Below are 55,243 nucleotides of genomic sequence, written 5' to 3' on the forward strand. Positions count from 1 at the left end.
TAGTCTCGAGCGCTAACCGGCGGCCCCTTGGGGCCGCGGACACGCGCGCGCCAGCGCGCCAATAAACACAGCGTCAAACCTGCCTGGGACTACCAAACCCTGTGGCCATGCCCTACAACCGTCCTGGCACTACCAAGCCCTGTGGCTATGCCCTACAACCGTCCTGGCACCACCAAAACCCGTAGGCACCCCTACAAGCCCCGGGACCACAAACCCCTAAGCCTGCAGGATGAGGTTCGTCAACGCCCGCACACCAACAGCCAAAGCCCGCTCGTCGATATCGAACGTCGGCTGATGCAGGTCCAGTTGCTCACCGACGCCCGACCAAACTCCCAACCTGCCCATAGCGCCGGGTGCCTCTTCCAGGTACCAGGAGAAGTCCTCGCCACCGCCGGACTGCGGTGTGTCGGCGAGGGCGTCCTCGCCCATGGCCAGCACCGCGTCCTCGAACATCAGGGCCGAGGTCGGATCGTTGACCACCGGCGGCACACCGCGCTTGTAGTTGAGCTGGTAACGCACCCCGGTCGGCGCGAGTAACCCGTCGACGATCTCGCGGACCAGCGGTTCCAGCAGCAGCCAGGTGGCGTGATCGCCGGTGCGGACCGTGCCGGTGAGCATGCCCGTCTGCGGAATCGCATTGGGCGCCTTGCCCGCACTCACCGCACCCCAGACCATGACGGTGCTGGTGCGCGGGTCAACGCGTCGACTCAGCAGCCCGGGCAACCCCGTGATGACAGTTCCGATCGCGTAGACCAGGTCACTGGTCAGATGCGGCCGCGAGGTATGCCCACCGGGCGAATCGAGCACCAACTCGACCGTGTCGGCCGCCGATGTGATGGCGCCGGTCCGCAAACCGACCTTGCCGACCTCGAGGCGCGGATCGCAATGCAGCGCGAAGATCCGGTCCACCCCGGTCATCCCACCGGCCGCGACCACGTCGAGCGCACCGCCCGGCATCACTTCCTCGGCGGGCTGGAACACCAGCCGCACCCCCACCGGCAGCTTGTCCTCGGCCTCGGCGAGCGCGAGACCGGCACCGAGCAGCACGGTGGTGTGCGCGTCGTGCCCGCAGGCATGCGACACACCGGGCACGGTCGAGGCGAAGGTCAGGCCGGTGAATTCCTGCATCGGCAGCGCGTCCATATCGGCGCGCAGAGCGATGCGCGGACGATCGGTTGGGCCGAAGTCGCAGATCAAGCCGGTGCCGCCCGGCAGTACTTCCCAGCTCAGCCCGGCCTTGGTGAGCCAGCCCGACACGAACTCGGTGGTGGCGAACTCGGCACGGGACAACTCGGGGTTGGCGTGGATGTGCCTGCGCCATTGCACCAGGTCACCGGTGTGCTCGGCCAGCCATGCGTCGACGATCTCGGTTCCCGACATCAGAGTTGGTTCGGTGTCCGGCGTGGTCGGACACGCTGCGGTCTCGCGTGCCATCGAGTGGGTACCCACACCCATCGATAGCGCGTCGGAGCCTGCGCGTGCGGTGCCCGGATGGCCGGAAATGGTCACCGAATGTCCTCCTGTCGTTCGATCAGCTGTTGCAACAACCTGTCCCTGTGTACTTCATCGCCCGCCACGGCGACAGCGGTACGTGCCAATGCCAGCGCGCCGTCGAGCACCGCCCGGTCCGCCGAGGCGTTCACCGCGGCGGCGGCGAACGCCGGCTGATGGGTCGCCGCGCCGCCCGCATCGATGCCGATCACCGGGTGGATGCCGGGGATGACGTTGGTGACGTTGCCCATGTCGGTGCTCCCGAGCGGCCGCAGCACCTCGAGCTCGGGCGCGATCGGCGTCCGTCCCAATCCGGTGATCTGCGCGCGGTAGGCAGCGGAAAGAACCGGATCGGGGGTGAGCTCGGTATAGGTGGGCGCGAGCGTCCGTATGTCGTGGGTGCAGCCGGTCGCCAGGGCGCCCGCTTCGAAACACGCCTTCGCTCGGCGCATCAGGTCGTCGAGGGAGCCGGAATCGGCCGCGCGGAGGTAGTACAGCAACTCCGCACGTCCGGGCACGATGTTGGGGGCTACGCCACCGTCGGACACTATACCGTGCAGCTGCTGACCAGGTCGCAGATGCTGGCGTAGCAAGCCGACGGCAACCTGGGTCAGGGTCACCGCGTCGCCCGCGTTGCGGCCCAGTTCGGGCGCGGCGCTGGCATGCGCCTCACGGCCGTGGAAGACGATGGCGAGGTCGGCCAGCGCCAGCGAACGCGCGCCGACGATATCGCCGGGACCCGGGTGGACCATCATCGCCATCGCGATGTCGTCGAAGGCGCCCGCTTCCAGCATGAGCACCTTGCCGCCGCCGCTCTCCTCCGCGGGCGTGCCGAGCACGACCACGGTCAGGCCGAGCGCGTCGGCCACCGCGGCCAGCCCGATGGCCGCGCCGACGGCCGACGCGGCGATGATGTTGTGCCCGCAGGCGTGCCCGATCTCGGGCAGCGCGTCGTATTCGGCGCAGATGCCGACGGTGAGCGGGCCGCTGCCGTAGACGGCACGAAAGGCCGTCGGCAGCCCGGCGACGCCCGTGGTAACGGCGAATCCGCGCTCGACCAGCGGCGCGAGGACCTTCGCGACGCTACGCGTTTCGGCGAAGGCCAGCTCGGGTTCGGCGTGAATCGCGTGCGAGAGCCCGATCAGCTCGTCCGAGGCCGCCACAATCGCGGAGTCGGAGGCGGTGGCTGTGAGTTCGCCGGTGCGCGAGGGTGCCATACCCCCAGTCTTGCATCAGTGCACGACAGCGGCGCACCGGCGAGCGCGGTCAGTTGCCGAAGGGAAGGTTCTCCGGGGTGACCGGGGTGGCCAGCGCGGCGAGGGTCTCGGCGTGCAGCGCGGTCTTGATGATCGGGGTGATCGGCTTGCGCAGGCTGGTCAGCGCGGCGGCGCGCGCGATCGCGGCGGGCAGCACCTCGTCGGCGTCGGCCTTGGCGTCGGCGATGCCGGCGGCGATGGCCTCGTCCGCACCGAAGCGGTGGCCGGTGGTCATCGCCTGGACGCACACCTGGTTGCTCAGGCGACCCTTCAGCAAGCCGTTCATGCCGATGGTGAACGGCATGCCGAGGTGCACCTCGGGCAGCGACCAGAAGCCGCGGTCACCGCGCATCACCCGGAAGTCGTGGGAGGTGGCCAGCATGGCGCCCGCGCCGAACGCGTGGCCGTTGACCGCGGCGACCGTCGGCATCGGGAAGGTCAGCAGGCGGGTATAGAGGGAGTGCACCCGGTCGAGGTAGCCGTGGACCTTGTCGAGGTTGCCGAAGACGTAATCGGTGTCGAGGCCGTTGCTGTAGTACTTGCCGGTCGCGACGGTGACCAGCGCGGCAGCGCCCTCGGACTCCTCGACCTTGTCGAGTGCGGCGTGGAAGGCATCGATCCAGTCCGGCGAGAAACGGTTCTCGTTGTCGGTCTCACCCTCGTTGCCGAGGTACAGGACGAAAACATCACCAGAGCGCTCCAAATACGGCATGCAGGGAGAATAAACCGCGACGGCAGGCGTACCTACTCGCGGGTACGACACGCAAGAGCCCGATCGTGGCCCAGCTACGGTCGCCTGGGCCGGGGACACCCATGCGGCTCAGGCGTACCTCCGCCTTCGCTGCGACCATGCGCGACTGAGGATCGCTGCGCGCCTGCGCCCTTTAGACTTCGCTCATGACTGCCGAACAGGCCGCTGCGGCGATTGCCGAACGTACGGGAGTGCCGCGTCATCGCGTGGCCGTGGTGCTCGGATCGGGGTGGCAGGAGGCAGCAGCCGAGATCGGCGCGCCGCATGCCTCGATCCCCATGACGGAGCTACCCGGCTTCGGTAAACCCAGCGCGCAGGGTCACGGCGGCATAGTGCATTCGGTCACCGTGAACGAGAACAATGTGCTGCTGTTGATGGGTCGTCAGCACCTGTACGAGGGCTACACACCCCAGCAGGTGGTGCATCCGGTGACCACGGCGATCGCGGCGGGCGCCGAGATCGTGCTGCTCACCAATGCCGCGGGTGGACTCAGGGCGGGTCTGGCTGTGGGCGAGCCGGTGCTGATCGCCGACCACATCAACCTCACCGCGCGCACCCCGCTGGTAGGTGCACGGTTCGTCGACCTGGTCGATGCCTGGGATCCCGAATTGCGGGCGCTGACAAGGGAAATCGACCCGAGCCTGACCGAAGGTGTGTACGCCGGACTCACCGGACCGCAGTACGAGACGCCTGCCGAGATCCGCATGCTCGCGACCATCGGCGCCGATCTGGTCGGCATGTCGACGGTGCTCGAGGCGATCGAGGCGCGTTCGCTCGGCGCGAAGGTGCTCGGCATCTCGCTGGTCACCAATATGGCCGCGGGCGTTACCGGGGAACATCTTTCGCACGCCGAGGTGCTGGCCGAAGGGCAGGCCGCGGCGCCCCGGCTCGGCAAGCTACTGCGCGGCATTCTGGAGCGCGTGTAGATGCTGCGCTTCGGGACCGCAGGCCTGCGTGGACCGTTGCGCGAAGGCCCCGACGGTATGAACGTGACGACGGTGTCGCGGGCTACGGCCGGGCTGGCCGGCTGGTTACGTGAGCGGTGCCTCGGCGGCGGAGCGGTGGTGGTCGGGCGCGATGCGCGGCACGGCTCTGCCGAGTTCGCCACCGCGACGGCGGAAATCTTCACTGCCGCAGGGTTTCCGGTGACGGTGCTGCCGGATCCGGTGCCGACTCCGGTGGTGGCGTTCGCGGTGCGTGAGCTGGGTGCGGTCGCGGGGGTGCAGATCACCGCCTCGCATAACCCGCCTGCCGACAACGGTTACAAGGTGTATCTCGATGGTGGGTCGCAGCTGATCGCGCCCGCCGACAGCGAGATCGAGAAGGCCATCGAGACGGTTGTCGAACCGATTGCGCGGGAGCCTGTTTCGGTATCGGGCACCGAACTGGTCGATCGGTATCTCGCGCGCGTCGCGGAATTGCCCGGCCTGCTCGGCGGGCCCGGTGCACGAGCGGATGTACGGATCGTGCTCACCGCGCTGCACGGTGTCGGCGGTGAGCTCGCGGTGCGCGCGCTGGCCGCGGCGGGGTTCACCGACGTGCACGTGGTCGCCGAACAGTTCACCCCCGACCCCGACTTTCCCACCGTCGCCTTCCCCAACCCGGAAGAGCCGGGCGCTGCCGATCTGCTGCTCGCGCTGGCCGCGCGGATCGACGCCGATGTTGCGATCGCTCTCGATCCCGACGCCGATCGCTGCGCTCTCGGCATCCCGGGTCCTGAGGGCTGGCGCATGGTGCGTGGTGACGAAACCGGTGTGCTGCTGGCCGATTACGTGCTGCGCACCCGTCCCGCCGATCCGCTCGTCGCCACGACCATCGTGTCCTCGCGTCTGCTGTCGAAGCTGGCCGCCGCGCGAACGGCGCGCTACGCCGAGACCCTCACCGGCTTCAAATGGCTGGCCAGGGCGGGCGATGGACTCGTATACGCCTACGAGGAGGCCATCGGGCACTGCGTCGATCCCACGAAGGTCCGCGACAAGGACGGCATCTCGGCCGCCGTCGCCGCCGCGGATCTCGTGGCCCTGCTCAAGGCTCAGGGCAGGACGCTGCAAGACGAACTCGACTCCTACGCTGTCGAATTCGGACTGCACGCGGGAGATCAGGTCTCACTGCGCCTGCCCGACCAGGCCGCCGCGAGCGTGCTGGTCGCCGCCCTCCGCGCGGACCCGCCAAGCGAAATCGCCGGTACCCCGGTGAAATTCACCGACCAGGCGCAGGTCCGCGGCCGGCTACGCACCGACGCGCTGATCTTCGACGCCGACGACTTCCGCATCGTCGTCCGCCCCTCTGGCACCGAACCCAAACTCAAGTGCTACCTGGAGGTATTCGCCCAGGTATCCGAACCGGACGACCTGAACAACGCCAGACAGCTTGCCGCCCAGCGACTCTCCGAGCTCACCACGTTCTGCCGGTCGCTGGCAGGAGGCAAGGAATAGTCGACGGCTGGAATCGCTCGCCCGGCCGCGCTGAGTCAGCGTGGGCCGAACGAAGGGTCACCCGCGTCGCCGAGGCCGGGACCCGGCTCGCGGCTGGGATCGCGGAACAGCTCGCGGCTGGGATCGCCGAATACGTCGTGCGCCGGAAGCCCCGCCGTGGGCAGCGGCGACGTCTCCTGGTGTCCGTGCTCGATCGAGCATCGACGGAAAGGTCCGTTCCCGTCGGTCAGAGCCCGCAGATGCGGATCGGCATGGTCCAGAAACCAGAGACTGATGCCGAGCCCACCTTCGAGCCGGTGGCGTTCCCACACCCGCCACAGCGCGTCCAGCCGGATGGCCGCGCTCGGGTGCCGCCACCACTCCGGACACCAGTTGAGCTGATCGTCCGGCCGATACCCCAGCGCGTCACCGAACACTCGGACGAAATAGTCGTCTACCCAGGCCGCGACATCGCTGTAAACCAGCTCGAACGGCTTCTCGGGCCCGGTAACCCCACTCCCCATACCTGCCAGGATCTCACGAAAACCGGGCGGTGGGAGGCTGATTCAGCGTGGGCCGAACTGGCGGTCGCCCGCGTCGCCGAGGCCGGGGACGATGTAGGCGTGCTCGTTGAGGCGGTCGTCGATGGCTGCGGTGATCAGGCGCACCGGCAGGCCCGAGCCTGCCAGGGCGGCAACGCCTTCCGGGGCCGAGACGACGCAGATGGCGGTGATGTCGGTGGCCCCGCGGGCGACGAGGAGTTCGATGGTGTGGCGCATCGAACCGCCGGTGGCCAGCATCGGGTCGAGGACGAATACCGGCAGGCCGGTGAGGTCGGCGGGCAGCGACTCGAGGTACGGCACCGGGTCGTGGGTCTGCTCGTCGCGGGCGATGCCCACGAATCCGACGCGGGCTTGCGGGACGAGTTCGGCTGCGGCGTAGACCATGCCGAGCCCGGCCCGAAGCACCGGAACCAGCAGCGGTGGCGCCGCCAATCGGACGCCTTCGGTGACCGCGACCGGCGTGTCGATCGGCTCGCGCACCACCGGCGCGTCGCGCAGCGCCTCGTACATGAGGATGCCGGTGAGATCGGCCAGAGCATTGCGGAAGGTGGCGTTGTCGGTACGAGCGTCCCGCATGGTGCTGAGCAGGGTTGCGGCGAGCGGATGGTCGACGGTGTCGGTGCGCATGAAAAGACGATAGGGTCGCTTGGCGCTTCGCGCCTACGACCGCCGGGGAAATATTTTCGCAGTCGAGGGAACCGAACGCGGAGTCGGTGCGTCCAAGATAATGAGTGACGTACTCTGCCCGGGAACTCGAGGATTGGGGGAAGTTCGATGACGAAAAAGATGTCGGCCGATGCCGAGGGCATCGTCGCGTACAGCGCGGCTGCCGAGGTGATGGCCACGGAACTGGCCACGGCGGCGGCTGGTTCGGTTGCCTCCGACCCCACCCTGCTCGGCCCCATCATGGGTCTCATCGGCGGCGATTTCACCGCCGCCTACTCCGCCGCCCATGCCGGCCACGTGGCGTCGATCGCCCAGCTGTCGGCAGTGATGGGGAGCATGGGCCTGGCCACCGCCAGCGCCGCGACCACCCTGGTCGAGACCGATCTGAACAACGCGGCCTCGCTCGCCGCGGCCGCGGGCGATATCGGCACCGACGCATGATCGACCTCAGCGGGCTGGCTCAGCCCCTCCTCGATCTGCTGTCGAGCTTCGGCACCGGCGTGCTCGGCACCGGCGGCGCGTCCGACGGCTTGCGCTCGACCTCGACCAACCTCGACCAGATCTATCAACAGGGTCGCAACAGCATCAACAACGTGAACACCGCGTGGGACGGCCAAGCCGTCGACGCGGCCACCGCCAAGGCACTGCGCGTGCAGACCTCCTCGGCCACCCTGTCCGACAACGGCACCGAGATGGCGACCGTCGTCGACCAGGCCGCCGCCTACGTGGAGACCGGGCAGAAGGAGCTCGACGGGATCGTCAACTCGTTCCTGTCCCAGGTCTCCGCGCTGAGCCCCACCCTCGGTACCCCCGCGGGTCTGACAGCCGTGGTGGCTTCGGCGATCGACCACATCGGTCAGGGCATGGGCGTCGTCGGCCGGGTGCAAGACGAGATGGGCACCCAGACCGCCGCGATCCAGGAGCTCACCCCTGCCCCGTCGAGCACCTCGCTGGCGAGCGTCGCGTCCGGCGCGAGCAACCTCGTGTCCTCGGCGTCGAGTTCCGGTCTGCTCTCGACCGCCGCGAGCACCGGCAGCACCGTGCTCAGTGCCATGGGATCCGGTCTGTCGACGGCGATGGGCGGCAGCAACAGCAGCAGCTCGAAGTCGACCACCACCGGCGGAACCTCCGCGGGCACGGGTGGGTCGACGGGGTCATCGGCCGGTTCGTCGACCGGGTCCGGCACCGGCGTCAAGATCACCCTGCCCGACGGCAGCACCGTCGAGGCGCCCAACGAGAAAGCCGCGACCGCGGTCCGCTCGGCCATCGGCGCCGTCGGCACCCCGTACGTCTGGGGCGGCAACGACCCGCAAGCGGGCATCGACTGCAGCGGGCTCACCAAGTACGCCTACGGCGAGGCCGGGGTCGAACTGCCTCGGCTGGCGCAGGAACAGCACATCGGCAATCCTCAGGTATCCCCCGGTGACCTACAGCCGGGCGATCTGGCCGTGTGGGACGGCCATGTCGCCATGGTCGTCGGCAACGGGCAGCTCGTCGAGGCGGGCGATCCGGTTTCGATCAGTTCCATCCGAACGGAGAACAGTGGCATGGAGTTCTACGGCTTCTACAGGCCTACCGAATGAGCGGCACGCCGATCCCCGAGGTGCCCAATGTGGAGTCCGCGGTCAGCAGTAACCGGTCGGGCACGATCTCGGTCCGCGCGACCAGCATGGGTCTGCCGATCGCGCTCAAGTTCGAACGCAGCGAATACCAGTTCGGCGCCCAGGCGCTGGCCGACGAGATCCTGCGCCTCACCCGGCGCTCGACCATCGCCGCCGCCGCCCGCCTGCGCGAGGTCTACAGCGAGCAGGCGCAGATCCCCGATGAACTGCTCGACAAGATGAACCTGCCCACCCGGCGTCAGGCGGTCGACGAGCTCGATCGCATCGACGACGCCGACACCGGTCAGACGAGTTGGATGAGGCCACTGTGAGTGCGGAAATGGACGCCCTGGTCGCGGGTGTCACCGGAAAACTCGAGGCGCTCGAGGCGGCGCTGTACGGGTTGAAGCAGGTCAACGGGCGATTCACCACCGAGGACGGGCTGGTCACCGCCGAGGTGAACAGCGACGGCGCCCTCGTCGGCCTGACGCTGGACGAAGCCATCACCACGCTGGCCCCCACCGAGGCCGCCGCGCTCATCCTGGCGGCCTGCAAACAGGCCACCGAGACCGCCGGTGACGCTCGTTCCAACATCATTGCGACACTGAACGAATCGCTCATCGGTTCGAGTGCACAGCCCGGCGGGCAATTAGCACCCGGGCCGGATAGTGCCCGGCGCTCGAGCTAGCTAGGCTTCGCGTCATGGCTTCTGGAGACATCGTCCCGATCGAGCTCGGTCTGACCGATGGCGATCTCGTCACCCTGTGGGCACCGCGCTGGCGCGACGGTGACGACGAGTGGGAGGCGTTCCTCGGTCACGAGGACGACCTCTACGGATTCGAGTCCGTTGCGGAGCTGGCGGCGTTCATCCGCACCAACTCCGACAACGACCTCGTCGACCACCCGTCCTGGGCGGTCATCGCCGGCCTATCGGCCGCTGAGCTGGAGCCGGAGGAGAATTTCAGCTTCGATCTGGTCTCCGTACCGGAGCTGGCCGCGGGCGACCCGGACGTCGATGTCATCGGCGAGCTCGAGGACACCCTGGCGATGGTGCGCAATATCGCCGAGGTGTGCGAGCTCGACGTGGTGACCAAGTTCTTCGGCAACAACCCGGTGCTCGGCGCACTGGCCAGCGGGGCGAGCACCTTCGTCGGCCGCGACGGCGAAGAGCTGTGGGACCAGGTCGGTGCCGCGATTGTCAAGGGCTGGGACGACGTGCTCGACGCCATCGACAGCGTCGTGAGCACGCCCGAGGTCGACGCGGCCGCGGTCGCCGTCGCCGAGGCGGAGCTGCTGGCGGCCGAGGAGAACGAGGTCGACGCCGACGATGTCGCCGAGGAGGAGGAAGAGTTCGAGAACGTCGACCTCACCGCCTCCGACGATGACGACGAAGAGGAGTCCTTCTGGGACGGGGTCGGCATCGACCCCGTCAAGATCGTCACCTCCGACGGCGAGCAGTTCACCCTGCGCTGCTACCTCGACGACGAGCCGATCTTCCTCGGAAACGGCAGCACCATCACCGTCTTCGGCTCCGAGCGCGCACTCGCCCGCTACCTGGCCGACGATCACGAGCACGAGCTGGCCCGGGTCTCGACCTTCGCCGAGGTGCAGACCGCGGCGGTGGACGGTTCGCTCGCGGTCGAGGTGACCGACGAGAACGTCTACGTGCTCACCGGCTTGGTCGACGATCTGGCCGAGGGGCCGGAGGCGGTCGACATCGAACAGCTCGATCTCGCGGTCGAACTGTTCAGCGACGCGGCCGACTACGCCGATGACGACAGTGTGGAAACGGCTCTCGCCCAGTCGAATCCGCTCGGCTGGTACGTCTCGTACCTGCTCAACCCGGATCCGAACCGGATGGCGCCGAACCCGCCGTACGCGTCGGAGGCCCAGCAGTTCCGCGACCTGCAGCGTGCGTTCGAAGCGCGCCTGGTCAGCGAATAGGTGTTGACGAAATCAGGGGTGGCGCCGACGTGGTGCCACCCCTGATTTCATCTCAGCCGAGCAGTACCGCGTAACCCGGCTTGATCACTTCGTCGATGATCTTCAGCCGGTCCGGGAACGGGATGAAGGCCGACTTCATGGCGTTGATGGTGAAGCGTTCCAGGTCGCTCCAGCCGTAGCCGAAGGTGTCGACCAGTTTGCGCATCTCCTCGCTCATGGAGGTGTCGCTCATCAGGCGGTTGTCGGTGTTGACGGTGACCCGGAAACGCAGGCGGGCGAGCAGGTCGAACGGATGCTTGTCCAGCGAGGGCACCGCGCCGGTCTGCACATTCGACGAAGGACACAGTTCCAGCGGCACCCGCATATCGCGCACATAGTTCGCGACCAGGCCGAGCTGCGCGTCCTCGATGTCGCCCGGAACACTGATGTCGTCGGTGATCCGCACCCCGTGGCCGAGCCGATCACAGCCGCAGAACGCGAGCGCCTCGTGAATCGACGGCAAGCCGAACGCCTCACCCGCGTGAATCGTGAAGTGCGCGTGGTTGGCTCGCAGATACTCGAAAGCGTCCAGGTGGCGGGTGGGAGGGAATCCCGCCTCGGCGCCCGCGATGTCGAACCCGCCGACCCCGGAGTCACGGAACCGCACGGTGAGCTCCGCGATCTCGCGCGACCTGGCCGCGTGCCGCATCGCCGTGAGTAGACACGTCACCCGGATGACATCGCCCTGCTCAGCCGCGATCGCCTCACCCTCCCGGAACCCCGCGAGGGTGTGTTCGACAACCTCGTCGAGCGTGAGACCCTTCTCCAGATGCTGCTCGGGCGCGAACCGCACCTCCGCGTAAACGACCCCGTCGGCCGCGAGGTCGACAGCGCACTCCCGCGCCACCCTGCGCAGCCCCTCCGGGGTCTGCATCACCGCGACCGTATGCGCGAACGTCTCCAGATACCGCTCGAGCGATCCGCTATCGGCAGCGTCGCGAAACCACGCCCCCAAACTCTCGGCGTCGGAAGCAGGTAATTCGTCATAGCCGCAATCAGCGGCCAGCTCTAGCACCGTCGCGGGCCGCAGACCACCATCGAGGTGATCATGCAGCAATGCCTTCGGTGCGCGTCGGATCGAAGCAAGGTCAAGGGGCGCCGGTCCAGTCATGTATAGACGGTAGCCGCCCACACCGATCCGGGCAGAACATCGTCCACCCCAAAATCCGCCATGACCGCACCACCAACCACACCGTGCACCCCAAGCCCGCCATGACCGCACCACCAACCACACCGTGCACCCCAAATCCGCCATGACCGCACTACCAGCCCCGCACTCCCGACCCCTGGGGAGGGACGGCCACGAAGTGGCCGGTCCGCGGCCGGGTCGCCGGTTAGCGCTCGAAAGCGCTGAGCCGAAGGCTCTAGTCTCGAGCGCTAACCGGCGGCCCCTTGGGGCCGCGGACACGCGCGCGCCAGCGCGCCAATAAACACAGCCCAAACCTGCCTGGGACTACCGACCCCAGGTCATCCCTTGCCCTCCATACCCACCAAACCCCAGGTCATCCCTTGCCCTCCATACCCACCAAACCCCAGGTCAACCCCTCAGGCCAACCCAAACCCCCACTCACCCAACTCGCCCGAGCACCAACCCCCCAGGCTTCCCTTCAGGTGCCAACTCAACGCTCACAGCACCATCAAGCGCCGCCAATGCCCCAGCAAAAGCGTCGGGCGTATCGGTATGCAACGTCAACAACGGCTGCCCCACCACCACCGAATCACCCGGCTTGGCATGCATTTCGATACCAGCCCCCGCCTGCACCTTCCCCCCCTGACGAGCACGCCCCGCCCCCAACCGCCAAGCAGCGACCCCCACCCCCATCGCATCGAGCCGAGTCAGCACCCCACTAGATTCCGCCCGCACGATCTCGCTATGCCGCGCGACCGGCAGCGGAGCATCCGGATCCCCACCCTGCGCCTGAATCATCGCGCGCCAGTGATCCATCGCCCGACCATCAGCGAGAACATCGGCGGGATCGATATGCAGCCCCGCCTGCGCGACCATCTCCCGCGCCAACGTCAGAGTCAGTTCGACCACATCCGCAGGACCCCCACCGGCGAGAACCTCCACCGACTCGGCGACTTCCATCGCATTACCCGCGGTCCGCCCGAGCGGGGTATCCATCGCCGTGAGCAGCGCGACGGTCTGCACACCCGCATCGCGCCCGAGTTCGACCATCGCGGTGGCGAGTTCGCGAGCACCGTCGAGGGTCTTGAGGAACGCTCCGGACCCGACCTTCACATCGAGTACCAGCGCCGCCGTTCCCTCCGCGATCTTCTTGCTCATGATCGAGCTGGCGATCAACGGGATCGACTCGACGGTGCCGGTCACATCGCGCAGCGCGTAGAGCCGCTTGTCGGCGGGGGCGAGATCGGCACCCGCGGCGCAGATCACCGCTCCGATCGCCGGGTCGGCCAGGATCTCGCGCATCCGGGGGACGGTCACGTCGGCCTGCCAGCCGGGGATCGACTCGAGTTTGTCCAGCGTCCCACCGGTATGCCCGAGCCCACGCCCCGACAACTGCGGCACGGCCGCTCCACACGCGGCCACCAGCGGAGCCAGCGGGAGGGTGATCTTGTCGCCGACCCCACCGGTCGAATGCTTGTCGACGGTCGGTCTCGGCAGGCCGGTGAAGTCCATCCGACTGCCCGACCCGATCATCGCCGCCGTCCACCGCGCCGTCTCGCGCCTGGTCATCCCCCGCCACACGATCGCCATGGCCAGCGCCGACATCTGCTCGTCCGCCACGATCCCCCGGGTGAACGCATCCACCACCCAGTCGATCTGAGCATCGGACAGCTCCCCGCCGTCGCGCTTGGTAGTAATGACCGAAACCGCATCCAGTGCCGTCATGGTGCCAAGTCTGGCACCGTGCTCCGACTACTGCTGTCCGGCGGCCAAATCATCCGGCCCGAAGGCATAGGGCAGGAGCTCCGACAGCGGCTTCGGGCCATCGGCGTGATCCACCAGCAGTTCGCCCCCGCCGTGTTCGAACAGCAGCTGCCGACACCGGCCACACGGCATCAGGATTTCGCCCCGGGAATCGGTCACCGATAGGGCGATGAGGCGCCCGCCACCGGACGCGAATAAGTTACCGACGAGTACACATTCGGCGCACAGGGTTAGCCCATATGAGACATTTTCCACATTGCATCCGCTCACAATTCGGCCATCCGCACTGAGAGCAGCGGCGCCGACCGGGAAACCCGAGTACGGGGCATACGCCGACCCCATAGCTCGAATTGCCATGTCATGCAACGTATTCCAGTCGATTTCGGACATCGGAAACCTCCAGCTGATCCCGCCGAACACCGGGAAACAGGGGCCGGAACACCAGTATCCGGCAATGGGAAAGGTAAACCTAACTCGCCTGTTTTCCGCACAACGCACGGCACGCCGAATTAGTTCCGCGAAACAGAGGGGATTAGAGTTCACCGAAGATCGGTTCAGGTTCCCGGCGGCGGGCCAGCGCTCGAGAATACAGCGCAGCCACCTGGGCATTTGCCTCTCCACGCATGCCGGCGTCGGATCTGTGACCGGGTCCATCAACGACGTTGGAGGCACCGCACTCTATGACCACGATAGAAGCTCCGGCTCCGGCCCAGCCGAAGCGGAAGACGCTGTACCGCGGCGACCCCGGCATGTGGTCCTGGGCGCTGCACCGGATCACCGGTGTCACGCTGTTCTTCTTCCTCTTCGTGCACGTGCTGGACACGGCACTGGTCCGGGTCAACCCGGACACCTACGACCACTCCATCGCGCTCTACAAGAACCCCGTCGTCGCGTTGATGGAGATGGGCCTTGTCGTCGCCGTCTTGTTCCACGCCCTCAACGGCGTCCGGGTCATTCTGGTCGACTTCTGGTCCCAGGGTCCGCGATTCCAGAAGCAGATGCTGTGGATTGTTCTCGCCATCTGGGTTCTGGTCTCCGCCGCCGGCGTCGGCCGCCAGTTCTTCTACCTGCTGACGGAGCACTGATATGTCTGCACCTGTCCTCGGCAAGTCCTACGATCGCCCGGCCAGCCTCGACTCCCCCCGCTCGCCGCGTGGCAAGTCGAACGGCAACTTCGAGAAGTACGCGTGGCTGTTCATGCGCATCTCGGGCCTGTTCCTGATCGTGCTGGTGCTCGGCCACATGTTCATCATGCTGATGATCGACGGTGGCGTGAACCGCCTGAACTTCGCGTTCGTGGCCGGTCGCTGGTCCAGCCCGTTCTGGCAGTTCTGGGACCTGTCCATGCTGTGGCTGGCTCAGCTGCACGGCGGCAACGGTCTGCGCGTCATCATCGACGACTACTCGCGCAAGGACTCCACCCGGTTCTGGCTCAAGGTCATCCTCGTGGTTTCGATGATCGTGATCGTGAGCGTCGGCACGTACGTCATCTTCACCTTCGACCCCAACATCACAGGTTAGGAACAGGCCACCTCGCATGAGTGAATCCCGTCCGATTCAGGAGCATCGCTACGACGTGGTCATCGTCGGCGCCGGTGGCGCGGGCATGCGCGCGGCGATCGAGGCCGGCCCGCGCGCTCGCACCGCGGTCCTGACCAAGCTGTACCCGACCCGCAGCCACACCGGCGCGGCCCAGGGTGGCATGTGCGCCGCGCTGGCCAACGTCGAAGAAGACAACTGGGAATGGCACACCTTCGACACCGTCAAGGGTGGTGACTACCTGGTCGACCAGGACGCCGCGGAGATCATGGCCAAAGAGGCCATCGACGCGGTCATGGACCTGGAGAAGATGGGCCTGCCGTTCAACCGCACGCCCGAGGGCAAGATCGACCAGCGCCGGTTCGGTGGCCACACCCGTGACCACGGCAAGGCGCCCGTGCGTCGCGCGTGTTATGCCGCCGACCGCACCGGTCACATGATCCTGCAGACGCTGTACCAGAACTGCGTCAAGCACGACGTCGAGTTCTACAACGAGTTCTACGTGCTCGACCTGGTGATGACCGAGTCCGATCGTGGCCCCGTCGCCACCGGCGTCGTCGCCTACGAGCTGTCGACCGGCGAGATCCACATCTTCCACGCGAAGTCGATCGTGTTCGCCACCGGCGGCTCGGGCCGGATGTACAAGACCACCTCGAACGCGCACACGCTGACCGGCGACGGCATGGCGATCGTGTTCCGCAAGGGCCTGCCGCTCGAGGACATGGAGTTCCACCAGTTCCACCCGACAGGCCTCGCGGGCCTCGGCATCCTCATCTCCGAGGCGGTCCGTGGTGAGGGTGGCATCCTGCGCAACGCCTCGGGTGAGCGCTTCATGGAGCGCTACGCCCCCACCATCAAGGACCTCGCGCCGCGTGACATCGTCGCCCGCTCGATGGTGCTCGAGGTGGCCGAAGGCCGTGGCGCAGGCCCGAACAAGGATTACGTCTACATCGACGTGACCCACCTCGGCGCCGACGTGCTCGAGGAGAAGCTGCCCGACATCACCGAGTTCGCGCGCACCTACCTCGGTGTGGACCCGGTGACCGAGCTGGTGCCGGTCATGCCGACTTGCCACTACGTCATGGGCGGTATCCCGACCAAGATCCGTGGCGAGGTGCTGCGCAACAACACCGATGTGGTCCCCGGCCTGTACGCCGCCGGTGAGTGCGCGTGCGTCTCGGTGCACGGCGCGAACCGTCTCGGCACCAACTCGCTGCTCGACATCAACGTGTTCGGCCGTCGCGCCGGCATCGCGGCCGCCGAGTACGCCAACCGCACCGAGTTCACCGAGATGCCGGAGAACCCGTCGCAGATGGTGATGGACTGGCTCGAGCTGATCCTGTCCGACCACGGCAACGAGCGCGTGGCCGACATCCGCACCGAGCTGCAGGCCACGATGGATGCCAACGCGGGCGTGTTCCGCACCGAGGAAACCCTCAAGAAGGTCCTCACCGACATCCACACGCTCAAGGAGCGCTACACCCGGATCACGGTGCAGGACAAGGGCAAGCGCTACAACAGCGACCTGCTCGAGGCCGTCGAGCTGGGCTTCCTGCTCGAGCTGGCCGAGGTCACCGTTGTCGGCGCGCTCAACCGCAAGGAATCGCGCGGCGGCCACGCCCGCGAGGACTACCCGGACCGCGACGACACGAACTTCATGCGGCACACGATGGCGTACAAGGAGGGCCCGGAGCTCATCTCCGAGATCCGCCTCGACTTCAAGCCGGTGGTGCAGACCCGCTACGAGCCGATGGAGCGTAAGTACTGATGACTGCTGTAGTCGAAATCGCCGAGCAGAAGCCGGCGCCGGTGCCCGAGGGCTCGGTCATGGTCACCGTCAAGATCGCCCGGTTCAGCACCGAGGACGACAAGGGCGCGCACTGGGATTCGTTCCAGGTGCCGGTCCTGCCGACCGACCGCTTCCTCAATGTGCTGATCTACATCAAGTCCTACCTGGACGGCACCCTCACCTTCCGGCGCTCCTGCGCCCACGGTGTGTGTGGTTCGGATGCCATGCGGATCAACGGTGTGAACCGGCTGGCCTGCAAGGTGCTGATGAAGGACATGCTGCCCAAGGGCGACAAGACCCTCACCATGACCGTCGAGCCGATCCGCGGCCTGCCCGTGGAGAAGGATCTCGTGGTCGACATGGAGCCGTTCTTCGACGCGTTCCGCGCCGTGAAGCCCTACCTGATGACCTCGGGTAACGAGCCGACCCGCGAGCAGATCCAGAGCCAGGCCGACCGCGCCCGCTTCGACGACACCACCAAGTGCATCCTGTGCGCCTGCTGCACCACGTCGTGCCCCGTCTACTGGACCGACGGCAGCTACTTCGGCCCCGCCGCGATCGTGAACGCCCACCGCTTCATCTTCGACAGCCGTGACGAAGGCGCCCGCGAGCGCCTCGACATCCTCAACGACGTCGAAGGTGTCTGGCGCTGCCGCACCACCTTCAACTGCACCGACGCATGCCCTCGCGGCATCGAGGTCACCAAGGCGATCCAGGAAGTCAAGCGAGCCCTGCTCTTCACCCGCTGATCTTTCCCGCTCGGCACAGGCCGTCTGCACCGAAAGGTGTGGGCGGCCTTTGTCGTTCGTCGGCACTTGCGGGGAATGACAGAAGAGTGGATAGTGTTACTATCCATAGTAGATAGTGGCAGTATCCATTCTGGGAGGACCAATGATCACCCTTCTCGCCCTCGTCGGCTCGCTCGTCGTCTTCCGCACGCTCGGAGCACTCGGCGTGACCCGGTTCGCCTCGTGGCCCGTCAGTGCCGCCCACGCGCTGGCTGTCATGTTGGTGATGACGGGAACGGCGCATTTCATGCCCGCGAGCGTCACCGTGATGCCCAACTACGCCGACATGGTCGCCATGGTCCCGCCCTTCGTCCCGTTCCCCGGCTTCATGGTCCTTGCCAGCGGCGTCCTGGAACTGCTCGCCGCGATCGGCCTGATCCTCACCCGCACCCGCCGGGTGGCCGGCTGGGCCCTCGTCCCCCTGTTCCTGCTGCTCCTGCCCGCCAACATCTACGCCGCCCTCAACGACATCCCCTTCGCGGGAGAGCCCGCGTCGCCCCTGTGGCAGCGGATCCCGGAGCAGGTGCTGTACATCGGGTTCGCCGTGTGGGCAGCCCTTTCGGCTCCCCACACGCTGCCCGCCGTGCGGCGACAGGAACCGGCGACAATCTGAAGGCCGAAGGCCATCACCACCGAATGATGCTGGTGGCCTTTGTCATTCACCAGCGCGCGCGGCTAACTCGTTTCGCTACAACAGGTCCCGTCGCCATCGTGATTACTAGCGGTAGTGTGCTGCCGCGTCCAGGACTGCGGATCGGTAGGGGCGACCGAAGAGAACAGCGTGGGCCAGCAAGAGGTGGAGTTGATGGAGGGGGATTCGGGTGCGCCAGCCAGGGTCGAGGGGATGGATTTCGTTATAGGCGGCGATGATTCGCGCCGAGAAGGGTGCGCCACCGAAGAGGAAGAGCGTGGCCAGGTCGGTTTCGCGGTGGCCTCCATGGGCGGCGGGGTCGATCAGCCATGGGACGTCGACTGGACCCCAGACGATATTGCCGGGCCAGAGGTCGCCGTGAATACGGGCTGGAGGTTCGGTGGGGGCTTCGATGTGAATTGATTCGATGTAGGTGGCGTCGGCGGGGTCGAGGGCGCCCGCGTCGACGGCGAGTTTCAGGTACGGCAGGATTCGGTGTTCGCGGTACCAGGTCGGCCAGTCATCGCCGGGGGTGTTGTCCAGGGGCAGTCCTGCGAGGAAACCTTCGGTGGCAGCGCCGAATTCAGGGGCGCCCGCACCGTGGGTGACGGCCAGTCCGGCACCGAACCGTTCGGCGGCAACGGCGGTCGGGTCGGCGTGGTCGACCCACTGCATCAACAACAGTTCGCCGGTCTGGGCGTACAACTCCGGCACCGCGACCCCACCGGCCGCCCGCAACCAACGAAGCCCGTCCGCTTCGGCCTCGAAAAGCCCTGGCGGAGCGGGCGCGGGCTCGGCGGTCGGGACGGCGGATATCCCGCCCGGCCAGGTCTTCAGGAACAGATGGGTTCCGTCATCGAGCACGATCCGCTCGGCGACACTGATCGACCCACCCGCCACAGGCGTCGTCCGCAGCCGCTGATGGGCGAGAAACGTCGGCAGCAGGTGCGGGTTCGCACGCAGGAACGGCAAGTCCACGCCGCCATCTTGCCCAAGCGTGGCCGGTGACGGTCGGCGAATCGGGAGATCTCAGGCAGCACACGAGTCCGACCCTTTTATAAACGGGTATTACTAAACACTGTTCACAAACGCGCTCGGCATGGTTTCATCATGGTGAACGTGTTCCACGTCACCAACGACGTCGACGTACCGGACCGAAGGAGAAAGCTGTGACCAGCCCGAACATTCCCGCGGGGTTCGATTTCACCGATCCCGACCTGCTCGCCAGTCGCTTGCCGATCGCAGAGTTCGCCGAGTTGCGGCGGACCGCGCCGGTCTGGTGGTGCACGCAGCCCGACCGCGCCAGCGGGTTCGACGACGGCGGGTACTGGGTGGTGTCCAAGCTGGCCGACATCAAGGAGATCTCGAAGAATCCGGAGGACTTCTCCTCGCACGAGAACACGGCGATCATCCGGTTCAACGAGGAGACCACGCGCGAGCAGATCGACATGCTCGGCAACATGCTGATGCTGAACCTGGATCCGCCGCAGCACACCAAGATCCGGCGGATCGTGTCGAAGGGCTTCACCCCGCGCGCGGTGGAGAACCTGCGCGCCGCGCTCACCGAGCGAGCCGAGCGGATCGTGTGGGAGGCCAAGAAGTCCGGGCGCGGCGACTTCGTCGAGCAGGTGGCCGTCGAGTTGCCGCTGCAGGCGATCGCCGAACTGCTCGGCGTCCCCCAGGAGGACCGCCGCAAGATCTTCGACTGGACCAATCAGATGATCTCCTACGACGATCCGGAATTCGAGGGCAACCACCACACCGCGACCGCCGAGGTGATGGGCTACGCCTGGAACATGGCCGAACAGCGCCGCGGCTGCCCGGCGGCCGACATCGTCACCCAGCTGGTGAACGCCGACGTCGACGGCGAGCACCTCGGCTCGGACGAGTTCGCGTTCTTCGTCATCCTGCTCGCGGTCGCGGGCAACGAGACCACCCGCAATTCGATCACCCACGGCATGAAGGCCTTCGTGGACAACCCGGATCAGTGGGAGCTCTACAAGCAACAGCGCCCGCGCACCGCACCCGACGAGATCGTGCGCTGGGCAACGCCGGTGACCGCCTTCCAGCGCACCGCGACGCGCGACCTCGAACTCGGCGGGCAGCAGATCAAACAGGGCCAGCGGATCGGATTGTTCTACAGCTCGGCCAATTTCGATGAAACGGCGTTCGCCGACCCGTTCCAGTTCGACATCCTGCGCGACCCCAACCCGCATGTCGGCTTCGGCGGCACCGGCACGCACTACTGCGTCGGCGCGAATCTGGCCCGCCTGGAGATCGACCTGATGTTCAATGCCATTGCCGACGCGATGCCGAACCTGCGCCAGGTCGCCGACCCGGTGCGGCTGCGCAGCGGCTGGCTCAACGGCATCAAGCGCTGGGAGGTCGAATACGCTTGAACCGACACGTGATCGAGGGGGTGGCCGGGTGACGGGCAAGGCGCGTGGCCGTGCGCCGGTGGTGACCGACGCCGATATCCGGCGGGTTACGCGGGCACTGCTGGCCGAGCAGGGCACGGACGCGGTCACCCTGCGCGCGATCGCGCGCGAACTCGGCGTCACCGCGCCCGCGCTGTACCGGCACTATTCGTCGCGCGATGAGTTGATCGAGCGGATGCGGGTGGAATTCTGCGCCGATCTCGCCGAGTTCCTCTCGACCGAGATCGAGCCGCTGCCCGACGACGGCGCGGTGCAGTTCCTGGCCATCTGCCGGGGTTTCCGGCACTGGGCGCTGGCGAACCCCAGGGAATTCACCCTGGTGTTCGCCTCGCCCACCTCGGCACGGTCGATGATGCGCCGCTTCGACGAACCCTTCGGCCGGATCTTCCTCGCCGCCGCGGGCAGGCTGCTGGCGAACTTCGAGATCGCCACCCCACCGGGCGAGTCCATCCCGGCCGCGCTGCGCGATGACCTCATCGGTTTCCAGACCGACTTGCTCGCCATGCTCTCGGAGTCGGGCCAGAAGTTCCCCGCCGAGAAACTGGACCTGGGTGTCACGTACCTGATGGTGCAGATCTGGGCCCGCTTGTTCGGCCACGTCACCCTCGAGGTGTTCGGCAACTATCCGATCCCCCTGGCGGACCCGGAGATCATGTTCGATGCCATGCTCTCGGACCTGGCTCGCACCACCGGTTTCGCCGACTGAGATCGCGATCAGCTGGGTTGGTACCAGCCTGATCGCGACTCAAGCGAAAACGGGGGCGGTGGACCAGGTTTCGCCCGCTATGACGATGTGGTCGAGGTAGCGCAGGCCTACTGTGCGAGAGGCCTGGTGGAGGAGGGTGCTGGCGCGGCGGTCGTCGGGGCTGGGGGTCGGGTCGCCGGAGGGGTGGTTGTGGACGACGGCGAAGGCTCGGCCGTCGTGGCGGAGTACGGTGTTGAGGATTTCCCGGACGGGGACGGCTACGTGGTCGATGGCGCCTTCGGCGACGAAGGCGCGGTGGCGTAAGCGGTTTTGGGCGTCGCAGATGAGGACGAGGAGGCGCTCCACGCGGGCGCCGGCGAACAGTGGAATCGCCACGGCCGCGATGTCTTCAGGAGTGCTGAGCTGGGGTAGCGAGTCGGTGGGGGTGCGGGAACGGGTGCCGAGGTGGAAGGCGGCGACAACAGTGGCGGCCTTGGCTGGGCCGATGCCGACGCGGGCGGCCAGTTCTTCGGGGCGAGCGGAGGCGAGTTCGGCCAAACCGCCGTAATCACCGATCAATTGGGCCGCGACTTCCAGTGCGGACCGGCCGCGAGTGCCCTGGCCGAGCAGCAGTGCCAGTAGTTCGCCGTCGCTGAGCGCGTGTGGGCCGAGCATGAGCAATCGCTCGCGCGGACGTTGGGCGAGCGGCAAACTCGCGATCGGAACCGACATCGTTTCCCCCTGCGGATCGGTGACTGACTCCGATAATCGCAGGGGGTACCGACAGACTCGGGCTACCCCTCGGCCACCACCTCGGTGACGCAACCCGAACCTGGACCTACCCCACTAGGTGGGCTCTGGGCTGAATACCGAATCTGGATCAAGGGCACTGCCCCGGTCGGCAGACGGCTCGGGGCTGAACACCGAATCAGGATCAAAGGCACTGCCCCGGTCGGTAGGCGGATCTGGGCTGAATACCGAATCTGCCATCAGCCGTTCCAAATTGCGTAACTGACGTTCGTGCACCACGATGCGGCGCAGCGCCTCGTTGACGGTGGCATTGCTGTCGGCGGTGCCCATGATGTCGGCGGCAGCGGCCAGCAGGCGCTGATCGAGATCTATTCGCAAGGTGCGCACACAACCTCCTCTTCTTACGAACGCAATCTTGCGTGATCCCCGCTCGGCTCGTCCGCTAATTCACCGCGTCGTTACCGAAACCACGCGTTCGCAAGTCCGCACAGCGGCGGGCGGTACCGGTCAGCAAGCACACAGAAAACACAGTTCACCGCCGGAATCCGACGGTGACCAACCCTGCAACTGTGCAGTTTGCGCAGTTGTCAGCGTGGTTGTTGTCGCGGCGGGAATGCGGTGCTTGCCTGGAGTCATGTTCACCGAGGCCCAGCTCTACTCACCGGTGACGCGCGAGCGTGACGGCGACGTGACAGTACATCTGAGCGATGACCACCCCGGCGTGCACGACGAGCACTACCGCGCGCGCCGTAACGCCATCGCCGCACTCGCACTCGACTACTCCCCCGGCGCCCCCGCACCACACATCGACTACACCGACGACGAGCAGCAGGTGTGGCGGATCGCCTCGACGGAGCTGGCCCGCAAACACGAGGTCTACGCCTGCCGTGAGGTCAGGGAGGCAGCGCGAAACCTCGCCCTTCCGCACGATCACATCCCGCAACTCGACGAGGTATCGCGGCTGCTCACACCCCTCACCGGTTTCCGGTACGTGCCCGCCGCCGGCCTGGTTCCGCTGCGTGAGTTCTTCGGTTCCTTCGCCGAGCGCACCTTCCACTCCACCCAGTACATCCGCCATCACTCCGCCCCGCTCTACACCCCGGAACCCGATGCGATCCACGAGATCATCGGCCACGCCAACCAGATCGCCAGCCCGCGTTTCGCGGCACTGTACGAGACGGTCGGCGCCGCGGTGGCCCGGCTGGAGACCGACAGCGCGCTGAAATTCCTCGCCGATGTCTTCTGGTTCTCGCTGGAGTTCGGCGTGGTCCGCGAGAACGATGAAATCCGTTGCTACGGCGCTGGATTGCTGTCGTCCTATGGCGAGATCGACGAATTCCGGCACGTGCGGCTGCGTCCGCTCGACGTCGCGGAGATGGGCACCATCGCCTACGACATCACGCACTACCAGCCGGTGCTGTTCTGTGCGGAGTCGGTGGATCAGATCGTCGGCGTGCTCGGCGAATTCTTCGCGACCATGGATGACGAGACGCCGGCCAGGCTCGACCACCCCGCCCAGCCGGTGCCATAGCTATCTCCGAAAACCTTGTTGCAGAACACAGTTCGGCGTTTCGCGTTTCTCACTTATTGAGACCCGACACGCACAACCGATGCGCGACTGTTACTTTCGACCCGTTCTTCAAGCTTTGTGAAAGGGTCGGGTAGACCGAAAATGACTGTGGACGTGACAGATACGCAGGCCGAGCAGAACCCGGAGCCGGAGGCGCCCTTGTGGCTGCAGGGCCGGGAAGCCGTGATCGCCGCCGCGGCGCCGGAGGAATGGCGCGGCAACGTTCCCGACTATGAACTGAGCCACGAGGTGATCCCGCGCGAGCGCAGCGTCGAGCACGCGCCCGGCTCGCTCGAGGCGATCGTCGAGGACCTGGTGAAGGTCTTCGAAATGGAGGTCTCGCACAAGGCCGACCCCGCGACGTGGCTGTCGGTGGTGGCCGATCAGTACCGCGGCCGGGTCAACGGTGGGACATGGCAGGACGCCGAGGAGTTCGCTCGCATCGGCAGCTACAACATTCTGATCGGCGACAACCCGTACTACGACGCCGAGAACGAGACCTTCGATTCCTCGCACCACATCTTCCACACCGCCTTCCCCGGCGGCTTCTTCTGGGAGGTACTGGAAGTGCTGTCGGGTCCGCCGACCGTGAGCGTGCGGTGGCGGCACTGGGGCAAGTTCGAGGGCGAGTACAAGGGCCACCAGCCCACCGGTGAGCAGATCGAGATGTTCGGTGTGACCATCGCGCGGGTGAGCGAGGATCTGCGCATCCTCGAGCTGGAGCACTTCTACGACAACAACAAGCTGCTCGGCCCGCTCGCGCACGGCTGCCCGGTGCAGCACGGCAAGTCGCAGTAATCAGGCCTGATCGTCGAACGGCAGGCCTGCCTGCAGGAATGCCAGGGCGTCACTGACATTGGTGACATTCATCGGGGTGGCGGGCGCGATGGCGAGCATGGAGCCGACCATCGCGCCCGCGGCCACCCGCACATCGAAATCCTCGGCGGACCGGCCGGTGTAGTCGGCCAGCATCTGAGCGGCCAGTTCGATGCTGCGCAGGAATTCCAAACCGATCGCCGAGCGTAGTTCCGGCACGTGGAACAGCAGCGCCTGCCGTTCCTGCTCGAAGGCGAGATCAGCGGGCGACATCCGCCCGAACACCGCCACGTTCGCGGTGCGGACGGCGGCGAGCGGATTCAGGCCGCGCGGGAGCGAGGCCAGCTCCTCGATCATCACCGCGTCCTGGTCGTCGGCGATGACCAGCTGTTCCTTGGTCGGGAAGTAGCGGAAGAAGGTGCTCGGGGACACCTCGGCCGCCGCCGCGATCTGCTCCACCGTCGTCTCGGTATAGCCCTGTTCCCGGAACAGCCGAAACGCCTCGACCCTGATGGTTCGGCGGGTCCGCTCCTTCTTCCGCTCGCGCAGCGACATCTCAACCGACATGTATCGATTCTGCCGCATCCGTGCCGGTAACCGGCGCCGTCGGTGGCCGCAGCCACAGCGCGGTCACGAGCCCGGCGGCCAGACACAGCGCCGCGCACAGCCCGAGCATGGTGTTCATGCCCGCGACGAAGGCCTGCTGCACCTGTACCAGCATCGCCGGATCACCGGTCTCGCGCGCGAGGGCGACGCCCGCGTTGACACCGTCGGAGACCGGCGCACGGTCGAGCGCGCCGAGGTCGGCCCGGTACCGGGTGGACAGCACGGTGCCGAGCACTGCGACGCCGATGGTGCCGCCCGCCTGCCGAAGTGCTTGCAGCAGTGCAGAACCCGAGCCCGAACGTTGCGCGGTCAGTTCGCCCATCGCCAGGCCGACCGCGGCGGGCATCACCATGCCCATACCGGCGCCGAGCACTGTCGTCCACAGCGCGGTCAGCCCGTAACCGCTCTCGACCGTGGTGAACGCGCCGAGTCCGAGGCCACCTCCGAGCACGAGCAGTCCGGCGGTGATCACCACCCGCACGCCGAGCCGGGGCAGCAGCATGTCGACCAGTCTGCTGCCGATGACGAGTCCACCGATCAACGGCAGCAGTCGCAGCCCGCTGCCGAGTGCGTCGACGCCGAGCACGGCCTGGAAGTACTGCGGGACGGTGAAGAACATCCCGAACATGGCGAAGCTGACCAGGATCGAGATCGCGGTGCCCCACCGGAAGCCCGGCGCGGCGAACAGGCCGAGGTCGATCAACGGATGCGTGGTGCGGCGTTGCCACCACCCGAACACGGCGAGCGTCACCACCCCTGCCCCGACGGCGAGCCAGCCGACCGGGTTGTCCCAGCCGTGTTCACCGAGCCGGATGAAGCCGTAGGTCAGCCCGAGCATGCCTGCCGCCGAGAGCAGTGCGCCGAGGAGATCGACGCGAAAGATGGTGTCACTGCGCGATTCCGGCACCAGGGTGGCCACGGCCACCGCTCCGATGACGACCAGCGGCACATTGATCAGGAACACCGAACCCCACCAGAAGTGCTGCAGCAGCCAGCCGCCGAGGATCGGGCCGAGTGGCAGACCGATGGCGGTCGAGGTGACCCAGATCGTCAGCGCGCGTTGCCGCTCGACGGGGTCGGTGAACAGCACCGGTAGTACCGACATCGACAGCGGCACCAGCGCGGCGGCGGCGATGCCGAGCACCACCCGCGCCACGATCAACTGGCCGGCGGATGCGGCGAACGCGCAGGCCACCGAGGCCGCGCCGAACAGCAGGAGCGCGGCGAGCAAGATCTTCTTGCGCCCGTACCGGTCGCCCAGAACGCCCGCGGGCAGCATCAGCGCGGCCAAGGCCAGCGTGTAGGCGCTGCTGAACCATTGCAGCGCAGCGGTATTCGCATTCAGGTCGACCGCGAGCGTCGGGATGGCGACGGTGAGCACGGTGACGTCGAGTCCGATGGTGAGCATCGCCACGGCGAGCGCGCCGAGCGCGAGCCAGCGGCGGGTGTCTTCCGTCCGCATATTTCCTCCAAAAATGAAAGTGTCTACCTTTTGATAGTAACTATCATTTGCTAGCAACTGTCAATAGTTGCTGCGCTCGGGCAGCGGCCCCGGGCGTGTCGAATCGCGAAAGACCGGGGAACACGCCGCGGTTGCGACTACTAGGCTGCGAGGCGATGAGGATTCGTGAAGTCGGCCTGCGCGCCGCATGCTTTCTCGGCGCTGCCGTCACCGTCACCGCTCTCGCAGGCGCTCCCGCCGTCGCCGTACCCGCCACCGACGGGCCGTCGACCAGCGCGCCCGCACCGGGCGCCCCACCCACACCGGGTGACACGACACCACCGGCCGGCGGCCCGAGCACCACGACCACGCCCCCGTTCACCACGCCGAACACCGACGACTGCCCACAGAAGACGCAGCCGCCCCCACCGATCGACACCTCGGAGGTGCCTGCCCCCGGCGAACCGACACCGAGCCGGCTACCCGTGCCATCCCCCGCTATCGGCGGTCAGCGGATGGGCGACTGCGGCGTGGTCGTGCCCGACGGCGCGCCCCCGGTTCCGGCCGAGATCTCGGCCACCGGGTGGATGGTCTCCGACCTCGACACCGGTCGCGTGCTCGCCGCCAAGGACCCGCACGGCCGCTACCGCCCCGCCAGCACGATCAAGGTCGCACTCGCTATCGTGGCGCTGCGCAGCCTGGATCTGGACAAGGTCGTCATCGGGACGCAGGCCGACGCCGACGTCGAGGGCACCCGGGTCGGCATCGGCCCCGGCGGGCGCTACACCAACCGCCAGCTCATGCAGGCCCTGATCATGTGCTCGGGCAACGACGCCGCCCACGCCATCGCCACTCAGCTCGGCGGCGACAAGGCCACCGTGACCAAGATGAACGAGGTGGCGAAGTCGTTGCGCGCGTTGGATACTCGCGCGGCGACCCCGTCCGGTCTCGACGGGCCAGGCATGAGCACCTCGGCCTACGACCTGTCGGTGCTGTTCCGCGAGGCGATGAACATCCCGCTGTTCGCCGAACTGATCCACACCGAACAAGCCGACTTCCCCGGTTTCCCCGCCGACCCGAAGATTCCCGGCGACGAGGATCACCCCGGCTTCCCGATCGGCAACGACAACCAGCTGCTCTACAACTACGCGGGCGCGATCGGCGGCAAGACCGGTTTCACCGACGACGCCCGCCAGACCTTCGTCGCCGCCGCCGAACGCGACGGACATCGCCTGGTCGTCACCCTGCTCAAAGCCGACGTCCGCCCGATCCGGCCCTGGGAGCAGGCCGCGCGCCTACTGGACTACGGCTTCGCCCTCGACACCGACGCCAGGATCGGCAAGCTGCCCGAATCAGGCAGCGAGGCAGTACAACCCAGCGTTCCCCTGGCGTCCCCGCCGCCGCGCGCCGACGGTTCCCAACCCGAGCCCGTACGACCGGCACACCAGGGCGCCCGCATCGCCACCCTGATCGGCGGCCCCTTACTGGTCGTCGTACTGCTGCTGTGGGCGCGTAAGGCATTCCGCCGCAGTCGCTGACACCGCTACCGGCGTTTGCCGACGAGCATCAAGGTGAGCGCCGCGACGGCCCCTGCCCCGAAATAGGCGGCGCCTGCCCCGGTCGACATCCCGTGCTCGACCACCCGCGGCCGGATCACCACCGCGTTCGGCGGCGCGACCGTCGCATCATGCTCGTTGTCCGACGACGTGGCCGCCCACGCCGTCGCGAACAGCAGAATCCGATAGGACATATAGCTGAACACCATCAGGCCGATGATCGACCCGAACGTCGCACCCACCGGGCTGGACAGCACCGCCCGCAGGTAGATCGCAGCGATGATCTTGAAGAGCTCGAAGGCCACCGCGGCCAGCACCGCCGCCCGCGCCGCGCTGCGCAACGACACCGGCTCGCGCGGCAGCCGCGCGATCATCCACGCGAAGACCGCCCACGACGCGAGCAAACCGAGCGCGATCGAGACCAGCCGCAGCACCAGCGTCGCCCCGGGCAGATGGTCCGCGCCGAGCAGCTCGAGCACCCGCTTACTCAGCCCGCTCGCCGAGATCGCCGACAAACCGAGCGAGACCGCGAAGGCCAGGCCGAGACCGACCAACGCACCGAGATCCGACAGTTTGGCCAGCCACCAAGGCTTTTCAGGACTGTGGCTCGCCCACTGCTCGGTGAGCGCGGCCCGCAGGTTCGCGATCCAGCCGAGCCCGGTGTAGAGGCCGACCAGCAGGCCGATCACACCGACCGTGCCACGGGAGTTGATCGCCTGTTCGATGAGGTCGTTGATCTGGGTGCCGAAGGAGCTGGGAACCTTCTCGACGACCTTGTCCTGCAACTCGGTCAGCAGATCCGGCTGCCCGGCCAGAATGAAACCGGCCACCGAGAAGGCCACCATCAGCAGCGGAAACAGTGACAGCACAGTGAAATACGTGATGCCGGCGGCGAAGAAGTCGCCGCGCTGACTCTGGAACCGCCCACCGGCCCTGACCAGATGATCCAGCCAAGGCCTGCGCCCGATCTGGGACTCGACGGCGGCCGAGATGTTGTCGATCAACTGCATGACGCGCGCCCCTTCAGCGAAAACCTCAGGTGCGCAACGGGTCAGCGAGCGAGGAAGCCAACCCGGTCGTACACCTGAGCAAGTGTGTTGCCTGCGATCTCCCGCGCCCGCTCGGCACCCGCGGCCAGAATCCGGTCCAGTTCAGCCTGATCGGACAGGTATTCCTGCACTTTTTTCTGCACGGGCGTGACGAATTCGACCAGCGCGTCGGCCACCTCGGCCTTGAGATCACCGTAGCCCTTACCCTCGAAATTCACCTCGAGGTCGACGATCGGGGTTTCGCGCAGCGAGCTCAGGATGACCAGCAGATTGCTCACGCCCGCCTTGTTCTCCGGGTCGTAGCGGATCTCGCGCTCGGTGTCGGTGACCGCCGAACGAATCTTCTTGGCGGTGATCTTCGGGTCGTCGAGCAGGTTGATCAGCCCGGCGTCGCTGGAGGCCGACTTGCTCATCTTCGCGGTGGGATCCTGCAGATCGAAGATCTTCGCGGTGCCCTTGACGATGTGCGGCTCCGGCACGACGAAGGTCTTCTTGTAGCGAGTGTTGAAGCGCTGGGCCAGATTTCGGGTCAGCTCGAGATGTTGACGCTGGTCCTCGCCGACCGGCACCTGGTGCGGGCGGTAGAGCAGGATGTCGGCGGCCATCAGCACCGGGTAGGTGAACAGGCCGACGGTCGCGTTGTCGGCGCCCTGCTTGACCGACTTGTCCTTGAACTGGGTCATCCGGCTGGCCTCGCCGAAACCGGTGATACAGCTGAGGACCCAGGTCAGCTCGGCGTGCTCGGGCACCTGGCTCTGCACGAACAGCGTGGACTTCGCCGGGTCGATACCGAGCGCGAGCAACTGGGCGACAGCGGCCTTGGTGCGGGCCCGCAGCGCCTTGGGATCCTGATTGACAGTGATCGCGTGCATATCCGGGATGAAGTACAGCGCGTCGTACTCGTCCTGCAGGGTCACCCAGTACTGCAGCGCACCCAGGTAGTTGCCGAGGTGGAAGGAGTCGCTGGTGGGCTGGATGCCCGACAGCACCCGCTGCTTACGTTCGGCCGTCGCGGCCGGGGCAGGACTGGACATGCCCCAATCTTTCCATGACGCTCAAGCTGTGTTGTCTGGCGGTACTCCCGAGGGCCCTGCGTGGTTACGCTGCGCTGCCGCCTCCGGGCCCGCCGGTCGCACCGCAATTTCGCTGCACCCAGTTGCGCGGATCGACACCGGGCATGCTCGGGTGGCCCGTCTTCACCATGCGCTGTTCGCGCCGGGCCAGTAGCTGGTAGGACGGTGCGCTCGGTCCGGCGAGAGTGCCCGCGAGTACCCGGGGCGCCAGCGGTGGGGTGAGGTGGGCGGTGCGGATGCTGCGGCACAGCGCACGGTGGGCGAGTTCGTCGGCGATGCCCCACTCGATGCCGTACATCTGCCGGATCCGGGCCGGGAGACTGCCCTGCACCAGCAGATACAGCGCCGTACCGACCTGCTCGACGGGCGGACGCAGCCGGTAGGCCTTGCGATGGCCTGCCAGATAGGAACCGACCAGGGCCGCCTCGTCGGTGAGGAACAGTTCGGTCGAGTTCAGATAGGTGTCGAAGTAGCGGCGGAAGGCCGGGTAGTCGGCGGGCGCGGCGTCACGCGGCATGCCGAACAGCTCGCCCCAGCGGACGTAGTCCTGGTAGAGGTCTTCGCGTTCGGTGGCGGTGAGTTCACGCACCAGGCGGTCGTACATCACCTCGGCCGAATCGAAGGTGAAGGCCATGGTCATGAACATCAGATGCGGATCATGGGCCGCGTAGGCGGTGCCTGCGGGGTGGTGGGCGCCCGCGTCTTCGGGCAGGGTGCCGACCACCGCGTCGTGCTTGCGCCGGGTGAAGGCCAGCGCGCGATCGGCCTCGGCCTTGCTACCGAGAAACACTGCTTCGAACAGGGCCCCGGTGATGGCCAGGCGCGTGTAAGGGGTTTCCCGATGCGCGGTGTGTTCGCTGGTGCCGACGAACAGCAGCGGATGCACCGCGCCGATCACCAACGCCCGCACGCCATAGGTCAGACCGACCGCCCGCTTGCTCATCACCCGCCGGATCATCGAATCGTCGGCGAAATATCCGGGTTCGCCCTGCCGTGTAGCCATGCTGCGCCTCCTCGTCGAGTGCATCTGGCAATAGAATCCCCCAGAATTGGTATTCTGGCAAGAGTCTCTACCAGAACCCCACGGGAGGACAGCGGCACGCACAATGGACGCCGTGGCAGCACAACGGACATACGGTGGCGTTTCGGCGCAGGAGCGCCGATCCCAGCGGCGCACCGCGCTGCTCGACGCGGCGCTCGACCTCGTCGCCGAGGACGGGCAGGCCAAACTCACCGTCGCCGGGCTGTGCGCTCGCGCCGGCCTCAACGAGCGCTACTACTACGAGAGTTTCGAACGTCGTGACGGCGTGCTGGAAGCCCTGCTCGACCGTATCGCCGAGGAACTCACCGCGGCGATCGCGACGGCACTGGCGACCGCGGCCCCCGACAGCCGCACCCAAGCCCATGCCGCGATCGACGCGGGCATCTCGGTGCTCACCGACGATCCACGCAAGGCACACGCCGCCCTGATCGCGGGCATGGCTACACCGGAATTGCGTGCGCGCACCGCTCGCACGGTGCGCGCGTTCGCCCGGCTCGTCGCCGCGGAAGGCACCGGCTTCTATGGCGGCAACGTCCCGCAGAACCTGGTCGACTTCCGGGCGATCTATCTCGTCGGCGGGTTGACCCAGACCCTCACGACCTGGCTCGCCGGCGATCTGGACCTCACCCGCGAGGAGTTGATCGACCAGATCACCGACGTTTTCGTTCTCCTGGGCGACGACCTAGCCCAGCGCTACCGCTGACTGGAACGGACCGCATAGGCCGGTACCGGGCGCCGACGACCCATTGTTCAGCCAACTGTGGGAACACCCACCGGAGCGCTCGCTACCGGCGGTTGCGTTTACGCAGCAGGGTGATCAGGACGACGCCACCGATGGTGAGGGCGACCGCGATGAGCGCGATGCTGGTGCCGAGCAGCGCCGTGGAGCTGTCGTCGTCGGAGTCCGCGTTCTGTGCGGTGTCGGGCTTGTTCTCGACAGCGCTACTGGTGGACCCAGGCGCGGTCTGATAGGTGGGGCCCGGCTCCGGTGTGCCGGTCACCGCCAGGTCCAGCTCGATGGGCACGGGACGGACGGCACCGCGGTCCTGAACGGTCGGTGCGGCCTGCACGGCGATGTAGTACCAGCCGGCCAGGGCGTTTTCCGACACCTCTTTTTCCGAGGATTCGCGGTTTCGGTAGCGGACCTCGGGGATGGCCAAGGCTTCCCTGCTGGTGGGCACGGTATCGGGCGAACCGTTGTAGGACGAGAATTCGTGGTCGATCTCCGCGCGGTACGGCGTGTACAGCGTGGTGGTGACGGCCGAGACGTTGTCCAGGCCCCGACCCGATGTCTCGAGGAAGCGCACCCGATAGGCCAAGCCCTGACCCCAGTCGAGTTTCACCTTGTAGAACACGAATTCGCCGCGCTGCAAGGTGTCGCTGTAGACACCGGACCCGTCGAGCGCGGTCGCCACGTTGAACGAGCCGCCGCCGGTCACCGGTTCGACCGGACTGGTCGGCACGGTGAACGACACCGGTTCGGGTTGCGCTGCCGGGCCCGCGTCGGTGACGCCCGGTTCGACCGCGACGTTCAGTTCCAGCGGCAACGTCGGCGGTGCGCTGTCGGCGACACCGGCCCATTCCACGGTGAAGTAGTACCGGCCGCCGCCCTTGCACTTGTCGGTGCGCACCGTGCCGTCCTTCGGTTCGGTCGCGCCGGTCCATTTCGAACCGACCGTGAGCGCCACACCATCGGTGGATCGCACGGCGCTCTCGTGTTCGAAGACGTTGCAGTCCTTGCCTTCTGCGCCGAATACCCGCAGGTACATGCTGTTGTTCGCCCGCACCGCCTCTTCGCCGAGCGGAAAGGACATCGTGCCGCTGAAGTAGGCGGTGGCCCCCTCTGGCACGTCGACGGCGTAGTAGCGCGGCTTTTTGTGGCCGATGGTGTCGAGGTATTGCCCTGGCACTACCACCGGTGCGTCCTGGTAGCCCTCGCCACCTTCGACCGGAGTGCCCGCCGACGCGTAGGCGCGCAATGCCGCGGTGCTCACCCGGGGCAGCACCTGCTCGAGCGCTGTGCCGTCGGCGGCGTCGGTGTAGGTGCCACCGGTGGTCTCCGCGATGCAGGTCAGCTGGGCGCGGGAGGCGTCGTCGACACCGAAACCGATGGCGTGCATGACGATTTCGGCGCCGCCCGCGCTGAGTTCGCGCGCGACCTCGCACGGGTCGGGCGGTGCGCAGGTGTCGAGGCCGTCGGAGACCAGCACGATCGAACGCGGTCCCTCGGTCGGCAGCGCACCCGCGGCGGTGCGCAGCGCGGCGCCGATCGGGGTGAAGCCGCTGGGCACGATATTGTCGACAGCCGTTGTGAGCGCGGGCTTGTCGATGGTGTCGGCCGCTTCGAGCACCGACACGTCGCGGCAACCCGCCGCCTTCTCGGCATCCGTGGAGCCGGTGCCGGTGCCGTAGACCGACAGCCCGACCTTCGCCTCGGTGGGCGCGCTCGCCACGAAGCCGCGCACCGCCTTCTTCGCCGCGTCCATCTTGGTGCCGCCACTGGGGTCGGCGGCCAGCATCGAGCCGGAGGCGTCGAGCACCAACATGGTCGGTGCGTACGTGGTGTCCGACGGCGCGGCGAACGCGGGAACGGCCAGCGGCAACAGCCCGATCGCTCCTGCCGTCGCCAGAGGGATCAATGTCGCGAAACGCACGGCAGAACTCCGTCCCGATCCGCCGGACCTCGACGCATCAGTCATCGACCCTAGCCGCGCGAACCTCGCATAAGGAACCCTACGGACACGAGCGTCATTCCCACGCGCAGTTCGGTCCGAAGCTGACACACGGATCCGACGAGCCGTTGTACAACCAAGCGAGCGCCTCGTTGATGCTCAGCACGACCTCCGGCGTCATCAGCGCCGATCCGCTGTCGGCCACCGGCACCGCCTGCGGCGCGCTCGCGGCGCCGACGGGGACGCACGTATCGAGCATGATCCCGTCGCACGGCTGGGAAGAACCGAGCCCGATCTGCTGCAACAGAACTTCGATCAGGGCACCGTCGGACGATCCGGCCGCGGGCCCCGCGACCGGCGCCGTCATCGCATCGGCCGAGGCCACCGCGGCACCCGACATCATGATCGCGGCGGCAATGCCCGCACTCGCCAATACTCGCTTCATCGTGTTCAGTTCTCCTCATCGGCGGCCTCCGCAGCCGCGCGGTGAGAATGTTAAGCGGGCTGGCTACGCGGTGGCAGCCGCCAATTCCGGTGGCACCGGAATCAGGTCAGGAGGACAGGGCGACCGCGCCGAAGGTTTCCGGGTCAGCCTGTAGGACAACGCGGAAGGCGACATCGCGGCGGGTCCAGTAGGCGGCGCAGTCGCGCATCGCCGCGTCGAACCAGGCGCGTTCGGTGGGTTGCTCGGCCAGCAAGTCGTCGGCGGTGCGGACGACCGCGACGAAGCCGGGGGCGTCGCCGACGAAATCGTCCAGGTCACGCAGGCATTCGTCGAAGGCGTCCTTGTTGGCGCCGAAGTAGTACGGGAACTGGAAGGCCGCGGCGAACTCGTCGAACAGCTCCGCCATGGTGCGCATCTTGGTGCCGCGCAGTTCGCGCACGCGGTAGTCGGCGGGGGCGTCGTAGCGAACGCCGCTGAACTGGTTGGCATCCACCGGCAACGCACCGAGCACCGGTGTCGTGGCGGCGGTCGGTGCCTCGGCGGTGGGGCGAGCAAGGAACTGCGACAGCGTCATTCGCGAAGTCATCAGCGCATCCTGGTGAAGGTTTCGTAGTGGTCGCCGGTGTACCAGGCGGAGCCGTCGCTGCCGGTGACGATGCGTTCGGCGTCACGACCCCGATTGCGCTGCTTGGGATTGACATCCCACTCCTGGTACTTCACCGGATTGCCCGCCGAATCCTTGGGCGGCAGTTTGGTTCCACGGTTCATGAACTGCTCGCCGCCCTTGGTGCCCTGCGCGTTGGCCGAGCCGGGCCAGCGACCGGCATCGATTTCGACCAGGGTGGTGTAGGCGCGGTCGGGCACACCGGCGGTCTTGGTCACCGGCGAGGCCGACGAATTCCCGGCGGGCGGGCCGGGTTTCGGCGCGCTGACGGTGGTGGTGATCCCGGCTACGGCCCGCGTGGTGGTCGTGGTGGTGGTGTCGGTACCACGACCGCCGAACAACGTCAGGCCGATGGCCGCCAGGACCAGCACAAGTCCGCCGAGCAGGCTGAGAGTCTTGCGTGAGAGTTTCATCGGAACTGGACAGTAACCGGCGCGTGGTCGGACCAGCGCTGGTCGTAGGCGTCAGCGCGCTCGACGACGGCCTGCTTGGCGCGACCGGTCAGCTCGCCGCGGGCCAGCGGGTAGTCGATTCTCCATCCGGAGTCATTATCGAAGGCGCGGCCGCGGTAGGACCACCAGCTGTAGGGGCCCGCTACGTCGGGGTGCAGGGCGCGCACCACGTCGACGTAGCCCGCGGCGAGCAGTTCGGCGATCCAGGCGCGTTCCTCGGGCAGGAAGCCCGCCGACTTCTGGTTGCCCTTCCAGTTCTTCAGGTCGACCTCGGCGGGGGCGATATTCCAGTCGCCACTCACCACGAACTCGCCGGTGCGCGACTTCAGGTACGCGCCCAGCTCGGCCATGAACCGGTACTTCTCGTCCTGCTTGGGGGTGTTCTCCTCCCCTGAGTGCACGTAGACGCTCGCCGCGGTGACGTCGCCGAAATCGGCCTCGATATAGCGGCCCGCCTCGGCGAACTCGGTGCTGCCGAACCCGATACGCACGGCGTCGGGTGCGCGCCGCGACAGAATCCCCACGCCCGCGCGGCCCTTGGATTCCGGCTCGGCGTGGGAGAGCACCCAACCCGCGTCGAGCGCGGGGGCCAGCGCCGCCGCGGTCTGCGCGTCGGTCGCCCTGGTCTCCTGTAGGCAGACGATGTCGGCTTCGGTCGCCGCCAACCAGGCCACCATGCCCTTGGTCGAAGCGGCACGGACCCCGTTGACGTTCACAGTGGAGAGGATTATCGGCACCGTACGACCGTACAATGCAGGCAGGGATACTCCCCCGGACACCGTCGTCCAGGAAGGGGTGATGACGATGACGTCACGCACCGCCAAATCCACCGCCCGCCCCACGCCCGTCGCGGCGCTGCATATCGGGTCCGGCGACCCGGTCTTGTTGCTACACGGGTTCCTGCTGTCGCCGCACTGCTGGGAGCAGGTCGCGCAACGGATGTCGGCCCATTGCGAGGTATACGCGCCCGCGTTCGCCGGGCATTGGGGTGGCCCGAAGGTCGAAGGCTGGGCAATGGATGTGTATGCCCTGGCCGATCAGATCGAAGACCAGCTCGACGAGCTCGGCTGGCGCACCTGCCATATCGCGGGCAATTCGCTGGGCGGTTGGGTCGGCCTCGAACTGGCGCGACGCGGCAGGGCGCGCACGCTCACCACGATCGCCGCCGCGGGCGGCTGGGCATCGCCTTCGCTGAGTCAGGTCAGGATCGGCCTCAAGTTCGCGTCGATGATTCCCTTCATCGAGATCGGCAAGCGACTCGGCGGTGTGGCGATCAACAACGCGCTCGTGCAGCAGGTGGCCGCAATGCTGGTCACCAAGCACACCGGCGCCTTCGCCCGCCGGGACCGGGCGACCTTGCTCACCGCTGTCCTGCACTGCGACGCGATGATCGCGCTGCTGCTCGGCAGCCTGCGCGCGCCGGGCATGGACGACCTCGGCGAGCTGGACACCCCGATTCGGATGCTGCTCGCCGAATACGACCGGATCATCCCCAACAGCGTGTACGCCACCCGCTACCTGCGCGAACTCCCCGAGTCGGCGGATCGGATCCTGGTGCACGGGGTGGGGCATGTGCCGATGCTGGAGGCACCCGACCGGATCGCCACGCTGATCGCCGAGCACATCTACGCCAGCCGCGGGCACCTGCGCGCGGTGTGAAACCCCGGCCGCGACAACACTGTTCGCGGCCGGGTCCGCCTCACTTCCCGAGCAGACCCTTGGCGATGTGGGTCACCTGGATCTCGTTGCTGCCCGCGTAGATCATCAGCGACTTCGCGTCACGGGCCAGCTGCTCGACCCGGTACTCGCTCATATAGCCGTTGCCGCCGAACAACTGCACCGCCTCCATGGCCACCTCGGTCGCGGCCTCCGAGCAGTACAGCTTCATCGCCGAGGCCTCGGCCAGGCTCGGCGGCTTACCCGCACGAGCACGCTCGAGCACGTTGAACACCATGTTCTGCACATTGATTCGCGCGACTTCCATCTTGGCCAGCTTGAGCTGGATCAGCTGGAAGCGACCGATCTCCTGACCCCACAGCGTGCGGTCGCGCGCGTAATCGACACAGAGCCGGTGACATTCGTCGATCACGCCGAGCGCCATGAACCCGACACCGATCCGTTCCGCGGTGAAACTGGCTCTGGCACTTTCTCTTCCGTCGCCACCCTTGTGCTCCTCGGTCTCGCCGAGCAGCCGGTCCTTGCCGAGGCGGACATTGTCGAAGAACAATTCGCCGGTCGGTGAGGAGTGCAGGCCCATCTTCTTGAACGGTTTGCCCTGGGTGAGGCCCTCCATGCCCTTGTCGAGCACGAAGGTGAGTACCTTGCGGTCGCGTTTGCCGGTGCCATCGCGCTCGTCGAGCTTGGCGTAAACGATCATCACGTCGGCGCACGGACCGTTGGTGATGAAGGTCTTCTGACCGTTGAGGATGTAGTCCTCGCCGTCGCGTTCGACGCGAGTCTGCATGCCGCCGAACGCATCCGAGCCGGAGTCGGGTTCGGTGATCGCCCAGGACGCCACCTTGCGCAGGGTGACGATGTCGGCCAGCCAACGCTGCTTCTGGGCCAGGGTGCCCCGCGACATGATGGTGGTGGCACCGAGCCCGATGCTCACCCCGAGTGCCGACACCAAACCCATACAGACGCCGGACAATTCGCTGATCAGCACCGCCATCATCGACTGCTGATCGCCGAACGGACTGCCCGGCTTCTTGCCGCCCTCGCTCGGGCCCGCCGCTTCCTTGGCGAGCATCTTCGTGACGGCGTCCTCGCCCAGCGAATCGATCCCGAACTGGCTGAACAGCTTGCGCAGGATCGGATACGGCAGCATCTCACCGCTGTCGAGGGCGTCGAGGTTCGGCCGGACCTCCTTGTCGATGAACGCCCGCACGGCGTCGCGGATCATCAGATCGGTCTCGGACCATTCGAACACTGTCGTCTCCTGACGCTCGCTCCGCCCAAAAACATACACGCGTGCTTGTTTTTGCGCGGCGGTTTCAGTGACCCCGGTCACCATCGAGTCGCGTAACAGCGGCGTAACGAATCGGAAAATTCGTGTCTACATCGATGAACGACCGTCTGTGAGTCGCCGGATCGTGCGGCAGCGATGAGGGAGAGAGGGACATGGCCGGAGCAGATACAGCCGCCAAAGAAACACTCGAGGACTACACGCTGCGTTTCGCCCCGCGGAGCTACCGCAAATGGAGCCCCGCGGTCGTCGGCATCTCCGCGCTCGGCGGCATCGCCTACCTGGCCGATTTCGCGATCGGCGCGAATATCGGCATCGCCCACGGCACCGGAAACGCCCTGATCGGCATCGGCATCTTCGCCGTGGTCGTGATGCTCACCGGATTTCCGCTTGCCTATTACGCGGCGCGCTACAATATCGATCTCGATCTGATCACGCGCGGTAGCGGATTCGGCTACTACGGTTCGGTGATCACCAATATCGTGTTCGCGTCGTTCACCTTCATCTTCTTCGCGCTCGAAGGTTCGATCATGGCCCAGGGCCTGCTATTGGGCCTCGGAATTCCATTGTGGCTTGGCTATCTCGCTTCCACGATCATCATCTTCCCGCTGGTCATCTACGGGATGAACACGCTGGCCAAACTCCAGGTGTGGACCACTCCCCTGTGGCTGCTGCTGATGGTGGCGCCGTTCGGCTTCCTGCTGGTGCGCCACCCCGATTCGGTGGGCTCGTTCTTCGCCTACGGCGGGGAAAACGGGGCGGGCGTGAGCGTTTCGGGCGCGCTGCTGGCCGCCGGCGTGTGTCTGTCGCTGATCGCCCAGATCGCCGAGCAGATCGACTACCTGCGGTTCATGCCGCCGCGCACCCCGGAGAACCGGGCCAAGTGGTGGGGCTGGATGCTGCTCGCCGGTCCGGGCTGGGTGCTGTTCGGTGCGGCCAAGCAGGTGGTCGGCCTGTTCCTCGCGGTGTACCTGATCGCGAATCTTCCTGCGGCGCAAGGCATCGCGAACCAGCCGGTGCATCAGTTCCTGGAGATCTACAAGGACATGGTGCCGGGTTGGCTGGCCATGACACTGGCCGTGGTGCTGGTGGTTATCAGCCAGGTGAAGATCAACGTGACCAACGCCTACTCGGGCTCGCTGGCCTGGACCAACTCCTACACCCGGGTCACCAAGACCTACCCGGGTCGCCTGGTGTTCCTGGTGGTCAACCTCGGTGTCGCGCTGGTGCTGATGGAGGCGAACATGTTCGACTTCCTCAATAACATCCTGGGCTTCTACGCCAACTGCGGCATCGCCTGGATCGTCACCGTGGCCACCGATATCGCGGTGAACAAGTACCTGCTGAAGATCTCGCCGAAGGTGCCGGAATTCCGGCGCGGCATGCTCTACGACTTCAACCCGGTCGGTCTGGTCGGTTTCGGGCTGTCGGCGGTGCTGTCGATCATGACCTTCTTCGGGCTGTTCGGTGAGCTGCTCAAGCCGTACTCGCCACTGGTCGCGGTGCTGGTCGCCTTTATCGCGACCCCGCTCACCGCGATCGCCACCAAGGGCAAGTACTACCTGCGGCGCGCCGACGACGGCATCGAAGCGCCAATGTTCGACGAACACGGCAATCCGTCGGGCGACCTGCTCACCTGCCATGTCACCGGCATGGACTTCGAGCGCCCGGACATGATCGCCTCGGCGGTGCCCGGTCCCGAAGGCGAGATCCAGTACATCAGCTCGCTGGCACTGTCCACGGACAAGCACGGCAAGCACCTGCTGCCCCCGCAGGACTGAGATCCCACGCGAAGGCCGTGCCCGATGGCACGGCCTTCGTCGTGTTCACATCAGTTTGCGGACCAGCGGCAGCGGCAGGATCCGCAGCGCGAAACCGACCGGCACCCACGGCCAACCGGGAACATAGGCATTGGCGCGACGCTTCTCGATCGCGGCGACCATGGCGCGGACCCCGGTTTCGGTGTCCACCATGAACTTCGGCTGATGCTTGACGCGGTCGTTCATCTCCGAGCGAATGTACCCGGGGTAGACCACCGAGACATCGACGCCCGGAATCGCTTCCGCGCGAACGCCTTCGGCCAGCGCCGCGACGCCTGCTTTGGTGGCCGCGTAGGTGGTGAGCGTCTTGGGCATGCCGCGCAGGCCGGAGATCGAGGAGATCATCACCAGGTGGCCGCGCCCCTGCGCGCGGAAGATCTTCAACGCCGCCTCGCTTTGAGCAAGGGCGGCAAGGAAATTCACCACGGCTGTCTCGCGATTGGCCTTGTGATGGCCGGTGCCCAACGGCGCGCCCTTACCGAGGCCCGCGTTGACGATCACCCGGTCGACGGTGCCGAATTCGTCGGCGAACTCGTCGAAGACAGTGAACACCGCGGCGTCATCGGTGACATCGAGTTGCTTCACCGAGACGACGCGGTCGGGGTGATCGGCGAGGATCTGCGCGCGCAGTTCGTCCAGACGCTCGGTCCGGCGAGCACACAGGCCGAGGTCGTACCCGAGCACGGCGAACTGGCGGGCCATCTCGGCGCCGAGCCCGGAGCTGGCGCCGGTGATCAGGATGGTGCCCCGGCTCACGACAGCGCCGCGGTTCGTCGGAGGGTGATTCGCGATTCCATGTGCACACGCTAACCACCACACGGTCGGCCGAGGTCAGCGGGCCGCGACCAGCCTGGCGTCGTGTTCAGATCAGTGTGCGCTGGTCTGGATGCGTCACGGGCACCACTGTCAGCAGCTCGCTCAAACCAGCGAAGTCTTGGGGGTTCACGGTGAACAACGGGAGCCGATTGGCCGAGGCGATCGAGGCGATGAGCAGGTCGATCCGCCGGGGTCGCGGATTGCGGCCGCTCGCCAGAACGGCGGCCACTACGTGCCCGAAGCGGCGTGCGGCCCTGGCGTCGAACGGGATCGGCTCGAACAACGCCTCAGCGTTCTGCACCCGCTCGATCCGACGAGCCCGTTCACCCGGCTCTGCGGCATAGTGCGGACCGGCGGCGAGTTCTGCCATCGTCACCGCGCTGATCATGAGCTCGTCGGGCAACTCCGCCGGATCGAGTTCATCGATGAGGATCAACACATTCGTATCGACGACGCCTCTGGCCGGAGTCGAGGTCATTCAGTGCCGTCCCCAGCGAATTCACCGCGTCGGTAAGCCCGGTCATACGGGTCGTAGAGAGAATCGTCGACCAGATCATCGGCCACCGGCTGTGCTGTGGCCGGCGCCGACAACCCGGCAAAGGCAGCGATCGCCTCTGCTCGGGGCACTGCCGCTCGACGACGCGCGTGTCGATGCGGAACAAGATCGGCAACAGGCGCCCCATCGACAGTGATCGTGAAGGACAGTCCTGAACGAACATCGCGCAGAACCCGGCTCGCATCGTTACGGAGCTCTCGCTGCGGAATCTCGGGTAGCTCTGCTGGGATGCCCATGGTCGATACGGTACGCCCCGCGCTACGGATGCGCTACGGATTTCCTACACCTTGCGGTGCTTCACGATAGTTGTCCGCGAGGGTGCCGGGCCCCGACGGCAGTCCGGGCTTTCGGCGCGCCGGTCAGCGGGCCGCGACCAGTCTGGCCGCGTTGGCCGCGGCGTCGTCGCCCGCCTCGTTGGCGGCGAGTTCGGCGTGGACCCGGTCGTAGTACCGGTTGATCTCGGCGTTGGTGGTCTCCTCGTTCCAGCCGAGCAGGGGTGCGATCAGGCAGGCGATTTCCGGTGCTGCGGCGAGGCCACGATCGGGGACCTCGATGGAGATGCGGGTGCGGCGGGTGAGGATGTCGTCGAGGTGCAGCGCGCCCTCGTTGGTGACGGCGTAGACGATCTCGGCGGCGATGTAGTCCGCGGCGCCCGGAATCGATTGGCGCAGTGCGGGATCTGTGGCGATGAGGTCGAAGAGGTCGGTGGTCAGCGAGCCGTAGCGGCCGAGCAGGTGTTCGACGACGTCGACGGGCAGTCGCTGGGCCACCGCCAGTGCGGGCGCGTCGGCGAGCATGTCGAAGTAGCCGTCCGCGCCGACGATGGGCAACCGCGCGGTCGACGAGGCGGGGATCTGTCCACCCAGGCGCGCGGCCGCGGCGTCGACGACATCGGCGGCCATCACCCGGTAGGTCGTGTACTTACCGCCCGCGATCACGAACAGGCCCGGCGCGGGTTCGGCGACGGCGTGTTCGCGCGAGAGCTTCGCGGTCTCCTTCGTGGCGCCGGTCATCAGCGGGCGAAGGCCCGCGTAGGTACCGACGATGTCTGCCCTGGTCAAGGGCTCACGCAGCAGCGAATTGACGTGGTCGAGAATGTATCGCACGTCGGCGGCGGTGGCCGTGGGGTGGTTCTTGTCGAGTGCCCATTCGGTGTCGGTGGTGCCGATGATCCAGTGTTCGGCCCACGGGATCACGAACAGAACCGACTTCTCGGTGCGCATGATCATGCCGGTGTGCAGGTTCAGCCGGTCGCGCGGCACGAGGATGTGCACGCCCTTCGACATCTGGACGTGGAACGGGAAGTCCACCCCGGTCATCTTGATCATGTCGTCGGTCCACACACCGGTCGCGCTGATCACCGTGCGAGCCCGAATGGTGTGCGTCAGACCGGTTTCCAGGTCCTCCACACGCGCACCGACGACCTTCTCACCGTCGCGTTCCAGCCCGATCACCTTGGTCCGGGTCAGTACCGTGGCACCGTTCTCGGCGGCGGTCCTGGCGATCATCATCGTGTGGCGGGCGTCGTCGACCTGCGCGTCGTAGTAGCGGATGGCACCGGTCATCGCGTCGTCGCGCAGCGCGGGCGCGAGTTCCAGTGCGCCGGAACGGGTCAGGTGCTTGTGCATCGGAACCGTGCGCGCGCCACCGAGCGTGTCGTAGAGGGCGATACCGGCACCGATGTAGGCGCGCTCCCACACCCGGTGCTGGAGCGGAAACAGGAACGGCACCGGACGCACCAGGTGTGGCGCGAGCGTATTCAGCAGCAGCCCACGCTCTTTGAGCGCCTCGCGCACCAACGCGAAGTCCATCTGCTCCAGGTAGCGCAGGCCGCCGTGGATGAGCTTCGACGATCGGCTCGAGGTACCCGCGGCGAAATCGCGTGCCTCCACCAGGGTTACCGACAGCCCGCGCGCGGCGGCGTCGAGCGCGGCACCGGCGCCGGTTACGCCGCCGCCGATGACAAGGACATCGACCTCGGCGGTGTCGAGCGTGCCGACAGCCTGCTCACGGTAGGTGGGGTCCAGTTGCACAGACACGATGATCTCCTTCTCGAAAGTATTGTGGTGACTCAGATTTCGGCCCAGTCGAGGGTCCGCTCGACGGCTTTGAGCCAGCGGCGGTAGCCGTGTTCGCGTTGCTCCTGCGACCAGGTCGGGTGCCAGCGGATGTCTTCGGACCAGTTGTCGAGCAGTTCGTCGGTGCCGCTCCAGAAGCCAACGGCCAATCCGGCGGCGTAGGCGGCACCGAGCGCGGTGGTCTCGGCGACGACCGGCCGCGAGACCGGGACGCCGAGCAGGTCGGCTTGGATCTGCATGGCCAGCTGGTTCGCGGTGACGCCGCCGTCCACCCGCAGCGTCGCCAGCCGGACACCGGCGTCGCGCTGCATGGCCTCGACCACGTCGCGGGTCTGGTAGGCGATGGATTCCAGGGTGGCCCTGGCCAAGTGGGCGTTGTTGCTGTAGCGCGACAGGCCGACAACCGCGCCGCGGGCATCGGGTCGCCAGTACGGCGCGAACAGACCGGAGAAGGCAGGCACGAAGTACACGCCGCCGGAATCCGGTACCTGACCGGCGAGGTCTTCGATCTGCGCGGCCCCGGCGATGATGCCCATCTGGTCGCGCAACCACTGCACCGCGGACCCGGTGACCGCGATCGAACCCTCCAGCGCGTAGGCGGGCTTGCCGGCGCCGAACTGGTACGCGACGGTGGTGATCAGGCCGTGGTTGGAGCGCACGATCTCCGTGCCGGTGTTGAGCATCAGGAAATTGCCGGTGCCGTAGGTGTTCTTGGCCTCGCCGGGCTGGAAGCACACCTGCCCGACACCCGCGGCCTGCTGGTCGCCGAGCACGCCCGCGATGGGCACCGAACCTTTGAACGGGCCATCGGGCTTCGTCGTCCCGAACAGGTCCGCGTTCGACGAGGGTGCGATGGTCGGCAGCATGGCGCGCGGGATGCCGAAGATCGCGAGGAGTTCGTCGTCCCAATCGAGGGTTTCGAGATCCATCAGCATGGTGCGCGACGCGTTGGTGGGGTCGGTGACGTGCACGCCACCGGTGAGGTTCCAGATCAGCCAGCTGTCCAGAGTGCCGAACAGGGCGTCACCGCGCTCAGCGTCGGCGCGCACGCCCGCGATGTTGTCCAGGATCCACTTCAGCTTGCCGCCGGAGAAATACGGCGCGGGCGGCAGGCCGGTCTTCGCGCGGATGAGCGCGCTTTGCCCGGCGGCATCGAGGTCGGCGATGATGCGGTCGGTGCGGGTGTCCTGCCAGACGATGGCGTTGCCATACGGGCGGCCGGTGCGGCGGTTCCACACGACGGTGGTCTCGCGCTGGTTGGTGACGCCGATGGCGGCGAGGTCGTCTGCCGTGAGGTCGGCGAGCGAGAGGGCGGTCTTGACGACGGTGCGGGTACGTTCCCAGATCTCGTCCGGATTGTGTTCGACCCAGCCGGGGCGCGGCATGAGCTGGGAGTGTTCGAGCTGGTGGCGGGCCACAACGGTGCCTCTGTGGTCGAAAACCATGAATCGCGTCGAGGTCGTGCCCTGGTCGATCGCGCCCACGTACCGGTTCATGTGTCGTCCTTCCCGGATCTCACCTTCGAGTCCGCCGATCGGGCACCTGTGCCCGAAACCCACGCTAGGAACGCGCGGCCGCGTACACCACACACGCCGTTCGACAATGCTGAACGGTGGTAGGTTCGGGGCCATGCCTGGCCCGATCCAGTCGATCGAACGCGCCGCCGCCGTGCTGCGTCTGCTCGCGCGCGGGTCGGGACCGCTGGGCGTCGGCGAGATCGCGACCGCGCTCGACCTGGCCAAACCCACCGCGCACGGCATTCTGCGGACGCTGCTCGGAGTCGGATTCGTCGGCCAGGACGCACGCACCGGCAAGTACCTACTCGGCCAGGCGATCGGCGAACTCGGGACCGATCGGCTCGATGTGAACGAGTTGCGTTCCCGGGCGATCCACCGGGCCGACGCACTCGCCTCGCGTTCCGGGGAATCGGTCCGCATCGCCGTGGCGCGCGATACCGGGATCACGGTGATCCACCACGTCTTTCGGCCCGACAACAGCGAGCAGGCCCTGGCAGTCGGTGAGGTACTGCCCGCCCATGCGACCGCGCTCGGCAAGGTACTGCTGGCCTATGACGCCGCAGCGGAAGTCGTTGCACTCCAAGGGTTCACCCGGCGCACGATCACCGAACGAGACCGGCTCGACCGTGCGATCGCCGAGGTTCGACGGCGTGGTTGGGCGGACGAAGTCGAGGAGCATCGCTCCGGCGAAGCGGGGGTCGCCGCGCCCGTTCGAGCCAGAGGTGGGCTCGTCGTCGCGGCTATCGGCATCACCGGGCCGACGGATCGGCTGTGCGACAACCGGTTACAGGTGCGTCCCGCCGCAATTGAGCAGGTACTGGCCGCCGCTCTCGCCGTGCACCGCGACCTGACGGCAGCGCGATGAGCTCGGACATCGTGCCTTTCGCCATGCAGACACGCACCGCCGACGAGAGCAGCTGCCGATGACTCAACGCTTCGTGCTCGCCATCGACCAGGGGACCACCTCGAGTCGCTGCATCGTCTTCGACCAGCACGCGCGGCTGGCGGGAATGGCGCAGCGGACACATCGCCAGCATTACCCCAGGTCGGGATGGGTGGAACAGGACGCGCTCGAGATCTGGCGGACCGTGGAGCGGATCGTGCCCGCGGCGCTGCGCGACGCCGGGATCACCGTCGACCAGGTGGCCGCGATCGGGATCGCCAATCAGCGCGAGACCACCGTCGTGTGGGATCGGCGCACCGGGCAGCCGGTGCGGCTGGCCATCGTCTGGCAGGACGTGCGCACCGAGGAGCTGGTCGATCGATTGAAGGAACTTCCAGGCGCCCAGCGTATTCCGGAGTTGAGCGGGCTCCCCTTGGCGACCTACTTCGCCGCACCCCGACTGCGCTGGCTGCTCGACAATGTCGAGGGCCTGCGCGCCAGAGCCGAACGCGGCGACGTGCTCTTCGGCACCATGGAATGCTGGCTCATCTGGAAACTGACCGGCGGCACCGAGCACGTCACCGACGTCACCAACGCGGGCCGCACCCTGCTGATGAACCTCGCCACCCGCCAGTGGGACGCGGAACTGTTGCGGTTCTTCGACATTCCGCCCGCCATGCTCCCCCGCATCGAACCATCGACCGGCGATTTCGGCACCGCCCGCACAGTCGTTCCCGGTGTGCGGATCGGCGCCGCCCTCGGCGATCAGCACGCCGCTCTTTTCGGCCAAACCTGCTTCGCCCCAGGCGAAACCGAATGCACCTACGGCACCGGCGGATTCCTCATGATGAACACCGGCACCGAACTGATCCGCTCCGAACACGGCCTGCTCACCACCATCGGCTACCAGGTCGGCCCCGAACCGGTCTACGCGCTGGAAGGCCCGATCGCGGTCACCGGGTCCCTGGTCCAATGGCTGCGCGACATCGTCGGCCTGATCGCCACCGCCCCCGAAATCGAAACTCTCGCAAGCACAGTCGACGACAACGGCGGCTGCTACCTCGTCCCCGCCTTCTCCGGCCTCTACGCCCCCCACTGGCGCAGCGACGCCCGCGGCCTGCTCATCGGCCTGACCTCCTACGTCACCAAAGGCCACCTGGCCCGCGGCGTCCTGGAGGCCACCGCATGGCAAACCCGCGACGTGGTCGAGGCCATGAACGCCGACGCGGGCCTGCAGGCGAAATCCCTCCGCGTAGCAGGCGGTATGGCCGCCAACAACCTGCTCATGCAAATAATCGCCGATGTCCTCGACACCCCGGTGATGCGCCCGTTGGTCACCGAAACCGTCTCCCTCGGCGCCGCCTACGCAGCAGGCCTGGCCGTCGGCTACTGGCCCGATCTCCAAGGCCTACGCCGCAATTGGAAGGTCGCCGCCCAGTGGACCCCTGCCCCGGACCGCCGAATCCGCGACGAAGAATACGAACGCTGGCAGCGAGCCGTCCAGCTCAGCATCGGCTGGGGCAGGCCCGCCACGGCCTACTAGATCCGTTGACGAAGCGGCCAACTCCGACGCTCGGAGTCAGCCGAAGAGTTCGTCGGTACGGGTCGCGGTAACGGCCTGCTTCAACCACACGTCGAGCTGGTCGAGGTCGGTGCATGCGGCCAGCTGCGTCCGTTGCGCCGCGGACAACTCGAGCCCGCGAGCGGTAAGTACGGTGAGCACGGCGTGCGCGGCAGCCTTGGCGACCTTCGCGTCCGCCTCCGCGCGCCCCTCCGCGCGCCCCTCCTCGCGCCCCTTCGCTATGTACTTGGTAGCGATGCGGCCGCGGTATTGAGGCGTGCTCTCCATCAGTTCCTCCAGGCGTCGGCTTGCAGGGACGGTCAACGCGTCGTCGACCAGATCAAGATACATTTTCGCATGTTCGTCGTCGGTTTTCATCAGCCCGGCCAGGAAAGCCGCAAGGACCTCCTCCATGTGGGCGCCTGCGCCGTGGGCGATCGCCGACAGCGTCGCCCGCTCGGGACGCCGCCTGGCCTCATCTGGGTCGGTCACGACGGGGAAGCGGTCGGGGCCTAGCACCAGGGGTTGGATGACCGATCCGACGGTATCGAGCTCGATTGGCTGCTCGGCCCACTTCGCGACCTTCCTGCTCGGCGTCACCACCAACAGAACCACCGGGCAACACAGCCGCGATCGCAGGGTGGTCAGGTAGACCGGCCATTTCCAGCGGCGCACATCCGCCTTGGACAACTGCACCTCCACGCACACACCGAGAACGGGAATGTCCCGATCGTCATGAGTGCTGAGCGCCAGGTCACCGCGAAACTCCTTGGGCCCGACGTCAGTGAAGTCACATGGCTCTGCCCGCATTTGTGACAGGCCCGGCAGCGGGACGCTGAACTCCTCAGCCAGCAATGACGGGGCCAGTAGGAGATCCGTGCGGAAAAGGTCAAGCAAACCTTCGTGCAGGTGGCTCGGCATGTGGGGCACCGTATGTCGAGGTGAGGAAGGGTACCAATCGGTTACGGCGTGTTGTGTGCGGAGCGGCGTTGTAGGAACACCGTCAGGGTGAACAGGAGGACACCGGCTACAGCGAGGACGGCGCCGACCATCGCCGGGGCGGTGTAGCCGAGGCCGGCGGCGATGACGAGGCCGCCGAGCCAGGCGCCGGCGGCGTTGGCCATGTTCAAGGCGGCGTGGTTGAGGGCGGCGGCGAGAGTTTGGGCGTCGGCTGCCACGTCCATGAGGCGGGTTTGGAGGCCGGGGGCCAAGGCCGCGCCGGAGGCGCCGACGAGGAAGGCGCCGATCGAGGCGGTGATGGGGTTGTGGGCAGCCAGGACGAAGCCGGCGAGGATGACCACCATCGCGATCATGGCGATGAAGATCGAGCGGTCGACGCCGCGGTCGGCGAGGATGCCGCCGCCGATATTGCCCACGATCATGCCGAGGCCGAACAGCGCGAGCACGATCGGCACCGCGCCGATGGGCATCCCCGCGACGTCGGTCATGGTGGTGGCGATGTAGGTGTAGACGGCGAACATGCCGCCGAAGCCGATCGCGCCGACGGCCAGGGTGAGCAGCACCTGCGGGCGACGCAGCGCGCCCAATTCGGTCATCGGGTTGGTGATCTTCATGCTGGTCAGGGCGGGCACGTAGCGCCACAGGGCGGCCACTGTCGCCACGCCGATCACGGCGACGACCACGTAGGCGTCACGCCAGCCCAGATGCTGACCGAGCCAGGTCGCGCCAGGCACACCGATCACATTCGCCACGCTGAGCCCGAGCATGACCGCGGCGACCGCCTTGGCCCGCTGGCCGACGGGCGCGAGGGTGGCCGCCGCCAGCGAGGCGACACCGAAGTACGCGCCGTGCGGCAGGCCGGACACGAAGCGGGCCAGCACGAGCGTGCCGAAAGTCGGTGCGAGGACCGTGGCGATATTGCCGATGGCGAACGCGACCATCAACACGATGAGCAATTTCTTGCGCGCCACCCGCGCGCACAACGCGGCGATCAGCGGCGCGCCGACCACGACACCCAGCGCGTACGCCGACACCGCGTGCCCGGCCGACGGCTCGGAGATATCGAAGGCCCGCGCGATGTCGGGCAGCAACCCCATGGTCACGAACTCGGTGGTGCCGATTCCGAATCCACCCAGCGCCAACGCGAGCATCGCCGGGACATGCCAGCTGGTACGTGGCTCGCCGAGGCGATCAGGGGCTGCAATGGAAGAAGTCACGCCTCCATGCAACGGGCGCGGGTACCCATTCGCTACCCGAGCAGAGCGTGAGTTAGCCCACCGTGCACGAAATCGACCCGGCAAACAACCCACTGATCTCGCGAGAACATGGGTAACTCACCGGGTCGAGCAAACCGAACCACCACTGATCCCGCAGGCCGCCGACGCAGGTCTCACGTCACTCGAGTCCGGCCTGAATACGCGGAGAGGCGGAAGAGCGCTCGCATCGGATTCGATGCGAGCGCTTTCTTACAGCCGTGCGGTTTCGCGGTTCAGCGCGAAACGCAGCACATCACTTCAGTGCGCGAGCCAGGTTGGCGTCCAGCGCGCCGAGGAATTCCTCGGTGCTCAGGTAACCCTGGTCCCCGCCGACGAGCGCCGCGAGGTCCTTCGTCATCTGACCGCCCTCGACGGTCTTGATGACCACGTCCTCGAGCGCCTGCGCGAAGCCGATCACCTCGGGGGTGTTGTCCAGCTTGCCGCGGTGTTCGAGGCCACGGGTCCAGGCGAAGATCGACGCGATCGGGTTGGTCGAGGTCGGCTTGCCCTGCTGGTGCTGGCGGTAGTGCCGGGTGACCGTGCCGTGCGCGGCCTCGGCCTCACAGGTCTTGCCGTCCGGGGTGAGCAGCACCGAGGTCATCAGGCCGAGCGAGCCGAAGCCCTGGGCCACGGTGTCGGACTGCACGTCGCCGTCGTAGTTCTTGCAGGCCCAGACGTAGCCGCCCTCCCATTTCATGGAGGAGGCGACCATGTCGTCGATCAGGCGGTGCTCGTAGGTCAGGCCCGCCGCGTCGAACTCGGCCTTGAACTCGGCGTCGAAGACTTCCTGGAAGGTGTCTTTGAACATGCCGTCATAGGCCTTGAGAATGGTGTTCTTCGTGGAGAGGTACACCGGGTAGTTCTGCTGCAGGCCGTAGTTGAACGAGGCCCGCGCGAAGTCCTCGATGGACTTCTTGAAGTTGTACATGCCCATGACGACGCCGCCGTCTTCGGGCATCTTCACGACCTCGTGGATGATCGGCTCGCTGCCGTCTTCCGGCGTGAAGGTCAGCGTGACGGTGCCCGCCTCGTAGACCTTGAAGTCGGTGGCGCGGTACTGGTCGCCGAACGCGTGGCGGCCGATGATGATCGGCTTGGTCCAGCCGGGCACCAGGCGCGGCACGTTCGAGATGATGATCGGCGCGCGGAAGATGGTGCCACCCAGAATGTTTCGGATGGTGCCGTTGGGCGAGCGCCACATCTTCTTGAGACCGAATTCCTTCACCCGATCTTCGTCCGGGGTGATGGTGGCGCACTTGACGCCGACGCCGTGCTTCTTGATGGCGTTGGCCGCGTCGACCGTGACCTGGTCATCGGTTTTGTCGCGGTACTCGATACCGAGGTCGTAGTACTCGAGGTTCACGTCGAGATAGGGATGGACCAGCTTGTCCTTGATGAACTGCCAGATGATCCGGGTCATCTCGTCGCCGTCGAGTTCTACAACGGTGCCTTCAACCTTGATCTTGGACATGGATCTTCGTGTCCTCCTCGGTGGGTGCCCTTATTGCACGGCTAGGCGAACACGCTTGTGAGCGGACCCCAGCAGTTCCAACAGACAACGTATATGCCCCGCGTTGTCTGCGGGACGTGTGGTGCAAACAAGACGAGCGTACTGCTGTCCCCCACCTCACCGCGATGGGAGGCCCCACTGTGCGGGACGGCTGTTCCGCCTCCCCGGGACTTCTGGCCAGACTACGTGCCGCGAGATTTACGCTGGCGGCTGGCGGCAAGGGACGGGCTAATTCAGCCCGTCCCCGGTGAGTTACCCATGTCCTCGCGAAATCAGTGGTTTATCGCGGCTCTGCGTATAGGTCAGGCCGCGATCGGCACTCGGTTATCGTGTTCGTCGCCTTCGATCAGGTTTTCCGGCTTGTCACGGATCATCACCGCGATCACCACGGCGGCGGCGCTACCTTCGCACCGGTCGACGACACGCCCGGCTTCGGCACACCGTCGACCGAGTGATCTTCAGCGTGAAATGCGGGGGAAGTTTCCGCGCGTGGGAGATGTCCGGTTAACATGACGGCAAGGTCATGAGTACCAGCGCCAAGCCCCGGCTCGCTGGTCGGCAACCCTCCAGCTGCGGTGGGGTGCTCCGGGTGATGACCGGGCTCTCGAAAGTCGAGAGCAAGCGCGCATTGCAGGAGGCCCCCATGTGTTGTTGCCCGTCGATCCGACCCAGTTGACGAGATCCCCCCGGCGCACACCCACTGGAGCACGACATGACTGACTCTTCCCTGCCCGAGAACTGGTCCTTCGAGACCAAGCAGGTCCACGCGGGCCAGGCCCCCGACGCGAGCACCAACGCGCGGGCGCTGCCGATCTACCAGACCACCTCCTACACCTTCCGCGACACCGATCACGCCGCCGCGCTGTTCGGCCTCGCCGAGCCGGGCAACATCTACACCCGGATCATGAACCCCACTCAGGACGCGGTGGAGCAGCGGGTTGCCGCGCTCGAAGGTGGCGTCGCGGCGTTGCTGCTGGCCTCCGGACAGGCCGCGGAGACCTACGCGATCCTGAACCTGGCGAGCGCGGGCGACCACATCGTGTCCAGCCCGCATCTCTACGGTGGCACCTACAACCTTTTCCACTACTCGCTGCCCAAGCTGGGGATCACGGTCTCGTTCGTCGAGGATCCCGATGACCTCGCGCAGTGGGAAGCGGCGATCCAGCCCAACACCAAGGCGTTCTACGGCGAGACCATCGCCAATCCGAGCAGTGCGGTGTTCGACATTCCCGGCATCGCCGGTGTCGCGCACGCCAACGGCCTTCCGCTGATCGTCGACAACACCGTCGCCACCCCGTACCTGATCCAGCCGCTGGCCCACGGCGCCGACATCGTCGTGCATTCGGCGACGAAGTACCTGGGTGGGCACGGTACGGCCGTGGCGGGCGTGATCGTCGACGGCGGCACGTTCGATTGGACCGTGCGCGACGCCGACGGCCAAGCACGCTTCCCCGGTTTCACCGAGCCCGACCCCAGCTACCACGGTGCGGTATTCGCCGATCTGGGCGCGCCCGCGTTCGCGCTCAAGGCGCGCGTGCAGTTGCTGCGCGATCTGGGCGCGGCGGTCTCGCCGTTCAACGCGTTCCTCATCGCGCAGGGCATCGAGACGCTGAGCTTGCGCGTCGAACGGCACGTCAGCAATGCCGAGACGGTCGCGAAGTTCGTCGCCGAGCAGCCGGGCGTCGACGCGGTGTTCTATGCGGGGCTCGAGTCCTCGCCCTGGCACGCGCGGGCCAAGGAGCTGGCGCCCAAGGGCGCGGGCGCGATCGTGGCGTTCGAGCTGGCGGGCGGTGTCGATGCGGGCAAGAAGTTCGTGGACGCGCTCAGCCTGCACAGCCATGTAGCTAACATCGGTGATGTGCGTTCCCTCGTGATTCACCCAGCGTCGACGACGCACTCGCAGTTGACGCCCGAAGAGCAGCTGGCGGCCGGCGTTACTCCCGGCCTGGTCCGGCTCGCCGTGGGTATCGAGGGAATCGAAGACATTCTGGCCGATCTGCGGGCCGGGTTCGCGGCGGCGACGACGTGACTGTGAGCACCGAATCGCCGATCGCCCGACCCGGAACCGGGGTGGACCTGCTGCCACCCCCGGACGGGCGTGTCGGTGTGGTCGCCATCGGGGACGTGACGCTGGAGAACGGCGCCGAGGTTCGCGATGTGCGGCTGGCGGTGCAACGCTGGGGCGAGCTCTCGCCCACCCTGGACAATGTGGTGCTCGTCGAACACGCGCTCACCGGCGACTCGCATGTCGTCGGTGGGCCCGACGGGGCACCCGGCTGGTGGGAAGGCATGGTCGGACCCGGCGCGCCGATCGACACCGACGAGTGGTGTGTGATCGCGACCAACGTGCTCGGCGGCTGCAAGGGCAGCACCGGCCCGTCCTCGCTCGCCTCCGACGGCAAGCCTTGGGGCTCACGGTTTCCCGAGCTGACCATTCGCGATCAGGTGAACGCCGAGGCACGGTTGTTCGAGGTGCTCGGGATCGAGCGGCTCGGCGCGGTCGTCGGCGGCTCGATGGGCGGCATGCGGGTGCTCGAGTGGATCATCGGCCTGCCCGAGCGGGTCAGCGCCGCGCTGGTGCTGGCCGTGGGCGCTCGCGCCACCGCCGATCAGATCGGCACCCAGACCACCCAGATGGCCGTCATCACGGCCGATCCCGACTGGCAGGGCGGCGACTATCACGGCACCGGTCGCGCGCCGATGACCGGCATGGGGCTGGCCCGGCGCATCGCGCACCTGACCTACCGCACCGAGGGCGAACTCGATCACCGCTTCGCCAACAAGGCCCAGGGCGAGGAAGACCCGTGGACCGGTGGACGGTACGCGGTGCAGAGCTACCTCGAGCACCAGGCCGACAAGCTGTGTCAGCGCTTCGATCCAGCCACCTATGTGCTGCTCAGCGAGGCCATGAACCGCCACGATGTGGGTCGCGGGCGCGGCGGTATCGCTGCCGCGCTGGCTTCGACGTCGGTGCCGTGCGTGGTCGGCGGGGTCGACTCGGATCGCCTGTACCCCTTGCACACTCAGGCCGAGTTGGCCGAAGGGCTGCCGGGCTGTGCGGGTCTCGAGATCGTGCATTCTCGCGACGGGCACGACGGGTTCCTCACCGAGGCGGCCGCGGTGTCGAAGTTGCTGACCGAGACGATGCGCTTGGCGCGGGAGAACCGCTGACCATCACGGCCCGGTCAGCAGGCTGACGATCGAGCGGACGTAGGCCTGAAGCCGTTCGCGCGGATACGCTTCCGGCTCGCTCACGGCCAGCCGACCGAGCATTTCGGCGACGGTGAGGGTCGAGTTCGCGAGCAGCCCGGCATCCATGCTCGACCAGCGTGGTGACAGCGAAATTCCCATGCGGACAAGCGATTCCGCGCGCTCCAAGATATCGGCACGCGAAGCACGAAGAGCCGCACGGTATTCGTCGGGAGCGCTCGCCGGCGTGGCGAGAATCAGTCGCCAGCGGGCCGGATTCTCCAGTGCCACACCGACAAAGGCTTCGACAGTCGCCGAGGCCGCGGTCAACGGGTCGGTGTCGAGCAAGTCTTTCGGCAGCGTATCGGCGATCTGATCCAGCCCGCGTTCGCGTTCGCGTTCCAGCAGTGCTTCGACGAGTTCGGCACGGGTCTTGAACACGGTGTACAGCACCGGCTTCCCCACCCCGGCCTCCTGCGCGACGGCCTCCATGCTCAACTCGTGCAGC

The 55,243-nt window shown here is 66.9% G+C and carries 55 protein-coding genes and 1 riboswitch (1 of these 56 cut by a window edge); of the genes, 24 read left to right on the forward strand and 31 right to left on the reverse strand.

What is annotated here, in order from left to right:
- Positions 1-216: 216 nt before the first annotated feature.
- The 3 genes from ACFWO8_RS30415 to ACFWO8_RS30425 all read right to left on the reverse strand — a co-directional run bounded on the left by ACFWO8_RS30415 (position 217) and on the right by ACFWO8_RS30425 (position 3,459).
- Entirely contained in the window at positions 217-1,380 is a 1,164-nt protein-coding gene (locus ACFWO8_RS30415) for a M20 family metallopeptidase (protein ID WP_378971796.1), read from the reverse strand.
- A gap of 125 nt (positions 1,381-1,505) precedes the next feature.
- Positions 1,506-2,708 (reverse strand): M20 family metallopeptidase, encoded by a 1,203-nt coding sequence (locus ACFWO8_RS30420; protein WP_378971136.1) that lies wholly within the window; start codon positions 2,706-2,708, stop codon positions 1,506-1,508.
- Positions 2,709-2,757: 49 nt separating this feature from the next.
- Positions 2,758-3,459 (reverse strand): enoyl-CoA hydratase-related protein, encoded by a 702-nt coding sequence (locus ACFWO8_RS30425; RefSeq protein ID WP_378971150.1) that lies wholly within the window; start codon positions 3,457-3,459, stop codon positions 2,758-2,760.
- A 185-nt stretch (positions 3,460-3,644) separates the two neighbouring features.
- On the opposite strand from ACFWO8_RS30425, the gene ACFWO8_RS30430 reads away from it, so the two are divergent.
- On the forward strand, positions 3,645-4,424 hold the full coding sequence (locus ACFWO8_RS30430) for a purine-nucleoside phosphorylase (RefSeq protein WP_378971155.1): 780 nt from the start codon (positions 3,645-3,647) through the stop codon (positions 4,422-4,424).
- The gene (locus tag ACFWO8_RS30435) at positions 4,425-5,933 is read left to right on the forward strand and encodes a phospho-sugar mutase (RefSeq protein ID WP_378971165.1); all 1,509 of its coding nucleotides are present in this window, start codon (positions 4,425-4,427) and stop codon (positions 5,931-5,933) included.
- A gap of 35 nt (positions 5,934-5,968) precedes the next feature.
- On the opposite strand, the gene ACFWO8_RS30440 is transcribed toward ACFWO8_RS30435, so the two are convergent.
- Both ACFWO8_RS30440 and upp read right to left on the reverse strand, forming a co-directional pair.
- Positions 5,969-6,436 (reverse strand): DUF4913 domain-containing protein, encoded by a 468-nt coding sequence (locus ACFWO8_RS30440; RefSeq protein ID WP_378971171.1) that lies wholly within the window; start codon positions 6,434-6,436, stop codon positions 5,969-5,971.
- A 42-nt stretch (positions 6,437-6,478) separates the two neighbouring features.
- Positions 6,479-7,102, reverse strand: a complete 624-nt coding sequence (gene upp, locus ACFWO8_RS30445) for a uracil phosphoribosyltransferase (RefSeq protein ID WP_378971181.1) — start codon at positions 7,100-7,102, stop codon at positions 6,479-6,481.
- A 147-nt stretch (positions 7,103-7,249) separates the two neighbouring features.
- Between upp and ACFWO8_RS30450 the strand changes: the two genes are divergently transcribed.
- The 5 genes from ACFWO8_RS30450 to ACFWO8_RS30470 are packed head-to-tail and all read left to right on the forward strand — an operon-like array spanning position 7,250 to position 10,686.
- Entirely contained in the window at positions 7,250-7,582 is a 333-nt protein-coding gene (locus ACFWO8_RS30450; protein WP_378971188.1) for a hypothetical protein, read from the forward strand.
- Positions 7,579-8,724 carry an NlpC/P60 family protein gene (locus ACFWO8_RS30455; protein WP_378971203.1) on the forward strand — a complete coding sequence of 382 codons (1,146 nt, stop codon included), beginning with the start codon at positions 7,579-7,581 and terminating at the stop codon, positions 8,722-8,724. Before ACFWO8_RS30450 ends, ACFWO8_RS30455 begins: the two co-directional genes overlap by 4 nt.
- Positions 8,721-9,074 carry a hypothetical protein gene (locus ACFWO8_RS30460; RefSeq protein WP_067447900.1) on the forward strand — a complete coding sequence of 118 codons (354 nt, stop codon included), beginning with the start codon at positions 8,721-8,723 and terminating at the stop codon, positions 9,072-9,074. Before ACFWO8_RS30455 ends, ACFWO8_RS30460 begins: the two co-directional genes overlap by 4 nt.
- Positions 9,071-9,430, forward strand: coding sequence for a YbaB/EbfC family nucleoid-associated protein (locus ACFWO8_RS30465; protein WP_378971214.1), 360 nt, complete (start codon positions 9,071-9,073; stop codon positions 9,428-9,430). Before ACFWO8_RS30460 ends, ACFWO8_RS30465 begins: the two co-directional genes overlap by 4 nt.
- 14 nt (positions 9,431-9,444) lie before the next feature.
- Positions 9,445-10,686, forward strand: a complete 1,242-nt coding sequence (locus ACFWO8_RS30470) for a primosomal protein (protein ID WP_378971217.1) — start codon at positions 9,445-9,447, stop codon at positions 10,684-10,686.
- Between the two features lie 52 nt (positions 10,687-10,738).
- Here ACFWO8_RS30470 and ACFWO8_RS30475 read toward each other — a convergent pair whose 3' ends face one another.
- The 3 genes from ACFWO8_RS30475 to ACFWO8_RS30485 form a co-directional block, all read right to left on the reverse strand.
- Positions 10,739-11,836 carry an adenosine deaminase gene (locus ACFWO8_RS30475; protein WP_378971223.1) on the reverse strand — a complete coding sequence of 366 codons (1,098 nt, stop codon included), beginning with the start codon at positions 11,834-11,836 and terminating at the stop codon, positions 10,739-10,741.
- A 456-nt stretch (positions 11,837-12,292) separates the two neighbouring features.
- Positions 12,293-13,579 carry a thymidine phosphorylase gene (locus tag ACFWO8_RS30480; RefSeq protein WP_378971232.1) on the reverse strand — a complete coding sequence of 429 codons (1,287 nt, stop codon included), beginning with the start codon at positions 13,577-13,579 and terminating at the stop codon, positions 12,293-12,295.
- A gap of 27 nt (positions 13,580-13,606) precedes the next feature.
- Positions 13,607-14,008 (reverse strand): cytidine deaminase, encoded by a 402-nt coding sequence (locus ACFWO8_RS30485; protein WP_378971238.1) that lies wholly within the window; start codon positions 14,006-14,008, stop codon positions 13,607-13,609.
- 290 nt (positions 14,009-14,298) lie between these two features.
- Between ACFWO8_RS30485 and sdhC the strand changes: the two genes are divergently transcribed.
- The 5 genes from sdhC to ACFWO8_RS30510 all read left to right on the forward strand — a co-directional run bounded on the left by sdhC (position 14,299) and on the right by ACFWO8_RS30510 (position 18,347).
- Complete coding sequence (gene sdhC / locus ACFWO8_RS30490; RefSeq protein WP_378971251.1) at positions 14,299-14,703, forward strand: succinate dehydrogenase, cytochrome b556 subunit; 405 nt, start codon at positions 14,299-14,301, stop codon at positions 14,701-14,703.
- A 1-nt stretch (position 14,704) separates the two neighbouring features.
- Complete coding sequence (locus ACFWO8_RS30495; RefSeq protein WP_378971256.1) at positions 14,705-15,139, forward strand: succinate dehydrogenase hydrophobic membrane anchor subunit; 435 nt, start codon at positions 14,705-14,707, stop codon at positions 15,137-15,139.
- A 34-nt stretch (positions 15,140-15,173) separates the two neighbouring features.
- Complete coding sequence (gene sdhA, locus ACFWO8_RS30500; protein ID WP_378971801.1) at positions 15,174-16,925, forward strand: succinate dehydrogenase flavoprotein subunit; 1,752 nt, start codon at positions 15,174-15,176, stop codon at positions 16,923-16,925.
- Entirely contained in the window at positions 16,925-17,695 is a 771-nt protein-coding gene (locus ACFWO8_RS30505; RefSeq protein ID WP_378971266.1) for a succinate dehydrogenase iron-sulfur subunit, read from the forward strand. The genes sdhA and ACFWO8_RS30505 overlap by 1 nt, the downstream gene beginning before the upstream one ends.
- Positions 17,696-17,837: 142 nt before the next feature.
- Positions 17,838-18,347 (forward strand): hypothetical protein, encoded by a 510-nt coding sequence (locus ACFWO8_RS30510; RefSeq protein ID WP_378971271.1) that lies wholly within the window; start codon positions 17,838-17,840, stop codon positions 18,345-18,347.
- A 105-nt stretch (positions 18,348-18,452) separates the two neighbouring features.
- On the opposite strand, the gene ACFWO8_RS30515 is transcribed toward ACFWO8_RS30510, so the two are convergent.
- Complete coding sequence (locus tag ACFWO8_RS30515; RefSeq protein WP_378971275.1) at positions 18,453-19,343, reverse strand: fructosamine kinase family protein; 891 nt, start codon at positions 19,341-19,343, stop codon at positions 18,453-18,455.
- A 191-nt stretch (positions 19,344-19,534) separates the two neighbouring features.
- Here ACFWO8_RS30515 and ACFWO8_RS30520 point away from each other — a divergent pair, with 191 nt between their 5' ends.
- Positions 19,535-20,764 carry a cytochrome P450 gene (locus ACFWO8_RS30520; RefSeq protein WP_378971310.1) on the forward strand — a complete coding sequence of 410 codons (1,230 nt, stop codon included), beginning with the start codon at positions 19,535-19,537 and terminating at the stop codon, positions 20,762-20,764.
- Positions 20,765-20,792: 28 nt separating this feature from the next.
- Positions 20,793-21,509: a TetR/AcrR family transcriptional regulator gene (locus ACFWO8_RS30525; protein WP_378971322.1), complete on the forward strand. Its 717-nt coding sequence runs from the start codon at positions 20,793-20,795 to the stop codon at positions 21,507-21,509.
- Between the two features lie 39 nt (positions 21,510-21,548).
- On the opposite strand, the gene ACFWO8_RS30530 is transcribed toward ACFWO8_RS30525, so the two are convergent.
- Positions 21,549-22,220, reverse strand: coding sequence for a RadC family protein (locus tag ACFWO8_RS30530; protein WP_378971329.1), 672 nt, complete (start codon positions 22,218-22,220; stop codon positions 21,549-21,551).
- 114 nt (positions 22,221-22,334) lie between these two features.
- Entirely contained in the window at positions 22,335-22,625 is a 291-nt protein-coding gene (locus ACFWO8_RS30535) for a type II toxin-antitoxin system VapB family antitoxin (RefSeq protein WP_378971341.1), read from the reverse strand.
- A gap of 247 nt (positions 22,626-22,872) precedes the next feature.
- On the opposite strand from ACFWO8_RS30535, the gene ACFWO8_RS30540 reads away from it, so the two are divergent.
- Entirely contained in the window at positions 22,873-23,769 is an 897-nt protein-coding gene (locus ACFWO8_RS30540; RefSeq protein WP_378971345.1) for a phenylalanine 4-monooxygenase, read from the forward strand.
- A gap of 153 nt (positions 23,770-23,922) precedes the next feature.
- Positions 23,923-24,606, forward strand: a complete 684-nt coding sequence (locus tag ACFWO8_RS30545) for an ester cyclase (protein WP_378971349.1) — start codon at positions 23,923-23,925, stop codon at positions 24,604-24,606.
- Here the strand turns inward: ACFWO8_RS30545 and ACFWO8_RS30550 are convergent, their stop codons facing one another.
- Both ACFWO8_RS30550 and ACFWO8_RS30555 read right to left on the reverse strand, forming a co-directional pair.
- Positions 24,607-25,191, reverse strand: a complete 585-nt coding sequence (locus ACFWO8_RS30550; protein WP_378971352.1) for a TetR family transcriptional regulator — start codon at positions 25,189-25,191, stop codon at positions 24,607-24,609.
- On the reverse strand, positions 25,181-26,692 hold the full coding sequence (locus tag ACFWO8_RS30555) for an MFS transporter (RefSeq protein WP_378971357.1): 1,512 nt from the start codon (positions 26,690-26,692) through the stop codon (positions 25,181-25,183). The genes ACFWO8_RS30550 and ACFWO8_RS30555 overlap by 11 nt, the downstream gene beginning before the upstream one ends.
- Before the next feature lie 155 nt (positions 26,693-26,847).
- On the opposite strand from ACFWO8_RS30555, the gene ACFWO8_RS30560 reads away from it, so the two are divergent.
- Positions 26,848-28,209, forward strand: a complete 1,362-nt coding sequence (locus tag ACFWO8_RS30560) for a D-alanyl-D-alanine carboxypeptidase family protein (protein WP_378971364.1) — start codon at positions 26,848-26,850, stop codon at positions 28,207-28,209.
- Positions 28,210-28,214: 5 nt separating this feature from the next.
- Here the strand turns inward: ACFWO8_RS30560 and yhjD are convergent, their stop codons facing one another.
- The 3 genes from yhjD to ACFWO8_RS30575 form a co-directional block, all read right to left on the reverse strand.
- The gene (yhjD, locus tag ACFWO8_RS30565) at positions 28,215-29,237 is read right to left on the reverse strand and encodes an inner membrane protein YhjD (RefSeq protein ID WP_378971377.1); all 1,023 of its coding nucleotides are present in this window, start codon (positions 29,235-29,237) and stop codon (positions 28,215-28,217) included.
- A 41-nt stretch (positions 29,238-29,278) separates the two neighbouring features.
- Positions 29,279-30,310 carry a tryptophan--tRNA ligase gene (gene trpS / locus ACFWO8_RS30570; protein ID WP_378971387.1) on the reverse strand — a complete coding sequence of 344 codons (1,032 nt, stop codon included), beginning with the start codon at positions 30,308-30,310 and terminating at the stop codon, positions 29,279-29,281.
- Positions 30,311-30,374: 64 nt separating this feature from the next.
- Entirely contained in the window at positions 30,375-31,352 is a 978-nt protein-coding gene (locus tag ACFWO8_RS30575; protein ID WP_378971392.1) for an oxygenase MpaB family protein, read from the reverse strand.
- 103 nt (positions 31,353-31,455) lie between these two features.
- On the opposite strand from ACFWO8_RS30575, the gene ACFWO8_RS30580 reads away from it, so the two are divergent.
- Positions 31,456-32,094 (forward strand): TetR/AcrR family transcriptional regulator, encoded by a 639-nt coding sequence (locus ACFWO8_RS30580; protein ID WP_378971403.1) that lies wholly within the window; start codon positions 31,456-31,458, stop codon positions 32,092-32,094.
- A gap of 82 nt (positions 32,095-32,176) precedes the next feature.
- Here ACFWO8_RS30580 and ACFWO8_RS30585 read toward each other — a convergent pair whose 3' ends face one another.
- The 5 genes from ACFWO8_RS30585 to ACFWO8_RS30605 all read right to left on the reverse strand — a co-directional run bounded on the left by ACFWO8_RS30585 (position 32,177) and on the right by ACFWO8_RS30605 (position 36,361).
- On the reverse strand, positions 32,177-34,045 hold the full coding sequence (locus tag ACFWO8_RS30585; protein ID WP_378971408.1) for a VWA domain-containing protein: 1,869 nt from the start codon (positions 34,043-34,045) through the stop codon (positions 32,177-32,179).
- A gap of 94 nt (positions 34,046-34,139) precedes the next feature.
- The gene (locus ACFWO8_RS30590; protein WP_378971412.1) at positions 34,140-34,508 is read right to left on the reverse strand and encodes a hypothetical protein; all 369 of its coding nucleotides are present in this window, start codon (positions 34,506-34,508) and stop codon (positions 34,140-34,142) included.
- A gap of 106 nt (positions 34,509-34,614) precedes the next feature.
- Positions 34,615-35,094, reverse strand: a complete 480-nt coding sequence (locus ACFWO8_RS30595; protein ID WP_378971415.1) for a barstar family protein — start codon at positions 35,092-35,094, stop codon at positions 34,615-34,617.
- Positions 35,094-35,585: a ribonuclease domain-containing protein gene (locus ACFWO8_RS30600; protein WP_378971424.1), complete on the reverse strand. Its 492-nt coding sequence runs from the start codon at positions 35,583-35,585 to the stop codon at positions 35,094-35,096. The genes ACFWO8_RS30595 and ACFWO8_RS30600 overlap by 1 nt, the downstream gene beginning before the upstream one ends.
- On the reverse strand, positions 35,582-36,361 hold the full coding sequence (locus tag ACFWO8_RS30605; RefSeq protein ID WP_378971430.1) for an exodeoxyribonuclease III: 780 nt from the start codon (positions 36,359-36,361) through the stop codon (positions 35,582-35,584). Before ACFWO8_RS30605 ends, ACFWO8_RS30600 begins: the two co-directional genes overlap by 4 nt.
- A gap of 67 nt (positions 36,362-36,428) precedes the next feature.
- On the opposite strand from ACFWO8_RS30605, the gene ACFWO8_RS30610 reads away from it, so the two are divergent.
- A complete protein-coding gene (locus tag ACFWO8_RS30610; RefSeq protein ID WP_378971441.1) occupies positions 36,429-37,283 on the forward strand; it encodes an alpha/beta fold hydrolase in 855 nt (284 codons plus the stop codon).
- A 40-nt stretch (positions 37,284-37,323) separates the two neighbouring features.
- On the opposite strand, the gene ACFWO8_RS30615 is transcribed toward ACFWO8_RS30610, so the two are convergent.
- Positions 37,324-38,553 carry an acyl-CoA dehydrogenase family protein gene (locus ACFWO8_RS30615; RefSeq protein WP_378971446.1) on the reverse strand — a complete coding sequence of 410 codons (1,230 nt, stop codon included), beginning with the start codon at positions 38,551-38,553 and terminating at the stop codon, positions 37,324-37,326.
- 191 nt (positions 38,554-38,744) lie between these two features.
- Here ACFWO8_RS30615 and ACFWO8_RS30620 point away from each other — a divergent pair, with 191 nt between their 5' ends.
- Positions 38,745-40,370 carry a purine-cytosine permease family protein gene (locus tag ACFWO8_RS30620; protein WP_378971455.1) on the forward strand — a complete coding sequence of 542 codons (1,626 nt, stop codon included), beginning with the start codon at positions 38,745-38,747 and terminating at the stop codon, positions 40,368-40,370.
- Positions 40,371-40,415: 45 nt separating this feature from the next.
- On the opposite strand, the gene ACFWO8_RS30625 is transcribed toward ACFWO8_RS30620, so the two are convergent.
- The 5 genes from ACFWO8_RS30625 to glpK (ACFWO8_RS30645) all read right to left on the reverse strand — a co-directional run bounded on the left by ACFWO8_RS30625 (position 40,416) and on the right by glpK (ACFWO8_RS30645) (position 45,355).
- Positions 40,416-41,165 carry an SDR family oxidoreductase gene (locus ACFWO8_RS30625; RefSeq protein WP_378971465.1) on the reverse strand — a complete coding sequence of 250 codons (750 nt, stop codon included), beginning with the start codon at positions 41,163-41,165 and terminating at the stop codon, positions 40,416-40,418.
- A 106-nt stretch (positions 41,166-41,271) separates the two neighbouring features.
- Positions 41,272-41,703 carry a type II toxin-antitoxin system VapC family toxin gene (locus ACFWO8_RS30630; RefSeq protein WP_378971470.1) on the reverse strand — a complete coding sequence of 144 codons (432 nt, stop codon included), beginning with the start codon at positions 41,701-41,703 and terminating at the stop codon, positions 41,272-41,274.
- Positions 41,700-42,017: a type II toxin-antitoxin system Phd/YefM family antitoxin gene (locus ACFWO8_RS30635; RefSeq protein ID WP_378971473.1), complete on the reverse strand. Its 318-nt coding sequence runs from the start codon at positions 42,015-42,017 to the stop codon at positions 41,700-41,702. The genes ACFWO8_RS30630 and ACFWO8_RS30635 overlap by 4 nt, the downstream gene beginning before the upstream one ends.
- A 123-nt stretch (positions 42,018-42,140) precedes the next feature.
- Entirely contained in the window at positions 42,141-43,820 is a 1,680-nt protein-coding gene (glpD, locus tag ACFWO8_RS30640; RefSeq protein WP_378971481.1) for a glycerol-3-phosphate dehydrogenase, read from the reverse strand.
- 32 nt (positions 43,821-43,852) lie between these two features.
- Positions 43,853-45,355, reverse strand: coding sequence for a glycerol kinase GlpK (gene glpK / locus ACFWO8_RS30645; RefSeq protein ID WP_378971512.1), 1,503 nt, complete (start codon positions 45,353-45,355; stop codon positions 43,853-43,855).
- 133 nt (positions 45,356-45,488) lie between these two features.
- Here glpK (ACFWO8_RS30645) and ACFWO8_RS30650 point away from each other — a divergent pair, with 133 nt between their 5' ends.
- Positions 45,489-46,241, forward strand: coding sequence for an IclR family transcriptional regulator (locus ACFWO8_RS30650; RefSeq protein ID WP_378971526.1), 753 nt, complete (start codon positions 45,489-45,491; stop codon positions 46,239-46,241).
- A 58-nt stretch (positions 46,242-46,299) separates the two neighbouring features.
- Positions 46,300-47,802 (forward strand): glycerol kinase GlpK, encoded by a 1,503-nt coding sequence (glpK, locus tag ACFWO8_RS30655; protein WP_378971532.1) that lies wholly within the window; start codon positions 46,300-46,302, stop codon positions 47,800-47,802.
- Positions 47,803-47,838: 36 nt separating this feature from the next.
- Here the strand turns inward: glpK (ACFWO8_RS30655) and ACFWO8_RS30660 are convergent, their stop codons facing one another.
- The 3 genes from ACFWO8_RS30660 to ACFWO8_RS30670 form a co-directional block, all read right to left on the reverse strand.
- The gene (locus tag ACFWO8_RS30660; RefSeq protein WP_378971537.1) at positions 47,839-48,741 is read right to left on the reverse strand and encodes a hypothetical protein; all 903 of its coding nucleotides are present in this window, start codon (positions 48,739-48,741) and stop codon (positions 47,839-47,841) included.
- A gap of 41 nt (positions 48,742-48,782) precedes the next feature.
- The gene (locus tag ACFWO8_RS30665; protein ID WP_378971807.1) at positions 48,783-49,931 is read right to left on the reverse strand and encodes an MFS transporter; all 1,149 of its coding nucleotides are present in this window, start codon (positions 49,929-49,931) and stop codon (positions 48,783-48,785) included.
- A gap of 358 nt (positions 49,932-50,289) precedes the next feature.
- Positions 50,290-51,507 carry an NADP-dependent isocitrate dehydrogenase gene (locus tag ACFWO8_RS30670; protein ID WP_378971544.1) on the reverse strand — a complete coding sequence of 406 codons (1,218 nt, stop codon included), beginning with the start codon at positions 51,505-51,507 and terminating at the stop codon, positions 50,290-50,292.
- A 558-nt stretch (positions 51,508-52,065) separates the two neighbouring features.
- Positions 52,066-52,176: riboswitch (SAM riboswitch) on the forward strand.
- A gap of 82 nt (positions 52,177-52,258) precedes the next feature.
- Between ACFWO8_RS30670 and ACFWO8_RS30675 the strand changes: the two genes are divergently transcribed.
- Together ACFWO8_RS30675 and ACFWO8_RS30680 are read left to right on the forward strand one after the other, a co-directional pair.
- Positions 52,259-53,575: a bifunctional o-acetylhomoserine/o-acetylserine sulfhydrylase gene (locus tag ACFWO8_RS30675; protein ID WP_378971553.1), complete on the forward strand. Its 1,317-nt coding sequence runs from the start codon at positions 52,259-52,261 to the stop codon at positions 53,573-53,575.
- Positions 53,572-54,717, forward strand: a complete 1,146-nt coding sequence (locus ACFWO8_RS30680) for a homoserine O-acetyltransferase (RefSeq protein WP_378971560.1) — start codon at positions 53,572-53,574, stop codon at positions 54,715-54,717. The genes ACFWO8_RS30675 and ACFWO8_RS30680 overlap by 4 nt, the downstream gene beginning before the upstream one ends.
- A 3-nt stretch (positions 54,718-54,720) precedes the next feature.
- On the opposite strand, the gene ACFWO8_RS30685 is transcribed toward ACFWO8_RS30680, so the two are convergent.
- On the reverse strand, positions 54,721-55,243 hold the 3' portion of the coding sequence (locus ACFWO8_RS30685; RefSeq protein WP_378971566.1) for a TetR/AcrR family transcriptional regulator. Its footprint extends 113 nt past the window's final position; 523 of the gene's 636 nt are visible here — the last part of the coding sequence; the start codon falls outside the window, past its right edge; the stop codon is at positions 54,721-54,723.

The sequence above is a fragment of the Nocardia sp. NPDC058480 genome, from assembly GCF_042720495.1.
Taxonomy (GTDB): Bacteria; Actinomycetota; Actinomycetes; order Mycobacteriales; family Mycobacteriaceae; genus Nocardia.

What these genes read in the sequence shown, in the direction of transcription:
- ACFWO8_RS30415 (WP_378971796.1), bottom strand. Translation starts at nt 1,380, where the DNA reads ATGTCGGGAACCGAGATCGTCGACGCATGGCTGGCCGAGCACACCGGT.
- ACFWO8_RS30420 (WP_378971136.1), bottom strand. Translation starts at nt 2,708, where the DNA reads ATGGCACCCTCGCGCACCGGCGAACTCACAGCCACCGCCTCCGACTCC.
- ACFWO8_RS30425 (WP_378971150.1), bottom strand. Translation starts at nt 3,459, where the DNA reads ATGCCGTATTTGGAGCGCTCTGGTGATGTTTTCGTCCTGTACCTCGGC.
- ACFWO8_RS30430 (WP_378971155.1), top strand. Translation starts at nt 3,645, where the DNA reads ATGACTGCCGAACAGGCCGCTGCGGCGATTGCCGAACGTACGGGAGTG.
- ACFWO8_RS30435 (WP_378971165.1), top strand. Translation starts at nt 4,425, where the DNA reads ATGCTGCGCTTCGGGACCGCAGGCCTGCGTGGACCGTTGCGCGAAGGC.
- ACFWO8_RS30440 (WP_378971171.1), bottom strand. Translation starts at nt 6,436, where the DNA reads ATGGGGAGTGGGGTTACCGGGCCCGAGAAGCCGTTCGAGCTGGTTTAC.
- upp (WP_378971181.1), bottom strand. Translation starts at nt 7,102, where the DNA reads ATGCGCACCGACACCGTCGACCATCCGCTCGCCGCAACCCTGCTCAGC.
- ACFWO8_RS30450 (WP_378971188.1), top strand. Translation starts at nt 7,250, where the DNA reads ATGACGAAAAAGATGTCGGCCGATGCCGAGGGCATCGTCGCGTACAGC.
- ACFWO8_RS30455 (WP_378971203.1), top strand. Translation starts at nt 7,579, where the DNA reads ATGATCGACCTCAGCGGGCTGGCTCAGCCCCTCCTCGATCTGCTGTCG.
- ACFWO8_RS30460 (WP_067447900.1), top strand. Translation starts at nt 8,721, where the DNA reads ATGAGCGGCACGCCGATCCCCGAGGTGCCCAATGTGGAGTCCGCGGTC.
- ACFWO8_RS30470 (WP_378971217.1), top strand. Translation starts at nt 9,445, where the DNA reads ATGGCTTCTGGAGACATCGTCCCGATCGAGCTCGGTCTGACCGATGGC.
- ACFWO8_RS30475 (WP_378971223.1), bottom strand. Translation starts at nt 11,836, where the DNA reads ATGACTGGACCGGCGCCCCTTGACCTTGCTTCGATCCGACGCGCACCG.
- ACFWO8_RS30480 (WP_378971232.1), bottom strand. Translation starts at nt 13,579, where the DNA reads ATGACGGCACTGGATGCGGTTTCGGTCATTACTACCAAGCGCGACGGC.
- ACFWO8_RS30485 (WP_378971238.1), bottom strand. Translation starts at nt 14,008, where the DNA reads ATGTCCGAAATCGACTGGAATACGTTGCATGACATGGCAATTCGAGCT.
- sdhC (WP_378971251.1), top strand. Translation starts at nt 14,299, where the DNA reads ATGACCACGATAGAAGCTCCGGCTCCGGCCCAGCCGAAGCGGAAGACG.
- ACFWO8_RS30495 (WP_378971256.1), top strand. Translation starts at nt 14,705, where the DNA reads ATGTCTGCACCTGTCCTCGGCAAGTCCTACGATCGCCCGGCCAGCCTC.
- ACFWO8_RS30505 (WP_378971266.1), top strand. Translation starts at nt 16,925, where the DNA reads ATGACTGCTGTAGTCGAAATCGCCGAGCAGAAGCCGGCGCCGGTGCCC.
- ACFWO8_RS30510 (WP_378971271.1), top strand. Translation starts at nt 17,838, where the DNA reads ATGATCACCCTTCTCGCCCTCGTCGGCTCGCTCGTCGTCTTCCGCACG.
- ACFWO8_RS30530 (WP_378971329.1), bottom strand. Translation starts at nt 22,220, where the DNA reads ATGTCGGTTCCGATCGCGAGTTTGCCGCTCGCCCAACGTCCGCGCGAG.
- ACFWO8_RS30540 (WP_378971345.1), top strand. Translation starts at nt 22,873, where the DNA reads ATGTTCACCGAGGCCCAGCTCTACTCACCGGTGACGCGCGAGCGTGAC.
- ACFWO8_RS30550 (WP_378971352.1), bottom strand. Translation starts at nt 25,191, where the DNA reads ATGTCGGTTGAGATGTCGCTGCGCGAGCGGAAGAAGGAGCGGACCCGC.
- ACFWO8_RS30555 (WP_378971357.1), bottom strand. Translation starts at nt 26,692, where the DNA reads ATGCGGACGGAAGACACCCGCCGCTGGCTCGCGCTCGGCGCGCTCGCC.
- ACFWO8_RS30560 (WP_378971364.1), top strand. Translation starts at nt 26,848, where the DNA reads ATGAGGATTCGTGAAGTCGGCCTGCGCGCCGCATGCTTTCTCGGCGCT.
- yhjD (WP_378971377.1), bottom strand. Translation starts at nt 29,237, where the DNA reads ATGCAGTTGATCGACAACATCTCGGCCGCCGTCGAGTCCCAGATCGGG.
- trpS (WP_378971387.1), bottom strand. Translation starts at nt 30,310, where the DNA reads ATGTCCAGTCCTGCCCCGGCCGCGACGGCCGAACGTAAGCAGCGGGTG.
- ACFWO8_RS30575 (WP_378971392.1), bottom strand. Translation starts at nt 31,352, where the DNA reads ATGGCTACACGGCAGGGCGAACCCGGATATTTCGCCGACGATTCGATG.
- ACFWO8_RS30580 (WP_378971403.1), top strand. Translation starts at nt 31,456, where the DNA reads ATGGACGCCGTGGCAGCACAACGGACATACGGTGGCGTTTCGGCGCAG.
- ACFWO8_RS30590 (WP_378971412.1), bottom strand. Translation starts at nt 34,508, where the DNA reads ATGAAGCGAGTATTGGCGAGTGCGGGCATTGCCGCCGCGATCATGATG.
- ACFWO8_RS30595 (WP_378971415.1), bottom strand. Translation starts at nt 35,094, where the DNA reads ATGACTTCGCGAATGACGCTGTCGCAGTTCCTTGCTCGCCCCACCGCC.
- ACFWO8_RS30600 (WP_378971424.1), bottom strand. Translation starts at nt 35,585, where the DNA reads ATGAAACTCTCACGCAAGACTCTCAGCCTGCTCGGCGGACTTGTGCTG.
- ACFWO8_RS30610 (WP_378971441.1), top strand. Translation starts at nt 36,429, where the DNA reads ATGACGTCACGCACCGCCAAATCCACCGCCCGCCCCACGCCCGTCGCG.
- ACFWO8_RS30620 (WP_378971455.1), top strand. Translation starts at nt 38,745, where the DNA reads ATGGCCGGAGCAGATACAGCCGCCAAAGAAACACTCGAGGACTACACG.
- ACFWO8_RS30630 (WP_378971470.1), bottom strand. Translation starts at nt 41,703, where the DNA reads ATGACCTCGACTCCGGCCAGAGGCGTCGTCGATACGAATGTGTTGATC.
- ACFWO8_RS30635 (WP_378971473.1), bottom strand. Translation starts at nt 42,017, where the DNA reads ATGGGCATCCCAGCAGAGCTACCCGAGATTCCGCAGCGAGAGCTCCGT.
- glpK (WP_378971512.1), bottom strand. Translation starts at nt 45,355, where the DNA reads ATGAACCGGTACGTGGGCGCGATCGACCAGGGCACGACCTCGACGCGA.
- ACFWO8_RS30650 (WP_378971526.1), top strand. Translation starts at nt 45,489, where the DNA reads ATGCCTGGCCCGATCCAGTCGATCGAACGCGCCGCCGCCGTGCTGCGT.
- glpK (WP_378971532.1), top strand. Translation starts at nt 46,300, where the DNA reads ATGACTCAACGCTTCGTGCTCGCCATCGACCAGGGGACCACCTCGAGT.
- ACFWO8_RS30660 (WP_378971537.1), bottom strand. Translation starts at nt 48,741, where the DNA reads ATGCCGAGCCACCTGCACGAAGGTTTGCTTGACCTTTTCCGCACGGAT.
- ACFWO8_RS30665 (WP_378971807.1), bottom strand. Translation starts at nt 49,931, where the DNA reads ATGCTCGCGTTGGCGCTGGGTGGATTCGGAATCGGCACCACCGAGTTC.
- ACFWO8_RS30670 (WP_378971544.1), bottom strand. Translation starts at nt 51,507, where the DNA reads ATGTCCAAGATCAAGGTTGAAGGCACCGTTGTAGAACTCGACGGCGAC.
- ACFWO8_RS30675 (WP_378971553.1), top strand. Translation starts at nt 52,259, where the DNA reads ATGACTGACTCTTCCCTGCCCGAGAACTGGTCCTTCGAGACCAAGCAG.